The following is a 42,152-nucleotide window of genomic DNA, read 5'->3' as shown; positions in this document are numbered from 1 at the left end:
ATCACTGGTAAAGGTCTCAAACCAGCGTACCGGACTGTTTTCCAATCCTACAAATACCTTACGCGAGCCGATATCTATACCGGCTGCATGATGATGCATCTTTTCCATCCTGTTGACTTATCGTTAATAAGCCGTGCCCGAAGGAGTGTAAAGAAAAAGACAGGCTACCCATCGGACAAACACAGTTAGTGTTGTACCATACCCTTAGACTCATTGCTTCAGAACCATACTCAGGGACAGGCAAAAATGCACTATAACTTAGACGGCCACACTGCACGGCTTTGCAAAGATAATGTCATTGAACCCTTAAAGGCCCCCGGATTTTAAAACTCAGGGTGACAGCCCCGCTTTTTATGATATTATTGACTTATGTTCTCTAATCATGAGCCATTACCGTCTTCAGGGGACTAAACCAGTATTGTTCCCGCAGCTACAGTTTCGTTAGTAGCTTCGTCAACCAGGATGAGTGAGCCGGTAATGCGGTTTTTACGGTATGCGTCAAATACAACAGGCTGGGTAGTACGCAAGCGTACGCGTGCCATCTCATTCATTTTGATATCGCCGGCATTTTCCAGTTTTTCCATGGTGTTGATATCTAGTTTGTAGCTTACCTCTTTAATAATAGCCATTACCTCTCGGGTAGTGGATTTTAAATGGTATTTAGCACCTGGGCGTGGCCCTTTGGTGCCCATCCAGCAAAGCATCACTTCCAGATCCTGGCTTACTTCTGGTTCGCTATCATCTTTTACGATCATATCTCCGCGACTGATGTCAATATCATCTTCCAATGTAATAGATACGGACATCGGTGCAAAGGCCTCTTCAACCGAACCCGAATAGGTATCAATAGATTTAATAGCAGATGTTAAACCCGATGGCAGAACAGTAATTTTATCACCCGGTTTAAATATGCCACCGGCAATCCGACCTGCGTAACCACGATAATCATGATATTCGGCTGCATGTGGGCGTATTACGGTTTGTACCGGGAAACGGGCATCTGAGTGGTTCTCATCACTGCCTATGTGGATAGTTTCCAGGGTGTGCAACAGGCTCTCGCCTTTATACCAGGGCATGTTTACAGAATCGTTCACCACGTTATCACCTTCCAGCGCACTGATAGGCACATAACGGATGTCGGTAACATCAATCTTGGCGGCAAAATCTTCGTATTGTTCAACTACCTTGTTAAATGCTTCTTCGGAATAATCAACGAGGTCCATTTTATTGATACATACAATAATGTGCGGTATCTTTAATAGCGATGCTATAAAAGAATGCCTGCACGTTTGTTCCACAACACCTTTGCGTGCGTCTATCAGTACCAAAGCTAAATTGGCGGTAGATGCTCCGGTAACCATGTTACGGGTATATTGGATATGCCCCGGAGTATCTGCAATTATAAACTTACGTTTAGGGGTAGCAAAATAACGGTAGGCAACATCAATGGTAATACCTTGCTCCCTTTCAGACCGTAAGCCGTCGGTAAGTAAAGAAAGATCAATATGTTGTAAGCCCTTTCTTTCGCTCGACTGCTTGACGGCCGCCATCTGATCCTCAAAGATCGATTTGGAATCGTATAATAACCGACCAATCAGCGTGCTTTTTCCATCATCTACACTGCCGGCTGTTGTAAAACGTAATAGTTCCATTTTAAATGCTAAACTCTAAATACTAAACTCTAAATCCGTGAATTCGGAGTCGGACAAAAATCCGAAATCGAAAATTCGAATTCCGAAATTAAAAATAACCTTGTTTTTTTCTGTCTTCCATAGAAGTATCGGAGCGTTTATCGTCGCTTCTGTTGCCACGCTCGGTGCTGCGGGTGGCTGATACCTCTGCTACAATTTTTTCTAATGTATCAGCGTCTGATTCAATACCACCGGTTATAGTGATATCGCCCAAAGTGCGGAAACGCATCAGCTTATTCTCAATTTTCTCTCCCTCACGTAATGCTAAAAACTCAGATGCAGGCAACCAGGTACCATCGCGGTAAACAGCTTCGCGGTTATGAGCAAAGTAAAGAGAAGGGATGGGGATGTTTTCCTGCAGGATGTAATTCCAGATATCCATTTCGGTCCAGTTACTTATCGGGAATACCCTGAAGTGCTCGCCCATGCGCTTACGACCATTGAAAATGTTCCAAAGCTCGGGGCGCTGGTTTTTGGGATCCCATTGGCCAAATTCATCGCGGTGCGAAAAGAAACGTTCTTTTGAACGCGCTTTTTCTTCATCGCGGCGGGCACCGCCAATAGCCGCGTCAATTTTGTGGCTCTCAATCGTATCCAGTAATGAAACTATTTGTAGTTCATTGCGGCTTGCGTTAATGCCACTTTCCTCAACAGCACGGCCTTTATCAATAGCTTCCTGTACCGAACCAACTATAAGTTGTACGCCCAGATCGGCCACCAGGCTATCCCTGAATGCCATAGTTTCGGGAAAGTTATGCCCGGTATCAATATGGATAAGGGGCATAGGTATTTTGGCAGGCCAAAAAGCTTTACGAGCCAGGTGAGTTACCACAATGGAATCTTTTCCGCCGGAGAACAATATGGCAGGGCGATCAAACTGGGCTACAACTTCACGTATAATGTATATAGCCTCTGATTCTAATTCCTGCAGATGAGTAAGATAATATTTATGCATTTTAAAACGAAAATCCGCTAAATCCACCTAAATAGTAGTATTTGGCAATCAAACTGCAATATTAGCAAATTATGTGCATTTTATCGCTATTTAATCTATTTTAAACCTGAAAATTAGCGCCCTTGATTATAAACCTCAATGGATGTTAGAAATTGAAAGAGCAGGAACAAGGATAGGGAATATGACGAATATGTTATTAGTATATTAAACTAAATAAAGTTAAAGAGCAATAATAATATTCTACCGTTAAAATATGTTATTATAGCAACCTGAGTATAGGTTATGCGTAAAAAATAATTACTTTTAAAAATCTATCATACAAATCAATCTAATGAAAGGAATTATTTTAGCGGGAGGATCAGGTACGAGGCTTTATCCAATTACCAGGGCAATAAGTAAACAGCTGATGCCTATTTATGATAAACCTATGATCTATTATCCATTATCGGTTTTAATGCAGGCAGATATCAGGGAAATATTGATCATTACTACTCCCGAAGATAACGAAGGGTTTAAACGCTTGTTGGGTGACGGAGCCGAACTGGGATGTAAATTTGAATATGCTATACAGGAAAAACCAAATGGCCTGGCACAAGCTTTTGTAATTGGTGAGAAATTTATTGGTAACGATAAGGTTGCACTGATATTAGGCGATAACATATTTTACGGTACAGGTTTTAGCGAATTGATACGTAGCTTTAATGATGTGGATGGCGCCGCTATTTTTGCTTATCATGTGGCCGATCCGGAAAGGTATGGTGTGGTTGAATTTGACGCAGATTTTAAAGCTTTGTCTATTGAAGAAAAACCAACTCAGCCCAAATCAAAATTTGCAGTACCGGGATTGTACTTTTATGATAACAGCGTTATCCAGATAGCTAAGGATCTTAAACCTTCGCCACGTGGTGAATATGAAATTACCGATGTAAATAAATATTACCTGGAGCAGGGAAACTTGCATGTAGGAGTAATGGATAAAGGTACCGCCTGGCTGGATACCGGAACTTTTGACTCTTTAAGCGATGCTACCGAATATGTACGCGTGATTGAAAAACGGCAGTCGACTAAAATTGGTTGTATTGAAGAAGTAGCTTATCGTCGTGGGTTTATTGACGACGGGCAATTAAAATTGCTGGTGGCCAAGTACATTAAGAGTGGGTACGGCGTTTATTTGCAAAGCCTGTTATCATAAAATTGTATCAATAGTACTGATCATTTGATCGAGTACATCCCGGTCGCTGGCCTGGAACCAGTGAAAGGAACTGTCTTTACGGAACCAGGTGAGTTGCCTTTTGGCAAATCGCCTGGTATTTTGTTTTATCATTTCAATGGCTTTTTCCAAGCTGGTTTTACCATCAAAATAATCAAATAATTCGGCATAGCCTACGGTGTTAAGGGCGTTAAGGTGACGGGAGGGGAGTAGTGCCTCTACCTCGGCTAATAATCCCTGTTGTGCCATCAGGTCAACCCGGTCATTAATACGGTTATATAATACCTCACGGGGTAGGTTGAGGGCCAGTTTAATGATATTAAATGGACGTTTGTTTATGGTGGCCTGCCGGTATGACGAGAAAGGTTTGCCCGAACTTTCAAAAACCTCCAAAGCCCGGATGATGCGTTGGGGGTTACCCAAATCTACCTCGTTATAATAAACAGGATCCGCCAATAGTAATTCTTGCTGAAGGTGAACGATCCCTTTTTCTTCCAATTCCTGGTTTAGCTTTTCCCGGATAGCTGGGTCGGCTGTTGGCAGATCATCAAAGCCCTCGCATATCGCTTTAATATATAAACCCGAGCCTCCGGCCAAAACCACCTGGTCATTTGTTTTAAATAGCTCATCCAATAAAGCAAGCCCTTGTTTCTCAAAATCGCCTACAGAAAATGAATCGGTTATGGAATGTGAATCGATGAAATAATGTTTTACAGAAACTAATTCCTGCGTATTGGGTTTGGCAGTACCTATGGCCATTTCTCTAAAAAACTGCCTGGAATCGGCAGATACCACCACTGTATGATAGTGCTGAGCCAGTTTAATGGCTGCCACCGTTTTTCCCACAGCCGTGGGGCCTGCAACTACAATAAGAGTTTTGCTAGTGGGTTGGGTCATGAGATAAAAAATGTTATAAAAAAAATTGTCATTCTGAGCAAAGCGAAGAATCTATTCGGTAACAGATCCTTCGTTCCTCAGGATGACAAATTTATGAATTAACGCACATTGCTTCGTTCCTCGCAATGACGTATCGGCATGTTATTATTCTATTAAATTGTTATTAATAGTCATCGCCACCACCACGATGCGGGCGATCATCTTCTTCAAAGCCTTCGTCGTCGGCAAATTCATTACCAAACTCATCTTCTTCCTCTTCGGCCTCGTGTTTTTCTTCCGGTAGCTCGTCAACCTCAGTATCCGTTACTTCCGAAAAATCTTCAGCATCCTCGGGCGTAAAAGCCATCTCATTCAGGAAGTCGAAATCTTCGTTTGTGGGTGGTAATATGGTTGGGTTAAACACGTTACCAAATTGTTTTGGCGCTTCGCCAACAGATTTTATAACGGCAGGGTAAGTAGTACCCGGTGTTTCGTCAAGGATGATCTTCATCAGTTCGACATGGAAATCAAATGGACGATCGAAGTTAAAAGTGTAGTAAAATTTTTGATGCGGATCGTCAATAAAACTCAGCAGTTTTACATTGCTCATTAATGATACGCCACGGTCTATCCTTTTTTGATTGGGTAAATAAGTAATTTCTTCCCCCTTTGTCCATTGATCATTACTGATATAAAAAGAAGATGAAAACTCGGGATTGTAACCGGTTGACTGGTGTATTGCGCGGTGGAGATCCTCGAAGGTTTGATTTGATTTAACATCAATCTCTCTCATCACATCATCATAATCTTCGAAAGTTACCCTGAACCTGTATAGTGCCATTGTTTTTGTGAATTTTGGGGACAAAAATAATCTTTTAATTCAATTTTGTGTCTGCCACAACTTTTAAGCCAATTTCTAAACCTTTGGTAATTGTAAAGTTTAAAGCGGCTTCGCGGGTGTTTGGAATTTCGCCTTCCAGTATGGCTTCGCGTATCTGATTTTTGATAATTCCTACCTCACGACCTTCTTTAAGGCCGAAAAGCTGCATAATATCAGTGCCGGTAACAGGCGGCTGCCAGTTTCTGATGCTGTCACGTTCTTCTACATCTTTTAATTTTTGTTGAACAAGCTCAAAATTGTTACGGTATTTTTTTACTTTATATTCGTTTTTGGTGGTGATGTCTGCTTTACACAACAACATTAGCCCTTCAATATCATCTCCTGCCTCAAAAAGCAACCTGCGTACGGCCGAATCGGTAACAATAGATTGTGATAATACAATGGGGCGCAAATGGAGTTGTACCAGCTTTTGCACCTGTTTCATTTTTTCGTTAAGCGGCAGTTTTAACTGAGCGAATATTTTAGGTACCATGCGGGCGCCGCGATCTTCATGACCGTGAAATGTCCAGCCGTGACCGGGTTCAAAACGTTTGGTGGCCGGTTTAGCAATATCATGCAATATAGCGGCCCAGCGGAGCCAAAGATCGGTTGTAGTTTCACAAATATTGTCCAACACCTGCAAGGTATGATAAAAATTATCTTTATGACCTTTACCATCAATATAGTCAACACCGTATAAACCGCTCATCTGCGAAAAAATTTTATGCAGCAGACCAGTATCAAATAAATAATTAAATCCGATAGATGGTACAGGCGACAAGATGATCTTGTTCAACTCGTCGGTGATTCGTTCCTGCGATATAATACTAATGCGATCGACATTATTCTTAATGGCTTCTACAGCTATATCATCTATCCGGAAATTAAGCTGTGACGCAAATCGGATGGCCCTCATCATACGCAGCGGATCATCAGAAAAAGTTTCATTCGGATTAAGCGGTGTCCTGATCAGTTTATTTTCCAGGTCGTTTATACCGTTAAATGGATCGAGCAAATCACCGAATGTATCCGGGTGCAGGGAAATAGCCAGTGCATTGATAGTAAAATCACGGCGTTTCTGGTCATCCTCCAGGGTACCATCCTCTACTATGGGCTTCCTGGAATCGCGACGGTATGATTCTTTACGGGCACCTACAAACTCTACCTCCAGATCCTGGTATTTAAGTGATGCTGTACCGAAATTTTTATACACAGCAACTTTTACTTTCAGTTTAGCAGCTACACTTTCGGCAAAGACAATACCGTTGCCTATAATTACTATGTCGATATCTTTTGATGGGCGATTAAGGAAAATATCGCGTACAAAGCCCCCGATAGCATAAACCTGCAGATTGTGTTGTGCTGCAAGTTTTGATATGATAGAAAATACAGGGTGCTGAAGGTGGGCTTTCATGTAAATAATAAAATTCTGAGCTCTAAAACCTAAATTCTAGAACGAAGGTCAAAGGTAATGGTAAATCCTAAGTTCTAAAACATAAAAAAAGAATCAAGAATTAAGAGCCAAGAAACAAAAGGGCATAGTTATTTTTTCTTGATTCTTGACTCTTATCTCTTGCCTCTATTTCCTATCTGCGTAGAAACTCAAACCGGCCATCAGGAGCCAGTTTCATAATGGTGGAGGGGTTTTTAATCTCTTTGCTGTGCTGATCAATATCTACCACGTAATCAACACCATCGATGATGTCCTGATCGATCTGTGAAAAATATTGTGGAGATGGTTTGCCGCTGATATTGGCGGAGGTTGACACCAGGGGCTTGCGCAATCGCTGTATCAATTGCTGGCAAAACTGGTGGCTGGTAACCCGGATACCTATACTGCCATCGGGCGCTATTAAAGCCGGCGAAATATTTTTAGCACCTGGCATAACCAGGGTCAATGGGTTTTCGGTGTATTCGATCAGGTCATAAGCCAGGGCATTAACTTCCTGTACGTAGCTTTCCAGTTTATTTTCGGTATCCAGTAAAATGATCATGCTTTTGGCTTCATCGCGTTGTTTCAGGCGATATATCTTCTGCACGGCCTCGGTATTGGTGGCATCGCAGCCAATACCCCAGATGGTATCGGTAGGGTACAGGATAATACCGCCTTCCTGTACTATTTTAAATGCTTTGGCAACTTCGTCTTTAAGCATAGTTGGTATATTGACTTAACGTGTTTATAATTTGCAATTCATCCAGCAGTTCCATACAACGCGGAACGCCATAAAGTTTACAGGTATTGCGCACACAAGGTTCGCAGGTTAGCTTACCATAACGCAATACAATTAAATTTTGTTTGTTATAAGGTGCCGTGTTATACTCGTTACCCGCACCAAATAATACAATAACAGGCGTGCCCACACTATTGGCCAAATGAGCCGGGCCCGAATCGGTTGTTAACATGGCCGCGCTTTGCGCCATCAGGCTGCATAAATCCGGCAGATGGGTTTTTCCTGCATAGTTTTCTAATCTCTCAGGGTTTTCAGAACCGGTAATAAGCTGACTTACAAAGTCTACCTCTTTAGGCGAACCGATCAAACCAAAAGTAATATCCGGAAAAGCAGCGGTTAATTTATTCAGCAGCCCCCGTCCTTTATCCAATGGCATCCTGCGTGATGATGCTTCGGAATTAAAATTGACCAGCACCCGGTTGTTTTGTTTGGGCTCTGTTACAGAGGCATTTAATTTTACCTGTTTATGAGCTATGGTTTTACCGGTAAATTGCTCCAATAAAGATACATATTCGTCAACCCGGTGCAGGTTAACTGGTTTTTTTAGGGAGTTGGTCAGCAAAAAAAAGCCGCCTTCTTTGCCAAAGCCCACCCGTTTTTTTGCCCGTGTAGCCCAGCCCATCACCAATGACGAAAGGGATTGGGGCAGATTAAAAAAGAGGTCGTATTTTTCGGCTTTTAGTTTTTTGCCAAAACGATAAACACCGCTAAGGCCACTAAAGTCCTGTTTTGAAAATGGGTGGATCTGGGTTATGCCTGGTATAAGAGGGGCTATATTACTGAGCTCTTTTTTAATGATCACATCGATCTGAGCATCAGGATAAAGCTGACCAACCGCGTTAACAAATGCGGTACTCATCACCACATCGCCAAGCCAGTTGGGCAGCCTTATCAGTATTTTCATGTTTTGAGATATGAGATATGAGATATGAGATATGAGATTATTTTTGTTATCCTTTATGCAGGAGTCTCAAATCTCATATCTAACGTCTCACATCTAAATTAAACCGCTACGTTATTTTCTCTTAACGCATCGTTCAATGATGTCTTTTTATCGGTTGATTCCTTACGGGTACCAATGATCAGGGCGCAAGGCACCTGGAAATCGCCGGCAGGGAATTTTTTTGTATATGAACCAGGGATAACTACCGAACGTGCCGGTACGCGACCTTTATATTCAACCGGGGTTGAGCCTGTTACATCAATGATTTTGGTTGATGCGGTTAAAACCACATTGGCGCCCAATACGGCCTCATGTTCTACATGCACTCCTTCCACCACAATAGCACGTGAGCCAAGGAAACAATTATCTTCAATAATAACCGGGGCGGCCTGTAATGGCTCCAGTACACCGCCAATACCAACACCACCGCTTAAATGTACATGCTTGCCTATCTGCGCGCATGAACCTACAGTAGCCCAGGTATCAACCATAGTACCTTCATCAACATAAGCGCCAATGTTTACGTACGATGGCATCATGATAACACCTTTTGCCAGGTAAGCGCCATAACGGGCAATACCATGAGGTACCACACGTACACCGGCAGCTTTATAATTGGTCTTCAATTTCATTTTATCATGAAAAACAAAAGGGCCAACTTTAATTTCTTCCATCTGACGGGTGGGGAAATACAGCACTACTGCTTTTTTGATCCACTCGTTCACATGCCAGCGTGAACCAATTGGTTCGGCCACACGGATCTCGCCTTTATCTAAGCGTTCAATAACAGTTTCGATAGCGGTGGTATATTCATTATAGTTCAGCAGATTCCTGTCTTCCCAGGCATCTTCAATCAGTTTTTTAAGATCTTGCATTGGTAAAATTAAACTTTTGGCAAATTAAAGGAATTTTAGGGAGAATTGCTTGAATTTAGGCGATTAGTAGCTAACCTTTTGAAACAAGATTTGATTAAGCTAAAGCTATAGAACTTAAAGCCTAATGATAAAGGTAAATCTTAAATAGTACAGAAGGGAACTTTACCTGCTTAATATTTTCTTGGTTACAAATTCGTCAAAAAAATAAGTGCGGTAGGCATTCCCGATAGATAATTCATACTTGCGTATGTTCACGGTATTATTATCAAAAGCAGTTATTTGATTAATGTTGATAATATAAGATTTGCTGATACGGGCAAAAAGGTTTTGAGGCAGTTGTTCATGAATGGTTTTAATGTTCATGGCCGTTATAACCTTTTGATCATCGGTTTGCATCACCACATAATCTTTAAGCCCTTCTATAAACAAAATGTCTTTAAAATAGATCTTAATATACTTTCGGTCGGCTTTAACAAAAAAATAATCCTCGGCGATGTTTTCAATTTTGTTGTTCGAATGATCTGATTTTAAAATATCCTGGTAAAACTGTGCTTTATTCACCGCTTTCAGAAAACGTTCATGCCGTATGGGTTTAATGAGATAATCAATAGCTTCAACCTCAAAGCCTTCTAATGCATATTCCGCATAAGCAGTAGTGAATATGAGCAAAGTTTTTGAGGGTATCATTTTGGCAAACTCCATACCACTGATCCCGGGCATTTGAATATCCAGAAAAATCAGGTCGACCTGTGTTTCATTGATGAATTTTGCCGCGGCATTAGCACTCCCAAAGCTATTAAGTAATTGCAAATTAGGAGTTTTACTGGCAAGCAGTTGGATAGCCTCTCGGGCTAAAGGCTCATCGTCCACAATAATGCAATTCATATAATAATCTTTAAGTCAACACTAAATTTATCTTTATCATCTTGAATTTGGAGAAAATGCTTTTCGGGATAAAGCAATTCCAATCTTCGCTTTACATTTCCAAGCCCCAAACCACCGTTCCCATTACCGGTTACTTCAATTCTGGGTTTTGAGTTGATACAATTAAAATTGATCTCGTTGTGCTTTACTTTAAAAAAAACGTGAATATAGGATGTGTTTTCTGCATCCATATTATGTTTTACTGCATTTTCAACAAAGGTAATAAAAAGGGAAGGGGATACCTGTACACCACTGATGCCTCCTTCTCTTGACATAATAAATTCAAAGTTGTCGCGCCGTATTTTTTCCAGGTTTAAAAAATCTTCTAAAAAATGGATCTCGGCAGTGAGCAAGACTTTGTTCCTGGTACTATCATAAAGTTGATAACGAAGCAGATCACTTAGCTTCATGACCACCTGCGACGCTTTTTCAGGATTGGTTTGCGTTAACACATTAACATTGTTGAGCATGTTAAATAAAAAATGCGGATTAATCTGATTTTTTAATTGCTCCAATTCGGCCTGTATGGTAACCGTTTCCAAATCATTAATCCGTTGGTTAACAATTATAGAATGCTGGAATAATTTAATTGCAGCAGATGCAGCTATCAGGATCAGAAATATTAACGTAATAAAAGTAAAGAGGAGGATACTGGTGTTTTCGTTACTTCCTTTATATTGAAGTTTAAAATAAGGATTGATCAGGTATCTCCCCGATACAAAAAATAACAATGCCACACTAAATAGCACCATTACCCACATAAAATATTTTACATAACTGGCATTGAATATAAAACGAGGTATCAATACATACATGTTAACATAAAACAGTGACAATAGGATCAGGAAGAAGGTGATTTTTAAATAAGTATTAACTGGTTCAATAAAGGTGTCTCTGGTGCTTGAAAATATTACTCCAAGAAATAAGATCAGTGCGATATGCCTGTAAACTCTATATTTTGCACTACTTAAAAATTGTATCAGCATGTCATTATTTAACTGCTTTGTATCGGTTTCAGGTTTCATTGGGATGTCTGGTCATTTAAAAATAGGTATTTTAAACAAGGTGTAAATTTTGTTTATACCAAATGTGTAAATTATTATACCAAATGTTAGTTTAATAATTTATTAATGCTCATTTGAATTTGCTTAACGCTTATGTTTTTTTAGTATAAGCGATAGTGCACTTGCTATAATTTATACGGGGTTTCGTATAAATTAAAATAGTTGGGTGATGGATACGGGTACCTTAGTGCTATATGCAAATGGCCAGCCCCCTCTTTACTATTTTCATAATACTGACCACCATTACCGCCTTTGCCCAGAAGAAGGCTACCATTAACGGAACCGTTAAGGATGCCGTTACCGGTGAAACCCTAATAGGGGCTTCCGTTACCCTTCAGGAATTTTCGGCAGTTGGAACGGCTACTAACAATTATGGATTTTATTCACTGTCCGTTACCGAAGGGGAATATACTTTATTATTTACTTGTGTTGGGTATAATACCATAGCTCAAAAAGTATCTCTTCATAAAAACCAGGTTGTTAATATATCCTTATCTCCCCAAAATGGTTTGCAGGAAGTTGTTGTGAGAGCCAAGCGGCTGAGTAATGAAAATGTGGTATCGCCCCAGATGGGGGTGGAGAAGTTGAATATGTCGCAAATTAACCAGGTACCTGTGTTATTAGGCGAAAGAGATATTCTGAAAACAATAACCTTATTGCCGGGCATCAAGTCGGCCGGTGAAGGTAATACTGGCTTTTATGTGCGTGGCGGAGGTTCAGATCAGAACCTGATCTTGCTGGATGAAGCCCCGATATATAACGCGTCGCACTTATTGGGTTTCTTTTCAACATTTAATTCTGATGCTATTAAGGATGTCAGTATCTATAAAGGGGGGATGCCTGCTGAGTATGGTGGCCGCTTATCTTCCGTTTTGGACATTAAGATGAATGATGGTAATGATAAAGATTTTGCTGTACAGGGCGGTATCGGCCTTATTTCTTCGAGAATCAAGGTTGAGGGCCCGCTTGTAAAAGATAAGGGGTCATTCATGGTAAGCGCCCGCAGAACATACATTGATCTTTTTTTAAAACTCACAACAGATACAAGTATAAGAGGCAACTCGCTTTACTTTTATGATGTTAATGCTAAAGCCAATTATCATTTTGATGATAAAAATGCTATCTATATTTCGGGTTACCTCGGTAAGGATGTTTTGGCTTTAAAAAATGTTTTAGGAACAAACTGGGGAAATAAAACCGGCACGCTCAGGTTTAATCATTTATTTAGCAATAGCTTGTTTTCCAATACCTCTGTAATCTACAGCAGTTATAACTTTGTTGTGGAAGGCCTTCAGAATGCTCAGTCGTTTAAAGCAACGTCTCAAATTAACGATATTAATTTAAAGGAGGATTTACAGTATTCGATTGGTTACCAGCATACGCTGAAGTTTGGATTCAATATACTGCAACATGATATCACACCAGGCGATATCACATCTCCCAAAAACTCAAGCTATAACGAAAGACATGTTGAAAAGAGGTATGATTTTGAAAACGCCCTATATGCAAGTGATGAGTGGAATATTAGTAAGCATTTAACCTTTCTTTATGGATTAAGATTAAGCGGGCTATTTTTGATGGGGCCGGGAACGTTTAAAACCTATGATGATGCAGGTAATACTATAAGTTCAAAAACATATTACTCCAGAAGCAACCTTGTAAAAAAATATATAAATCTGGAACCGCGCTTTACAGCTAATTATGTAATAGACGATCAAAATTCAATAAAGGCGTCCTATAATCGCAATAGTCAAAACATTCATTTGCTTAGTAATTCATCGAGCAATACGCCTACCTATTTGTATGTGATGAGCAGTAATAATATAAAGCCCGAGATCGCAGATCAGGTATCAACCGGTTACTTTAAAAATTTTAGCGATAATGCCTATGAATTTTCAACAGAGGTATATTATAAATGGATGCAGAACCAGATTGATTATAAAGATGGTTCCCAGCTTTTAGTTAATCAGGATGTAGAGTCGCTGCTCACCTATGGTACCGGCAGGGCTTATGGTATCGAATTGTTTTTGAAGAAAAAATATGGCCGTTTCAATGGATGGATAGGTTACACCTTATCACGTACGGAGCGGAAATTTGACGACATTAATAATGGGCATTATTATCCCGCGAGACAGGATCGTACACATGATGTTTCGGTTGTTGGCATTTATCAACTCAATAAACGTTGGGCTTTCTCAAGCACCTTTATTTATGGTACCGGTAACGCGGTTACTTATCCTACCGGAAAATATAGTTCGGGTGGACTCACCACTTTTTCTTATTCCCAACGAAACGGGCGTCGTCTGCCTTCATCTAACAGATTAGATATTGGAGCTACACTCGACGGAAAAGAACATAAAAGATATCACTCCAGCTGGACATTCAGTATTTACAACGTTTATGCACACAGAGATCCTTATAGTATAACATTCAGAGATAGCAAAACTGTACCTAATACTACAGAGGCGGTGGAGACAAGCATTTTTGCAACGCTTATTCCATCAGTTACCTGGAATTTTAATTTTTAAACTAAAACATGATCCTATGAAAACTCCCCTAATTTATTTCATGTTACTGCCCTTTATCCTGTCTATCATCTCCTGCAATAAGGTGATTGATATCAGCTTGGATAATGCAACAGACAGATTGGTTATTGAAGGAAATATTACCGACGAGCTGGGCCCGCAGACCATTAAGCTTAATACTAATGTAGCTGTTTCAAATACAAACACCTACCCGCCTGTTACCGGAGCAATGGTTACTGTTAATGATCAGGCTGGTAATGTTTATAAATTTACTGAAGGGCCTGCCGGTACTTACATAACTCCCAAAATGATTGGAGTTACAGGAAACACTTATACAATGAATGTAGTTACCAATGGGAAAACCTATAAAGCCAGCTCGGTGATGCCCGGGTTGGTGGCTTTAAAGTATATTAGCTCGTCAAAAAGTAGTTTTAACGGTATTGATGGTACAAGGAAAATAACGATTAATTACCATGATCCAAAAGGGGTAGCAAATCAGTATAATTTTCTGATGTATGTTAACGGTGTACAGGTGAAGCGGGTGTTTGTTAATAATGACGATTTTACGGATGGAAATAGTGTGAATTTTGATTTGATAGAAAACGATATTGGTATAAATCCGGGAGATAAAGTAACTGTAGAGATGCAGTGTATTGATAAAGCAATGTATACTTATTGGTTTGCCCTCATGCAGCAAAATTATACTGGCCCTGGTGGAGGCGTTACACCCTCTGATCCTCCTAACAATATTACTCCGTTAGTGCTTGGGTATTTTAGCGCTCACACTACTCAAACTAAAACTATTACGGTGAAGTAATAAAAAGGTCTTTACAAGGATAATCCCGTATACTTCTACTTTTTGTGCAGAAAGTAAAAGTATACGGGATTACTACTATGAGTTAGGCCGTCGGCTTCTCTTTATATTCAGCGCTAATGTTTACCCGTAAACGTTTCATAGGGGCAAGCTCAGATTCGTAAACCTTTTTCTGTCCGTCGCCCAGGGCAGTTTCCACATCACGGATATCACGTACCAGACGTTGCAAGCCTTGTGGTTCTACAGAAGCAGCATGGTCAGATCCCCACATGGCGCGGTCAAGTGTAAAGTGACGCTCTACAAAGGTAGCACCCAGGGTAACAGCAGCTACAGTAGTGGCCAGCCCGGTTTCGTGGCCCGAATAACCAATCGGGACACCAGGATACTTAGCTTCCAGTGTTTGTATCATTTTTAGGTTAAGTTCCTGCAGCGGGCATGGATAGGCCGAGGTAGAATGCGCGATGAACAACGGATAATTTTCATCAAACGCCATGATATAGTTCATGGTAGCCTCGATCTCTTTGATTGTCGACATTCCAGTTGACAGCATTAGCGGTTTACCGGTTTCCAAAATACGTTGTATCAGGGTAAAATCAGTTAATGATGCCGATGCCAGTTTGTAAAGTACAGTATCAAACTGTTCCATAAAATCAACCGACGGCGCGTCCCAGGCAGACACAAACCAGTCGATACCCAGTTTTTTACAATACTGGTCTATGGTAGCATATTCTGCAATACCAAATTCTGTTTTGCGTTTGTAATCAATGTAGGTTATACGGCCCCAGGGGGTATCGCGCATCAATTCCCACTGATCTTTGGGCACACAGATCTCAGGTGTACGTTTCTGAAATTTAACGGCATCAGCTTTCGCAGCCACCGCTTCATCAATCAGTTTTTTTGCTGTTTCCAGTGAGCCATTGTGGTTAATGCCAATTTCGGCAATGATATAGCTGGGCTGACCTTTACCTATCACGCGGCCATTATTTAAGGTAATAGTACCATTAAGGCTGCTGGCCGAAAACGCGTTACTTTTTGAATCGATGATCAGTTCGGCAAATTCACGAAAGCATCCTTCACCACCGTTCAATGTACAGAGGATATCCACCTGGTTTTTGATTTGGGGCAGAGCATCTGCAGGGCATGCTGTTAAGCCTGCCAGTCTCATTACTTCCAGGTCATTATAATCGTCACCTATATAGGCCACTTGTTCTGGCTGTAGGTTCAAACGGTTACAGATATCCTTAAAAACAACTACTTTGTCTTTTATGCCTAAATGCAGCTCCGTTATTTGTAATTTTTCGGCCCTTTTGGCTATGGATGGTGATAATTCGCCGGTAATGATGCTGGTTTGTACACCTGCATATTTGCGTAAACGTTCAACGCCCATGCCGTCGCGCATGTTAAATTTTTTCAGGTCTTCGCCATTGCTGCCATAATAAACTCCGGCATCAGTTAATACGCCATCACAATCGCTTATCAATAATTTGATGCCTGCAGCTTTTTGTTTTAATATTTCATTCATGGGGTTTGTGAATTAAATTGTCGACCGGTATGAGCCGGTTGCAAAATCCATTTTTAGGTTGTGACCCTCAGGGGCCTTTTTATTAACTAATATAACTAATATTTTACTTTACAAACCGGGTAAACCGGATTTCTCATGATGGATTAAATGTAAGGCCGTAGCTTTTATATAATGCGAAATTTAAGTTATTAAATTATTAAGTAATTGTCTTTAAATTAACGCTATAATTACAAAGCTATGACCTGATCAAGTTTTTGATTTTCTGTAGGGTTCCATCAAAACTCTTGCAAATAAACAGGGTTTAGCCATTACGCATGTTTTTACTTCATTTCTTTTGAAGTAAGCGGAGGGAATGTGTTGAACCTGCACAATTTGCTTAGTATTTCTTAATTTTGGAGTTCGACTTTTACCCATGCCCGAAAAAGAAAAATTAAGGATAGATAAATACCTGTGGGCCATCAGGCTTTTTAAAACACGTACCCTGGCATCAGATGCCTGCAAGGCGGGGCGTGTAAAACTGGATGGTAAAAACATCAAACCATCATACGAAGTGAAAATGGGCGACACCTACCAGGTAGCTAAAGGAATTGAGCGAAAAGTGGTACGTGTAACCGGTTTACTTGAGAACCGGGTAGACGCCAAAACCGCGGTGATTTTTTATGATGACATAACTCCTGTGGAACAAACGCAGGCCTTCAAATCCATGTTTCATGCTCCCGTATTAAAACGTGATAGGGGTACAGGGCGCCCGACTAAACGTGACCGCCGCGAAATTGATGATCTGAAAGACGATTATTTTGACAAAAAGGAAGAGGATAGTGAATAGGAATTGTTGTCATCCTGATCGCTTAATAAATCCTTCGCTACGCTCAGGATGACAAGTCTGTTTGTTTCTAATAATCTGTTTTATTTTCTGCTGCTTCCCAAAGTTTAAAGGCCGTCATGGCCTCGTCGCGAAGTAATTGAACAAAAGGTAATTTGCGTTCGGCCATCGGGCTTTCCAGTTCATTATAAATAAAATGATCATCAAAGCCAATAGCAGCGGCATCAGCCTTGGTATTGGCATAATAAACTTTATCAATACGTGCCCAGTAAATAGCCCCCAGGCACATCGGGCAGGGTTCGCAACTGGTGTATATTTCACAGCCCGACAAATCATAAGTTCCCAGCTCCTGGCAGGCCAGGCGTATTACCGAAACTTCGGCGTGAGCGGTAGGGTCATTGGTGGGTACTACACGGTTGGCGCTGCGGGCCAGAATCATTCCATCTTTTACTATCACGGCACCAAAAGGGCCGCCGGTGCCTTGTTTTACGTTATATTCCGATAGTTCAATAGCTATCTTCATAAACTTTTCGTGAACCGTATTTTGCATATACTTCTAAATTAAAAAAACCTCAGCCGAAGTTGAGGTTTTTAAAGTTAATATTTTATGATTTTTTTGGAAGCCGATGTCATCTGCATATTTGCACATCTGAAAAGACATCATCCGAAAACTTATTTTTTATCTTTGGCGTAAGCTTCGTTCAGGCGTTTTACCACATCGGCAGTAACGTCTAATGAATGGTCGCCATATAATACGGTAGGGTTTGCTTTTGAATAAGTTAATACCAGCTTGTATCCTTTTTCTTTAGCATAACCTTTTGTAAAATCGGCTATTTTATCATACAGTTTAGCATTTTCAGTAGCCTGCGCATTCTGAAACTCGGCATTGGCATTTTGCTGATAGCCTTGTAATTCCTGTTGTTTACGTTGTAAACGCTGCTCGGTAGATTGGCGCTGATCGGCAGGAAGAGTGGCTGCATTTTTTTGATACTCTGCAACCTCACGCTGAAAAGCCTGGCCTTTAGCCTGCAAGTCGCCCTGTGAAGCTTTGCCTTTATCTTCCAAACGTTTTGACATATCTTTAAAGTAGTCGTATTTGTTGAGTAAGCTATCAGAGTTTACGTACACAATTGTTTCTTTAACCTCGCTCGAAGCTGTTGTAGCAGCAGCAGCAGGTTTGTCGGCAGTTTTATTTTGATTGCAGGCGGCTATGCTTCCGGCAATTAATATCCCTAATGTGAACTTTGTTAATGTTGAAGCCGTAGTTTTCATTTAAATTAATTGATTTTTTCGTGTTTTATTAGCTGGCGATCGTTAAGTTTTACGCCTTTATTTATTCTTTATCAAACTCCTTTGTGCAATTATAACGTTTTGTGCAGCTGCACACGAAGGTTTATCTTTTTTAAGTAAAAATTTTGACAAAGATAATCTTTCATTACAAGTATCCTAATCTGTTATTATCTGAACCGGAATTTTAAGGATTTTTGATTTTTTAGAGTATTCAACATAGCGTTTTTTATCAACAACTAATCGTTAATCTCGTGTTAATTTCGTACTTTTGAAGGTTGTTGTACTAAATAAATATGAGCGAAGAAAATCAGGACAAATCCAATTATTCAGCAGATAATATACAGGTATTAGAAGGTTTAGAGGCGGTTCGTAAGCGTCCGTCCATGTACATTGGTGATACAGGCGTTAAAGGTTTGCACCATTTAGTATATGAGGTAGTTGATAACTCCATTGACGAAGCCCTGGCCGGTCACTGCGACACCATTAAGGTTTTTATATTAAAAAATAACGGTATAAGAGTTGAAGATAATGGCCGTGGTATCCCAACCGGGATAACTACCAAAGAAAAGCGGTCGGCATTGGAAATCGTAATGACGGTATTACATGCCGGCGGTAAATTTGATAAAGATACTTACAAGGTATCTGGCGGTTTGCACGGTGTGGGCGTAAGTTGCGTTAATGCGCTTTCAACCCATTTACAGGCACTGGTTTACCGGGAGGATAAAATATGGACCCAGGAGTACGAAAAAGGTAAACCTCAATACGATGTTAAAACCATTGGCGATACCGAAAAACGAGGTACTACCATCATTTTTCAGCCCGATCCGGAAATATTTACACTTACTACCGAGTATAAGTATGATACACTTGCAGGTCGTTTACGCGAGCTTGCATTTTTAAATAAAGGTATCCGCCTTACTTTAACCGACGAACGGATTCCTAACGAAGATGGAACTTTTCCGGGTGAAGAGTTTTATTCAGAAGGTGGTTTACGCGAGTTTGTTAAGTTTTTGGATGGTACACGTTCAACCATCATCCCTGAACCTATTTACCTTGATGGTATAAAAAATGGCATCCCGGTTGAACTGGCCTTTCAGTATAATGATACTTACTCTGAGAATGTATTCTCCTACGTAAATAACATTAACACTATTGAAGGTGGTACACACGTGGCTGGTTTCCGCAGGGGGCTTACCCGTACGCTGAAAGCTTATGCCGATAAATCGGGCTTGTTAAAAAACATGAAGATAGAGATTACCGGTGATGACTTCCGTGAGGGGTTAACCGCCGTAATTTCGGTAAAAGTACAGGAGCCTCAGTTTGAAGGCCAAACCAAAACTAAATTAGGTAATAATGAGGTGATGGGTGCTGTAGATATGGCAGTAGGAGAAATTTTAGGCAACTACCTGGAAGAAAATCCCAAAGAGGCAAGACTCATCGTTAATAAAGTAATTTTGGCTGCTACTGCCCGTGCTGCTGCCCGTAAGGCCCGTGAACTGGTACAGCGCAAGAGCGTGATGACCGGATCTGGTTTGCCAGGTAAACTATCTGATTGTGCCAATAACGATCCTTCACTTTGCGAAATATACCTGGTGGAAGGTGACTCGGCGGGTGGTACCGCCAAACAGGGCCGCGACCGCGAATACCAGGCTATTTTACCATTACGTGGTAAAATTCTGAACGTGGAAAAAGCCATGGAGCACAAGATATACGAGAACGAGGAGATCAAGAACATGTTTACCGGTTTGGGTGTAAGCCGCGGTACACCGGATGATGATAAGGCTTTAAATATAACCAAGCTGCGCTACCATAAGATCATTATCATGACGGATGCCGACGTGGATGGCTCGCACATTACTACGCTGATCCTTACTTTCTTCTTCCGTTATATGAAGGAGTTGGTTGAGGCGGGTTATGTTTACATTGCATCGCCACCACTATATCAGGTTAAAAAAGGCAAAGAAGCAGAGTATTGCTGGAATGATGTGCAGCGCGACGCCGCTGTACAACGCCTGAAAGGCGGCGGTAAAGAGGATAGCGTACATATACAGCGTTATAAAGGTTTGGGTGAGATGAATGATATCCAGCTTTGGGATACTACCATGAACCCGGCAACCCGTACGCTCAAACGTGCTACCATCGAAAACGCCGCCGAGTGCGATCATACCTTCAGCATGCTGATGGGTGATGAGGTAGCACCACGCCGTGAGTTTATTGAGCGCAACGCCAAATACGCTAAAATTGATACATAGCATATCCACTCTTCGGAGTTTATAAAATTAAAAAGCGGTTGTTTCATCAGGAGACAACCGCTTTTTAATTTGATAATTTCTACGAGGGATAGCTATAAAGCAGGATTTGAAGAATATTGAGCCCAAAGCTGATCTACAGTTTTACCCGTAAGCTGTACCCAGGTATTGCTGGTATAACCACCATTATGACAAATAGTATTTAAATTATTTAGAATAGAACTGTTTACGTGAAGCTCAAGCCACGCGAAAAAACGAGCAGTAACTCTGTAACTATCTGTGTAGTTTTGTGATGATGACCAAGCCGGGAGCGACCAGCCTGCATTGGCATTATTTACTCCATATTTATAACGGCTATAGTCTGCCAGGCCTTCAGTAAGCCATCCGGGTACACCTCCGGGATAGGCCTGTACAATGTGCATCACCTCATGAGTAACTACATCATAATCGGCAGGATTGCTTTTGAACCAGGCGGGGCTAAAGGTAGTGATATCGTTAGAAGTCGCCGCTACTCCGTTATAAGCAGGATCAACCACAAACGTAACATTTTTGGTTGCCGAAATATTAAAGCGGTTTACCATAAGAGGATAAACAGTAAAAAAGGTATTTACAAAGTTTTGGCGTTCCTGATCGTCAAAGTTGGCGTCTTTATTGGTGAATGTTAGTTTATACCCATTGCTGGTATAAATTACAGTGCCAACAGGTGTAACGGCAGCGGTGATCTTGTTGGATGTTTTAATTGCTGCATTATCCGGTACAGCATTCTCTGATTTTTTACAGGAAAAGATCATGGAGGTTAGTACAAAACTCCATAAAACGGGTGTTTTAGATAGGTTTTTCATGTTTTACAATTTGGTTAGATAGGTTATTAAATATGTATTAATTGGCTCTTGTTATCTGAAATAAGCATGAATGTATTTAACTATATTAGTAAAACGTTTTACTAATATAGCTAAATATTTATAATTAATATAATTTAATAAATATTGTGTAATAATATGAGTATTGTATTTTATTGATAATGATTGTATTTATATGTCTTATAGAGTTGTGTATATAAATAAATTAGGTGAGTTATTTTAAAATATTATTATCCATAATAGATTTAACGACAGTAATTCTATGGATTTTTTATCTACAGATTACTTGTATACGCCTGTAAGATTCAACCAGCAGTAAAATATAATAGAGATAGACTTGCGGGAATGATTACAAGATAAACAGGTTGTGATGAAATCACTTTAGAGTAAGCAAACGGCTAAAGCGGGTCTTTTTTAGTTTCAATACCTGCTTGCCATAATCAATTATCGCTTTATACTTCATCAGGATATCGCCGCCTAAAACACCTAGTACCTGCGGATGCCCCATTTGACTATAGGCGATATTTATAGTTGAAAGGTCGAGAACTGCTACCTCAAAATCAGCAATGGGCATATCGCCTATCAGCATCCCGCTGATCACGGCGGTGAAAGATTCCATGGTATTGGTACCTAACCCGGTTGATAGCCTGTCGCTGGCTAATACCGCCATAGATTCGTTCGCTTCGAAAAGTGCTGTGCGATCAAAAGCAGTTTTAGAGGCTCCCGTATCCAGCACTACTATAAAAGCTTTTCCAAACAAGATGACCTCTAACAATGGGTGAAAGCCGTCGTCATGCAGGTCAATGATCTGTAGGGGGATAGATGTCATTTTTTAATTAGTGAGTTAGCGAATTATTGAATTAGTGATTCCAAAGTTCAATTGTAAAACGAACAAAAATCAACATTTCATTCAATAATTCACTAACTCAATAATTCATTAAGTCAATTAAAAAGGGTAGCCAATGGCCAGGTTAAATACACTGTAGCGGAAGTTCATATCCCATTCTTTTTTTCCTGGTCGTATGTAGGGGTATCTAAGCGGTACACCCAAATCGGTACGCAATACCAATACAGACAGGTCAAAACGCAAACCAAAGCCCGCGTCGACGGCTATATCATTTAAAAAGTTTTTGGTGAAAACAGCACCCGGTTGTAAGCCATTGGAATTTTTTAACCATATATTACCAGCATCGACAAATAGAGCCCCATATACTATACTGAATAATTTAGGTCGATACTCAAGGTTAGCTTCTATTTTGATATCACCTGACTGATCAGGGAAAAAGTTACCAGCCGCCACCTTAACAACATAAGAACCCGGACCTATGGTCCGCGCCTGAAAACCACGCAGACTGTTAGGCCCACCTATAAAAAACTGTTGGCTGTATGGCAGCTGGGTTGAGTTACCATAAGGCAAGCCGACGCCTACCAATAGCCTGCTGGCAAATGTACTGTTGGGCCCGGTTTTATGAAAAAACCTGATCTCGTTCTCTATTTTTATGTATTGGTTAAAATTGGCACCGAAAATTTGTTTCACCTTACCTTTCACGGTATCAGCTCCCGAAATGATACCATATAAATTGTTCGATAGACTTACTTTGCCATTATAGTAAAAAGTGTTGGTACGATAATCGTCGGTGGTGTTGGTATAGGTGTATCCATAGCTTGGGCCAAAAATAAATTGCTTATCAATAACATGTCTTAAAGCCGGGTTGGTGTTTTTAGGATTTTGAATACTATCAAGATACAACTGTGATATATGTTGCGGGTTAACAAAATTGAAATTGAAAATGTTTAACTCATGAGAGCGATGAACAGACTCTTTCCATTGATAACCAAAAGAGGCATTAAAGGAATTTAGCCTGTATAGTTTCTGGCGATCAACCAGCGTATAACCCAGGGTAAAATTAGTATGCGGAATAAAGGCATTATCGGCTTTGGGATATATAGGACTAATAAAACGTGGCCATGACAGCGTTGTTTGAATACCTGCCTGGTAAACATTAAAACCGTTGTTGTTCCCCCCAAGCTGTACATCGGTACTACCAAAGAGGGTTACTTTTAAAGCCTCGCCACCTTTAAAAGCATTACGGTTAAGCCAGTTAATATTAACCTGTGTGCCGGTATAATTGGCCGATGTGGTACGGCCCAATATTTCCAATTGTAATGATTTCTTTTTATAAGGTGTTAAAAAGTAGTACACATCCAGTTTGGATGAATCCGTTACATCCTCAAACCTGTTTTTTACAAACTTGTACGGCCCCAGATTTACAAAACGGTTTAAAGAATTATTATGATCATTACGGTTATATACTTCCCCAGGGCGCAGTAAAACAGTATTGGCAAAAATATAGCTGTTCACCGTTTTTCTTTTCTCAACAATATTATACCAACGATATTTTTGTGCTTTATCCAGATTTAAGGAAGTATCGCGCAGGGAATAACTTGGGTATACATAAATATTATTAATGGTATAAATTTCTTGCGCCCTCTCTGAAATATCGCGTTTAATTGCTACGAATATATCAGCCTGGTGACCCGCTATAGTACTGTCAACCCGCATGATGAGGTTTTCGGGAGCGAAGTAATAAAAACCTTCTTCTTTTAATTTGGCATCAATGCGGATACGTTCATTTTTAATCACGTCCAGATTATAGTTATTTCCTGGTTTTAAGAGTGTTTGTGCTGAAGCTCCGGCTACGGCTGTATCAATATTTTCTTTACCGGGAGGGAAGACCACCTTTCGTATTTTGTAGGCAGGGCCGGGTTGAGCGGTATATACTACTTTGGCTGTTTTTTTTGTGGTTACTGTATCGCCGTTAACCTGCGCCTGAAAATAGCTTTCGTTCTGTAGTCTGTTTTGCAATATGCTGCTGTTTTTTTCTATATCAACAGCACTTATCAAAACAGGGGGCTCGCCAAATTTGGTATGGAGCCAATGAGCCAGGCCTTTGGTTTTTTTTGTGCGGGTTTTATTGTATATCCAAAGTTTAACCCTTAAGCCTAATATCGCACCATTAGGTTTGGGGCGCAACAGGGGTTGCAATTCCTCGCTTAAGGCTTTGGCATCATTCTTTTTGATATCCTTATCCTGAATTTTTACCTCTCCACCGGTATACAATTTCTGGCCGGAAGCCAGGTATTTGGTATTACTACAAGCATTCAGTAAAACAGTTAGTATGAGTATATATCTAAAGTGTTTGATCATAAGCTTAATTTGAGGTAGTTGTTTGTTTTTTCTTTTCCTGCTCTTTTTGTTCCTCAGTTTTTGCTGCGTCATTAGCTTTATTAGTGGCGTCGTCCTGTGCTTTTTTCTTGTCTTTTTCCTGCTGCAGGTATTTGCGACGCATTTCGCGCTCCTGTGGTGTACGCTTGCGGAATATTTCTCTGAAGCGATTGTAATCAACCGTAAGCGTGAAGCCTAAACCGGTTTCAATAATCTGGCCCTGGATCACAATAAACTCATCGCGACGGTAAGCACGCAGGGCATAGCGACCATCTTTGCTTAGCTTGTAATTTACAGATACGTCACCTGCAATATTGGTTGCTTTTTGGCCTTGCTGATTACCTTCCAGGTTAAAGTTATTACCTACGCTTACAGTAAGCCTATCGTTCAGGAACCGTTTGGATAGCCCCACATTCAAGTCTGTCCGGTTGGTGGCCGTCCCAGACGAATAGTCCTCGCCCGAGGTTAAACCGAAGTTAAGATCAACTCCTTCAATAAGGTTACCTGCCAGTTTATTGAGTTGATCACTTAGCAGGCTGCTTACGCTGTTTCGCACCAAACCTTCAGCCGAAAAACCTGCTCCCTGGCTTTGTAGTGGATTATCACCTATAAAGTGCCCCAGTACCAGTACGCCCAGTACCTGCTTATTCATTTCATTAGGATCCTGACGTATTTGTGCTAAACGTGTATTAATGTTAGTAGTTACTTCGCTGGCAACATTATATGAACTATCAGGCAGTACAATATCAAAGCTGATGTCTGGAGTAAGTAGCTGATTTTTAAGGCTCAGATTTACATTGAAAGGCAATTTTTGCTTGTACTGAACAGAGTTTTCACTCCCGGTAAGCTGACTTTCAACCAAATCAATGGGAGGGACGTTAGCCACGTAGATGGCTGTCAGGTTAATATTAGCGCTGGTTGGATCGCCTGTCCAAACAATGGTACTGCCTTTTTTAAAGTTGAACTTCCGTTTTACCGTAGCGTATGATAATTCATAAGAACCCGAATTTACCTCGTAAGTTCCGGTCAGATTGATCTTACCGCTTGGATCAATGGCGGCATTTAAGCTGGCTTCACCTTTCAGGTGTACTACATCGCCATTGCTTTCGTCTATTACTATGGTAAAAGCGGCATTTTTATTTACGTTGATAGTTGCCGATACATCCAGCCCTTTCACATTTGATTTTTTCAGCGAATCCAACTGCTTGGCCAATAGGATAGAATCTAATTTAGGTGCGTTCTGATCAATAAACTCTACTACGCCTTTCCGGTCTTCCACACTTGGATCGGTAGTAGGTAGCACTATTGTCATATCCGTTTTTTCGTTTACTGTCAGGTTGGCATCTACAATAGGTTTATCCATATTACCCGTAACTTTAACACGTGTGTCAACGAACAACTTGCCATAGTACAATTTGTTATCGGCTTGGGTAGAGTTCATAGCCCTGAAGTTGCGGGCATTGATATCTAAGCCAAAAGCAAAATCGGTATAAGTTTTGGTGAAAATACTGCCGCTGATAACCGCTTTGTTATCGGTAGAATCAACCAGCGTAAAATCATTAAAACGGATGCCCTCATCATTAAAGGTGATACTTTCCTGCGGCATACGGAAGTACGAATTGAGCATAGACACATTAAAGCCAACTTTGTTAAAATGAATATCACCACGCACGGCTGGCGCACTGGTAGTACCGGCTATTTTAAGCTGCCCGGTTATATTGCCAGATGAATTGCGCAGGCTGCCAAAGCTAAAGCCCTCGATGCTTTTCATGCTGAGATTGACGATATTCAGGTTCATATCAAACCTGCTTTCCGGGCTGGTATAGTAGGTGCCGGTCAAATCAACCTGGTTACCCTTTCCGGTAATGCTCACGCTGGCCGCATAGGCATTTTCTGTTTGGTTATTTACCTTAACCGCTATATTACCAACCGTATCTCCTTTGAAATTAAAATCTTTAACATCAATGGCCGCGGTAAATAATGGCGATTTTTGAAGGTTGCTGATCTCAGCCTTACCATCAATTACTCCGCCAATCAGCAAGGAATCCTGTTTGGCTATTTTGGTTAATGCCTCGATACGGAAATTGTTAAAGTTAACAGTAACGGGAGCATTAAATTCCTGTGGGTTACTGTTTATACTAAGTACCTGGTTGGTATTAGTGATGGTAAAATTGTGGGCTAATATTCCTTTCGGGCCGTACTGCAGATAGTTATCGGTACTAACGGCCCAGGGCATATAATCAAGTAATAAGCCATCCTGTGCAAAGCTGAACTGGTATTCATTTGGTAAAACACTAAACACCCCGGCAAGCTTATAACGGTCTTTTTTGGCGGCGTCGCGTACTTCCAGGCTTACGTTAAGCTTATTGTCTTGTGCTTTGCCCGATATGCTGGTATATAACAGATCTAAGGACGAGCCTACCTTTATTTCATCAGCCGCCAAATTGTAATTTAGTGCATTGTTATTGGTGTTGATATTCAATTTGGCATTGTTAACAGTATTAGTGCCGTAAACTACTTTAGGGATGGAACCTTTAACCACCAATTGGCCCGACTCACTGTTAAAACTACCATTCAGCAATACCGGATCAAGCTGTTTCAGATCGGGGACAAATTGGGTGAGCAGTGGTGTTTTTACCAGATGTGCATCAAACACAAATTGCTGTGGAGAATATTTTGGTTTAATGGCAGGTGGCGGTGTCTTCGATTTTTGACTTTTAACTTTTAACTTTTGACTTTTCTCCGCCACTTGCTGCCCACCGGCTATAGCGGTATTGAAATATTTATTGATTACATCCTGCAGGGCGTCGGCTATTTGGGTTAGCTTGTATTTGCCGGCCATATGAGCAGTCATAACGGGGGTTTTTAAACGCAGGGTGCTGCTATCGGCATTAGCTGTCGATTTAAGGCTTACCGTATCCAGTTGTATACGCTGACCTTTGTTAACTACCAGCAGGTCGGTTGCCAGTATGTCGGCGTTCAGGTAATCAGGGTCGGCAGTTGGTACGTTGGCTACTATTTTGCCGTGGAAACGCATGTCGTCTTTTACAAAATTCAGTTTTTGCAGGTTAATGCTATCAACCACTAAAGTTCCGTTAACCGATGGGTATTTCCTGTTTAAATAAGCTTTGGCATCCAGACTAAAATTAATGTTAGGATCCTTCATACGGGCAACTACAGTATAGTTACCATTCTCCGAACTGCCTTTCAGTACCAGGTTTTGATAGGTATAACCCTTTACATAAGCTTTGGTGAGGTTGCCGTTAAACTGTATGCTGGCCTTTTTCGGATCGAGACTTACACCTTTTAGGTTAGCATCCATGGTTATTTTACCAACCATTTGCGGCTGTTTGGTTAGCGCTCCTACATTCAGATCATTAGCTTTGATGTTGGCCGTATAAATTTCCTTGCCTTTATGCTCGCCATTTTTCATAGCAGCAACCAAATCAACCGCGCCATAGCTGGAACGCAGGGCCATTTTGGTATCGAAGTTGGTCATGCCGCCTTTAAATGTACCTTTCAGGTTCATTTTTTCGGGGATGCTTACATTGGGGGGAATACTGCCTGCTGGCGCCAGTTTGGCAATGTCTGTGCTGCTGGTGGTAAAATCAGCTATGTTAACATCAAAATAAGCCTTATTCACATCGGGCAGACCTTTCATTTTGGCTGATGCCTTAATGTGGGTACTGCCTAATCCGCTTACTTCCAGGCTGGGGATATCCAAATTATTAACCTGACCTTTTACTTTACCGTTTATTTTGAAAACCGTGCCTGGCGAACTTTTGAAAGGTTCCACAGTAGCCATAGTTGGCATCAGCAGCAACACATCTTTTAAACCCAAACGACTTCCATCTAAATCAGCATTGATACCCAGGGCCCCAATATTTTTGGTGATAGCATCAATGGAGGGATAACGCACCTGTACCGATTTTTGAAGAACGGTTTGCGGAGTTTCCAACAGCAGATCGTTCATATAGGCATTGGTCGGCCCATAAAAAAAAGAGGTGTGAAACTTATTGATCTTTAGCCCGCTTTTTTCACTAAAAGAAAAGGAATTGATCTTGCCCGAAATGGTATCAGGTTTATAAGAGATATTCTCGGCCCCAGCGTTGAGGTTTCGGATATCCATGTGCCCAAAATCAAGCCCTTTTGGTATGGCCTTCTGTGCCTCGTTATCAAACTTGATATTGTCATTGCTGAAGTTTACTTTGCCCAAAGTAACCGCCCATTTTGATGTTTGTGGCGACGATACCAGGGTGTCCAATTTTTTAACTGCTTTTACAATGGCTTTCTGTACAGTTTTGGGTTTAGCCAGGCTCAATGCTGCTTTGGTATTATTTAGCTCAATGCTTTTAATGCCTACCTTTTGCTTTTTAAGGTCGATCTTATCCATATCAACTAAAAGCTTGTTCAGGTCCACATTCGCGGTCATTTCGCTGCTTTGGTAATCCACTTTTATCTTTGATATATCAATAACACCCAAATTCAGATCCATATTAAGAGGTGTAGTCGCTGTATCAACCGGAGGAGGGCCGGTTGGCGTTTGGATGATACGAGCGTTAACATCAGATAGTGTGATCTTAGGTATGGTAAACTTCATTTTGTCCATATCAAAGTCTTTGATACGGGTATCAAAATGACCGAGCAGGAATTTAACATCGTTACCGGTGATCTTATCTTTGTACTTGATATTGATGCGGTCAAAAATGATCTTATCCAGCGAAAACTTCATGGTTGAGGTAGTATCTTGGGGTTTCACCTCCTTTTTTTGCTCACCTACAAAAGCTTTGATGATGTAGTCGAAATTGAAAACGCTGTCGGCTCCACGGCTTACATTAGCAGTGATACCCTGCAGGTTGATCTCATTGATCTCTACCTTATTGTGAAACAACTTAAACAGGCTGATATCTACCTTTAGTTTTTCGCCGGCAATCAGGGTATCCTTTTTCTGATCTTCAAAATAAACATGCTCTAACACCAGTAGTTTAGGCAATCCCAGGCTGATATGGCCTATTTGTACTTTGGTATGGATCTTCCCCTGCAGAAAATTCACTGCCTTATCCTTGGCAAAATTCTGCACAGCCGGAACCTGTATCAGAACAACTACAAGTAGCACCAGGAAAAGGATACTTGCAATTATCCAGAGTATGGTTTTTAGGGCTATTCGTCCAATTTTTTTCAACTGTATAAATTTTTCAAGGGCGATGATCGTTCAATATTAAACACTCAATAGCACACTATAGATGGCTATTTGATTAATCCGGTTTAAGTTACAGCTTCATCGGCATAATAACCAAATACCTCAACCCATAGATAAAAAATTATTCGGGCTTAGTTTTTCAACACATGATGCGGCAAAGTTGTTTTATTGATAACTTTGTATTTCTACAGGATTTTGCTGAAAAGGATTCACTATGCCAGATTTTTCTCATTTACACGTACATACACAATTTTCATTACTTGATGGTGCTGCCGATATATCAAAACTATATAAAAAGGCCGCTGCCGACGGTATGAAAGCGTTAGCTATAACCGATCATGGTAACATGTTTGGGGTGTTTAAGTTTGTTGCCGAAGCTGGCAAACACAACGTAAAACCTATAGTTGGCTGTGAGTTTTATGTGGTGGAGGACAGGCATAAAAAGCAATTTACCAAGGAGAAAAAAGACGTACGTCGCCATCAATTGATGCTGGCCAAAAATCCCGAAGGTTACAAAAACCTGGTAAAGCTATGCTCATTAGGTTACATGGAAGGATTATACAGCAAATGGCCGCGTATTGATAAAGAGCTGATATTAAAATACCATAAGGGGCTTATTGCTACAACCTGCTGTATTGGTGCATCGGTACCTCAGGCTATATTACGCGAAACACCCGAAAAGGCCGAAGAGGAATTTAGATGGTGGCTTGACCTGTTTGGTGAAGATTTTTACATCGAACTGCAACGCCACGAAATTCCGGAGCAAACCACTATTAACAATGTGCTGCTTACTTATGCTAAAAAATATAACGTAAAGGTGATATGTTCCAATGATTCGCACTATGTGGATCAGCAGGACTCCAACGCCCACGATATTTTGCTGTGTGTAAATACCGGCGACATGCAAAGCACCCCCATAGCTACCGATGAAGAAGGTGGCCGGGGTTACCGTTTTGGTTTTCCGAATGATCAGTTTTATTTCAAAACACAGGCAGAAATGGGCAAGCTGTTTTCTGATGTCCCCGAATCATTGGATAATACCAACGAAATAGTTGATAAGGTAGAGGTGTTGAAGCTAAAGCGCGATATTTTGCTTCCTAATTTTGTTATTCCGGAAGAGTTCAAAATTCACAATACGCCGGATGCTGATACCCTTAATCAGTGGGAATATTTAAAACACTTAACATTTACAGGCGCTAAAGAACGCTATATAGATATTTCGCCAGAAACCGAGGAACGTATCAATTTTGAGCTGTTCACGATACGTACCATGGGTTTTGCCGGTTACTTTTTAATTGTAGCCGATTTTATCAGGCATGGCCGCGATATCGGTGTATTTATAGGCCCGGGTCGTGGTTCGGCCGCGGGATCGGTGGTGGCTTATTGTACGGGTATCACCAATATCGATCCCATGAAGTATAACCTCCTGTTTGAGAGGTTCCTGAACCCCGATCGTAAGTCGATGCCCGATATTGATACTGACTTTGACGATGCCGGTCGCCAAAAGGTGATCGACTACGTGGTAGAAAAATATGGTAAAAATCAGGTAGCACAGATCATTACCTATGGTTCTATGGCTGCCCGTACCAGTATACAGGACGTAGGCCGGGTGCTGGATATGCCACTGGCCGAGATGAACGCGATCAAGAAGCTGGTACCTGATACATTAGGTATAACCCTTAAAGAGGCCATTGAACAAGTACCGGAATTAAAGGAGATTGTAAAAGGTAATGACTTGCGCGGACAGGTACTGCGTGAGGCTGAAAAGCTGGAAGGTTCCGTTCGTAATACAGGTGTACACGCTGCGGGGATTATTATAGCTCCTTATGATTTAACGGATATTGTTCCGGTAGCTACGGCCAAAGACTCTGACCTATTGGTTACGCAGTATGACGGTCGTGTAATTGAAGATGCCGGCGTTATCAAGATGGACTTTCTGGGTCTAAAAACGCTTACCATTATCAAAGACGCGCTACGGATGATCAAACAGAATCATGGTGTGCACATTGATATTGATTACATAGTGCTGGATGATCAAAAAACTTATGAGCTTTATCAGCGTGGCGATACCAACGGAACATTCCAGTTTGAAAGTGATGGTATGCAAATGTACCTGCGCGATCTGAAACCTGATAAGTTTGAGGATCTAATTGCCATGAATGCCCTATACCGCCCGGGCCCGATAGAGTACATACCCAACTTTATTAAACGTAAACACGGGCATGAACCTATTGTATTTGACCTTCCGGATATGGAGGAATACCTGGGTGAAACTTATGGTATCACCGTATACCAGGAACAGGTGATGCTTTTGTCGCAGAAACTGGCAGGCTTTAGTAAAGGCGATGCCGACGTTTTGCGGAAGGCCATGGGTAAAAAGCAAATTGAGGTGTTAAATAAAATGGAGGCCCAGTTTATGGATGGGGCCGTAGCTAAAGGACACCCCAAAGATAAGCTGACCAAAATATGGACCGACTGGAAGGCTTTTGCGCAATACGCCTTCAATAAGTCGCACTCCACTTGTTATGCTTTTGTGGCCTATCAAACCGCTTTTCTGAAAGCTCATTACCCATCTGAATATATGGCCGCGGTTTTAAACAACCAGAATAACATGGAAAAGATCACCTTTTTCATGGAAGAGTGCCGTAGGATGGATCTGATGGTTTTAGGTCCGGATATCAATGAGTCCGACATGTCATTCGCTGTAAATAAAAAGGGGCATATCCGCTTTGGGTTAACCGGAGTTAAAGGTGTTGGCGATAAAGCGGTTGAAAGTATTATCGAAGAACGTATAGCTAATGGTCCGTATGAAACTTTATATGATTTTGCCCGTAGGTCAAATACCCGCAGCGTAAATCGTAAATCATATGAGAACCTGGTTTACGGCGGAGCTTTTGACGAGTTTGGTGTAAAAAGGGCGCAGTTTTTTGCCAAGACCGATCTGGGTGTTTTGACAGGTGTAGAACGCCTGATCAAATATGCTAATGATTATCAGAATGTACAAAGCAGTTCACAATCGTCGTTATTTGGTGGTTCGGTAGCATCTTATGTGCCTGAGCCCGCGATGCCTGACGTGGAAGAATGGCCGCTGATAGAGAAACTGAAATACGAAAAAACGGTAATCGGTATCTACTTAACCGGGCACCCGCTTGATAATTACAAAGTTGAGCTGGACCGGTTCTGTAACAGCACCATCAGCGACTTGAAACTGATGCAAAAAGCCCGTTCGGGTGAGGGGGGCGAAGATATCATGGGCGCGTTTAATGATCTCCGCAAGCGGGGTGAGATACGCATTGGCGGGCTGGTTGGTAATGTGCAGCATAAGATGACGAAGACGGGAAAGCCATTCGGCACTTTTGTGTTAGAAGATTACAATGAATCATACGAGTTTGCCATGTTTGGTGAGGATTACGTAAAATTCCGTAACCTGATGATGGATGGTTATTTTCTGCACATCAAAGGAAACATCGAAGAAAAATTCAGACAAAAAGATAACTGGGACTTGCGTATACAGGTGATGAGCCTGCTATCGGAAATGCGCGATAAAATGACCAAATCATTAACCGTATGCCTGGATGTACATAGCTTAAACAGCAAACTGTTGGATGATATTCAGCATGCCATCATCGTAAACAACGAAAAGTATCCCGTACAAAACTGTAAGCTACGCTTTTTGATCAAAGACAGGGAAGAGGCATTGCAGGTGGAGCTGGCTTCTAAATTGTTCAAAGTAAACCCCAGTGATGATCTGATGGCTGATATCTTTAATTTAACCAATATACAGCCGGTGTTGAACTAAATCTCCTTAAAACCAACTTGTCATTTTGAACGAAGTGAAGGATCTGTTTATTAACTATAATGCTGGCTAATAGATTCTTCACTGCGTTCAGAATGACAAACTATTGGTGATTTTTAACTTTTTATGGTTTCTTCTTTTAACCAGTATGTCCCATAACTGATTATAGCTATAACATGGGGCCTGCTGAACATTAATAAGATCAGCATGATATGGTTATTGTGGTTGAGGTTTATGCTGGTTGTAATATCGTATATAACTTATAATTGCAATAAATGGTGTAATTATAACAATGTTAAATATTCCCAAAGATATAAAAGCGGTGCAGCCGGTTGCGCACTTTATACCTGGTGATAACCCGTATAAGGATATCCAAAATGCGGCTGCCGATAACAACAGATCAAGTAAAAGACTGAGTAAAGTAATTGCCCAAAGTGGTAGATTAATTTGGTCGTTTATCCTGCGTGATGAGAACTTCCATTGCAATATGGGGGATGTAAGTATCAGAATTAAGGGAATGATAAAAACTAACATCGTAATTGGTTACATTCAATTAATACCAATAGTTATAAAAAGTAACCCTGCTTAATAAGCCATGTTTCCTCTGGAATTATTTGATTTTTATAATTTCTGACTAAATAATTCAAACAGTCAATTATTAAATAAAATGTTGATAACTTGCCTTAGTTAATGATCTGTAATACTTAGCATTTACCATCATATTTGGGTTTACACTAATTAGCCTGAAATTTTATTAATTGATTTATTTTCAGTAAGATGAGTCAATGTTAACCATGAAATGTGTAAACCATGTAAACCCACTTTTTGGGCTTTTGCTGAGCTTATTTTGAAAACTTTGCTAAAGGATGGTTGTGGTAGATGTTTACAATTATATTAATATAATTGTCACATTGTCAGGTCGTAGTTGTGGCAAGCTATTTGAATAGTATATATTTGTAATACAAAAATTAAAAAATAGAAATCATGGCTTTAGAAATAACTGATGCGAACTTTGACGAACTTGTGCTGAAATCAGACAAACCTGTACTTATTGACTTTTGGGCAGAATGGTGTGGTCCTTGTAGAATGGTAGGTCCGGTTGTTGAAGATATTGCAAAAGAATACGCAGGCAAAGCCGTTGTTGGTAAAGTTGATGTTGATAACAATCCAGGTATATCAATGAAATACGGAATCCGTAATATCCCTGCTTTATTATTCTTTAAAAACGGCGAAATTGTGGATAAACAAATTGGTGCTGTTCCAAAATCAGTTTTAACTGATAAATTGGCTAAGCAACTAGCATAATTGTAAAAGGCAAAAATTAAGTTTATTGATAGCTTAATTCACCATATTTATTACCTTAAAAAAGCGTTACCTATTTGGTGACGCTTTTTTTATACCCTATATTAGCCCTATGTCCCGGTTAAATGATGATCAGCAAATAAGGCAACTGGCTAATCTGGAACTACTGGCCCGCCAGGTAGTAGAAGGGTTTATAACCGGCTTGCATCAAAGCCCTTTCCACGGTTTTTCTGTAGAATTCGCCGAACATCGCTTGTACAATAATGGCGAATCGGTAAAAAATATTGACTGTAAGTTACTGGCCCGCACCGAGAAATTGTTTGTAAAACAGTTTGAAGAAGAAACTAACCTGCGCTGTTATTTACTCCTGGATACCTCATCGTCCATGAATTTCCCCGAAAAGGGGTTGAGTAAACTACAGTTTTCTGTTTATGCTGTGGCCTCATTAATGTATTTGTTTAAAAAACAGCGTGATGCCTTTGGCCTATGCCTGTTTTCGGATAAGATTGATTGGTTAAGTACGGCGAAATCAACCAGTACACATTTGTTTCACTTGTATGCCGAGCTGGAAAAAATGTATAATAGTCCGCGGGTAAATACAGTCACTCATATAACCGATGTGCTGCATCATATTGCCCAGGAGATACATCAACGTTCTATGGTGATTATTTTTAGCGATATGCTGGAGAATAACCTCGATACTGAAAAACAACAATCGCTATTTGCTGCCATACAACACCTAAAATTCAATAAACACGAAGTGGTTGTATTTAATGTTCACGACAAGCAAAAAGAACTCGAATTTAATTTTGATAACCGCCCCCATCATTTTGTAGACATGGAAACTGGTGCCGAGATAAAAGTACATCCCGGTAAAATACGCGATGCTTACAGAAACTCTTTAGCGGCATACCGGCATGAGCTGGAACTCAAATGCGCGCAATATCATATTGATTTGATTGATGCCGATATACAGGAAGGCTATCAAAATATACTAAAAACTTATCTGGTAAAGCGGAATAAGATGATATAAAAAAAGGCTATCCTTAAATAAAAATAGCCCTCTTAATAGGGGTAACACTTACTAAAACTGCCCAAAGTAATAAACTTTCAATGAAGATTTAGTGAAGTTAAGCCAAGTGGTCAAATATCAGTTTTACAGAAGTTCCCTGGTTTTTTACCGAGCTTATTTTAACCTTAATGTTATGAAAAGCGGTTATACTTTTTACTATGGCCAGACCCAAACCATAACTTTCTTTTTCGTCGGTATCAAATTTTTCAAAGCGGTTAAAGGCATTCTCAATTTGCTTTTGCTCCATTCCTGCACCAGTGTCGGCAATGGTAATAGCGTAAATATCATCGTTAAGATCATCACTAATGGTAATACTGCCTTTGGGGTTGTTGTACTTGATGGAGTTGTTGATAATGTTGAATAGTAAGGTATGCATAAGCGGACGATTACCTTGTATAGAATAAATGTATTTGAGGTGATTGGTAAATGTTAGGTGTTTTTCCTCTATACGATCTTCCAATTCTTCATGTATTTCTTTAACCACCCCGGCTATCATCACCATATCGCCTTTGTCAAATTGGTTGTTTTCTACCTTTGATATGAGCAATAAGCTGTTGATGATAGATTTTAACCGGTTGAGTGTTTTTAGCGAAGCGTGCATCTTATTTTCACTGCCTTCACTTAATTCCTCATGCAGTAATATATTTTCAAGTCTTGAACTGATGATGGATATTGGTGTAAGTAATTCATGCGATACATTGGCTATGAATTGCTTTTCGAGTATAAAAAGGTTGGATATCTTTTTCATCAACGAACTTATACTGTCATCAAGCAGTTCAAAATCCTGTGTGGTAGTTTTAATTTTTTCGTAATCAAAATTCATAGGATCATTCACCTTAATCAGCTTGCGGTCAATGATCTTATAAAAAGGAGCAAGCAAAAATTTGGTAAAGATCAGGTCACTGATGAGTGTCAATACCAGGGCAATAAATAATACGAGTAAGGTGAATTTTTTGATAATTGATTTTAGTTCTTCAACCGATTCAATCGCTTCTCCTATTTGAAGCAGGTAAGTATGCTCGTTGAAATTAAACTTATGAGACAGGATACGATAAATCTGAAAGTTCTTTTTGTCGAGGTTGCGGGGTTCGGTAGTGAATTTTACTTCTTTGGATACATTTGGGTCATACTTGATAGGTGTTATGCTGATGAATTCCTCTTTTAAGATATTATAGTCGGTATAAACCTGCTGACTGCTCAAAAAGCGGTTAATCTCGTTTGATTCAAGGCTTTTTAAGGTCTCTTCCTTGTCATCTTCTAAACGGACCTCAATATGGTTATAAGAAATTTTTTCAATAGACAACAGGATAAGCAGGCCGGTAAATAAAATGATGGCCACTTTGGTCAGTGTATTATACAGTGCCAGCTTTACCTGAAGTTTCATTTGTGGGTATATTTAAATATTAATGCGATAACCAATGCTCCTTACGGTTTCAAACCAGTCGATAGGTATATACTGTGATAGTTTTTTACGAAGATTTTTAACATGTACATCCACAAAGTTAGAGTCAGAGTTGATCTCCAATACATCACCCCAAACATGTTCTGTTAAGTTGGTACGGGATATTACCCGGTTTTTATTCAACACCAGGTAGTTGAATATTTCAAACTCCTTTTTAGTGAGATTAATACGCTCATCGTTATACATTACCGTACGGTTCTGGATATTAACGCGTAGCCCTTTGATATTAATATCATTACTCTCTAAACGGTGTTTTCGGCGCGTTATGGCGTGCATGCGGGCCAAAAGCTCGCTTAATGAAAATGGCTTGGCCAGATAATCGTCGGCGCCTTGTTCCAGGCCCATTACACGGTCGTCGACGGCGCCGCGTGCGGTGAGTATTATAACCGCATCGTCGCGTTTTTCCAGGGCTTTCAGCATTTTTAAAAGGTCAAAACCATCTCCGTCGGGCAAACCAAGGTCAAGCAGTATAAAGTCATAGTTGTTTACAAATATCTTTTCCTCTGCCGATTTTTTGGTGCGCGCGTGTTCAACCGTAAAACCTTCATGACTTAAAAACTCATCTACTTCAAGGGCCAAACCCTTTTCGTCTTCAACAATTAATACATTCATACGCCTGCAATTTACAAAAGATATAAGAATCAAGGTGAATTTAGGAATTTGGATTTTCGATTTCGGATTTTGCCTGTAAGCTGATTCATCATATTACTGGATGCCCTATATTTTGAAAATCCGAAATCGAAAATCCAAATTCCTAAATGAATATAAATTACTCAAATCAATTTACTGTTAATACTGTTAAAGAATAAATACTACCTTTCTATATGAGACTTTCCATCGAACGAAAACCCATAAGGGTTAATCCCGATCCCAAACGCGTTATAGCCAGATTCTTTTTTAATGGGAATGACCGTGCTAAAGAAGTGATAGAACGCGTAATGGACATCAGCGAAGAAGAAGCCTTCGGCATTATTTCGCCCTTGTTGCAGGAGTATTCCAAACGGCACCGTAACATTACCAGAGTATTAAACCGCCATTGCAGTAAGTTAAAGCCATTGTTTAGCGAATTGAATATTGATTTTGATACACTCACGGTTTATCGCAAACTACTGATCGGTTCCTATTTTACGCACGAATACTCCATCGAATCCGCGGCGTTCTTTAACCCATCTATAGTAGAAGACCCTGACCAAACCGAACTGGAAGATGGTCAGAAAAGGGTGATCATCAGTTTCAGGGCAGTAGGCGAGGGCCATATCTCCTCTATTACCTTTAGAAGGGCCTTGATCGATAAACAAAATAACATCACCATTCAACCCTCGGGTAGCTATATTGATGAAGCTGAGATTGTCAGGAACGCGGTTTATAACAAAAAACTGTTCTTTGATAAGGCAGCCATTACTCAAATCAACATTGACGTGATCAGCGAGCTTGAATCAAAGCTTGACCACCATTTTGAATATGCCAACCTGCGGCGTATCATTCTCGACTCACAGAAACTACAGGAAAGCGACATGAAACGGCTGGAGTATGATAAAGTACTTTGGCTGGCCGACTCCTACTATGAGATCGTATTTTCGCTGGATACCGATATATCCGACAGGGTTATATTCCCCATATCGGAGTACGAACGCAAAGGTATTGAGGATGCCCGCTTTGTAAAGTTTATCAATGAAGATGGTACCTACGTATACTATGCCACTTATACGGCCTATGATGGTTCGCTGATTATGCCTAAACTGCTGCAAACCACTGATTTTTATAATTTTAAAATAATGCCCCTTTACGGTGCAGGCGCCCAGAACAAAAACCTGGCTCTTTTCCCCCGCAAGGTGAATGGCAAGTTTGTGATGATATCCCGCATTGATGGCTGTAATAACTACATCATGTACTCCGACAAGATCAACATCTGGGAAAAACCCATGTTGCTGCAGCAGCCTAGGTTTACCTGGGAATTTATCCAGATAGGCAACTGTGGATCGCCGATTGAAACGGAGGAAGGATGGATCATGATTACCCATGGTGTAGGGCCTATGAGACGCTATGTACTAGGTGTAAGTCTTTTACAACTGGATGATCCAACTATTGAAATTGGTAGGCTGAAAGAGCCCCTGCTGATCCCTAACAGCGACGAGCGCGAGGGATATGTGCCCAATGTACTGTACTCCTGTGGAGCCATTGTACATAACGACAAGCTCATTATCCCTTATGGGGTGTCGGACTCATCAACTGCCTTTGCCGAAGTTTGCCTGGACGAGCTACTCAAAAAATTAAAGGAAGACGCGGCGGAGCATAAAGCAAAAAACATAAAGCCTGATCCAAAAACTTTTTAAACCTTTTATTTTAACACTTTTCGGGGCAAAATTGGATGAAAATCACTCAAAAACCGATCGAAAAACCCTCATTTTAACACTTTTTAACAAATTTTAACACAGTTTTAAGTGGGTTTTAAAACTTTAAAAAGTATTAAGTAATTGATTGTCAAATATCTATATATCAATCGGTCGTTTTTTAGGCCGTTTTTCTCTTAACCAAACAGCCCGGTTTTCCCTTTTTGATCAGGAAAAACCGGGCTGTTGAACTATAGTAAATATACTAAATTACTGGCAATGTTTCCCCGGTTAATTTTTAAAATGTTTGCTCTAAATGGTCATTAATCTAGTAGAGCCTTTATATCAAACATCAAAGTCCGCTGGTTATCGCTATTGGTTTCCCTGTTTTTTTGTCAACGGGCATTGGGGCGTTCCAGTTTTTTAACTGATCTCTTAATTGTTTTAGTAGCTGGGTTGTTTTCTCCGGATTCTTTTTGGATAGATCTTCATTTTCGGCAATGTCGTTTTTTAAATTATAGAGCTGCATGCTGCTGTCGCGCATGTGGTAAATCAATTTCCAATCGCCCTGGCGTATGGCGCTGCAATAGTTAATGCCGGGGCCATCTTTAGGGATCCATTTATTAGGATAGTGCCAAAATAAAAAGCGCTGATTATCGGTATACGCTGCATTCTTTAAAACCGGCACAAAACTTTTTCCGTCGATTTTCTGGATGGTCTGATAATTTTTTACGCCGGCCATTTCCAGTAGGGTTGGAAAAAAATCCTCGATAATCACATACTGGTTTGCTATAGACGAAGGCCTGGTTATTCCCGGCCATTTTACTATCATGGGCTCGCGGATGCCGCCTTCGTTTACAGAACCTTTCCCGGCTTTAAGGGGTGCGTTTTGGGTATGTGCTGGTCCACCCCTTGGAGGGGCCAGACTTAAACCGCCGTTATCACTCATAAATATAATAATGGTATTACCATCCACGTGCCGTGCTTTCAGATAATCCATCATATCGCCCAGGCTTTTATCCATGCCTTCAATCATGGTGGCGTATTTAGCTTCCTGCATATCCAGGCCGGCATCCAGGTATTTTTGATAGAAGCGTTTATCGGCCATCAGCGGAACGTGCACGGCATAATGTGCCATGTTTAAATAAAACGGCTGTTTGTTCCGGATAGGCTCATCTAAGGCCTTTAAGGCTTCTCTGGTAAGAGCCTCTGTTAAAAAGGTTTCTGTTCCAAAATATTCTTCCAGATCGGGTACGGCCTGTGGTGTGGCTTTACCGGGTATGTTTCCATAATTTTCGGTACCCAGGTAGCTTTGCGGGTGCCCGGCCGCATGGCCCGAAATATTGATCATAAAGCCCATGTTATACGGGTTGGCCCCCGGCGTACCAGCCGATGCCCAATGAGCCTTGCCTACATGAATAGTGTAGTACCCGGCGGCTTTAAGTAACTCCGGAAATGGTGTTGCGTACAAAGTGTGGGCTATCCCCGGCTGTGGACTTAAACCATTGTAGTTCCATTCGGCCGGTAAAAACTGATCGTCTTTGGCATCGGTTGGCTCGTTACGTTGTGGCGATGTCCAGTTGGTAATACCATGATGTGCCGCATTCATGCCGCTAAGCATACTTGTTCTGGAGGGAGTACAAACAGGCGCGGCATAAGCATTGGTAAACTTCATTCCTTCGCGGGCCAGTCGCTCCATGTTTGGCGTATGATAGCGTTTATTTAAAGCGGTTGCCTCCGTCCAAAAAGGTAAAGAGGTATCCTGCCAGCCCATATCATCAACCAGGAATACAATAATGTTGGGACGAGACTGCGGCTGTTTCTGGGCTTTGGCTATAGATATTTGTCCAAATACCAGTAAAACGCCTATAACGCTATGGAGTAAAGGTGATTTCATTTATCGGGCTTATTTATGGCTCCCCGAATATCAAACATTTTTGATATAAGTTCAAATAGATTAGGTAGCTATCGATGTTATCATTGTAAGTGTCCGGAAAAAATAAAAGCGTTAACTTTACTTTCACCAATTACT

Annotated in this window: 30 protein-coding genes; 10 read left to right on the top strand and 20 right to left on the bottom strand. The window is 40.7% G+C overall.

Features of this window, described 5'->3' with window-relative positions; translation table 11 throughout:
• Positions 1–407 precede the first annotated feature (407 nt).
• Positions 408–1,652, bottom strand: a complete 1,245-nt coding sequence (gene cysN / locus BW976_RS15755) for a sulfate adenylyltransferase subunit CysN (RefSeq protein WP_076374261.1) — start codon at positions 1,650–1,652, stop codon at positions 408–410.
• A gap of 88 nt (positions 1,653–1,740) precedes the next feature.
• On the bottom strand, positions 1,741–2,646 hold the full coding sequence (gene cysD / locus BW976_RS15750; RefSeq protein WP_076374285.1) for a sulfate adenylyltransferase subunit CysD: 906 nt from the start codon (positions 2,644–2,646) through the stop codon (positions 1,741–1,743).
• Between the two features lie 331 nt (positions 2,647–2,977).
• On the opposite strand from cysD, the gene rfbA reads away from it, so the two are divergent.
• Positions 2,978–3,838: a glucose-1-phosphate thymidylyltransferase RfbA gene (gene rfbA / locus BW976_RS15745; protein ID WP_076374260.1), complete on the top strand. Its 861-nt coding sequence runs from the start codon at positions 2,978–2,980 to the stop codon at positions 3,836–3,838.
• On the opposite strand, the gene miaA is transcribed toward rfbA, so the two are convergent.
• The 8 genes from miaA to BW976_RS15705 form a co-directional block, all read right to left on the bottom strand.
• Complete coding sequence (miaA, locus tag BW976_RS15740) at positions 3,833–4,753, bottom strand: tRNA (adenosine(37)-N6)-dimethylallyltransferase MiaA (RefSeq protein WP_076374259.1); 921 nt, start codon at positions 4,751–4,753, stop codon at positions 3,833–3,835. The two genes, rfbA and miaA, sit on opposite strands and share 6 nt — an antisense overlap.
• 163 nt (positions 4,754–4,916) lie before the next feature.
• Entirely contained in the window at positions 4,917–5,573 is a 657-nt protein-coding gene (locus tag BW976_RS15735) for an IS1096 element passenger TnpR family protein (protein WP_076374258.1), read from the bottom strand.
• 34 nt (positions 5,574–5,607) lie between these two features.
• Positions 5,608–7,026: a CCA tRNA nucleotidyltransferase gene (locus BW976_RS15730; protein ID WP_076374257.1), complete on the bottom strand. Its 1,419-nt coding sequence runs from the start codon at positions 7,024–7,026 to the stop codon at positions 5,608–5,610.
• A gap of 172 nt (positions 7,027–7,198) precedes the next feature.
• Positions 7,199–7,765: an L-threonylcarbamoyladenylate synthase gene (locus BW976_RS15725; RefSeq protein ID WP_076374256.1), complete on the bottom strand. Its 567-nt coding sequence runs from the start codon at positions 7,763–7,765 to the stop codon at positions 7,199–7,201.
• On the bottom strand, positions 7,758–8,747 hold the full coding sequence (locus tag BW976_RS15720; protein WP_076374255.1) for a glycosyltransferase family 9 protein: 990 nt from the start codon (positions 8,745–8,747) through the stop codon (positions 7,758–7,760). The genes BW976_RS15725 and BW976_RS15720 overlap by 8 nt, the downstream gene beginning before the upstream one ends.
• A gap of 98 nt (positions 8,748–8,845) precedes the next feature.
• Positions 8,846–9,661, bottom strand: coding sequence for a 2,3,4,5-tetrahydropyridine-2,6-dicarboxylate N-succinyltransferase (locus BW976_RS15715; RefSeq protein WP_076374254.1), 816 nt, complete (start codon positions 9,659–9,661; stop codon positions 8,846–8,848).
• A 162-nt stretch (positions 9,662–9,823) separates the two neighbouring features.
• Positions 9,824–10,546, bottom strand: a complete 723-nt coding sequence (locus BW976_RS15710) for a LytR/AlgR family response regulator transcription factor (protein ID WP_076374253.1) — start codon at positions 10,544–10,546, stop codon at positions 9,824–9,826.
• Complete coding sequence (locus tag BW976_RS15705; RefSeq protein ID WP_076374252.1) at positions 10,543–11,610, bottom strand: sensor histidine kinase; 1,068 nt, start codon at positions 11,608–11,610, stop codon at positions 10,543–10,545. Before BW976_RS15705 ends, BW976_RS15710 begins: the two co-directional genes overlap by 4 nt.
• Positions 11,611–11,849: 239 nt before the next feature.
• Between BW976_RS15705 and BW976_RS15700 the strand changes: the two genes are divergently transcribed.
• On the top strand, positions 11,850–14,177 hold the full coding sequence (locus BW976_RS15700) for a TonB-dependent receptor (protein ID WP_084192213.1): 2,328 nt from the start codon (positions 11,850–11,852) through the stop codon (positions 14,175–14,177).
• 16 nt (positions 14,178–14,193) lie between these two features.
• Positions 14,194–14,991 carry a DUF4249 domain-containing protein gene (locus tag BW976_RS15695; protein WP_076374250.1) on the top strand — a complete coding sequence of 266 codons (798 nt, stop codon included), beginning with the start codon at positions 14,194–14,196 and terminating at the stop codon, positions 14,989–14,991.
• An 82-nt stretch (positions 14,992–15,073) separates the two neighbouring features.
• On the opposite strand, the gene BW976_RS29420 is transcribed toward BW976_RS15695, so the two are convergent.
• Entirely contained in the window at positions 15,074–16,510 is a 1,437-nt protein-coding gene (locus tag BW976_RS29420; protein ID WP_084192207.1) for an N-acetylneuraminate synthase family protein, read from the bottom strand.
• A gap of 412 nt (positions 16,511–16,922) precedes the next feature.
• Here BW976_RS29420 and BW976_RS15680 point away from each other — a divergent pair, with 412 nt between their 5' ends.
• Positions 16,923–17,336 carry an RNA-binding S4 domain-containing protein gene (locus tag BW976_RS15680; RefSeq protein ID WP_076374249.1) on the top strand — a complete coding sequence of 138 codons (414 nt, stop codon included), beginning with the start codon at positions 16,923–16,925 and terminating at the stop codon, positions 17,334–17,336.
• Between the two features lie 67 nt (positions 17,337–17,403).
• Here BW976_RS15680 and BW976_RS15675 read toward each other — a convergent pair whose 3' ends face one another.
• Together BW976_RS15675 and BW976_RS15670 are read right to left on the bottom strand one after the other, a co-directional pair.
• A complete protein-coding gene (locus BW976_RS15675) occupies positions 17,404–17,883 on the bottom strand; it encodes a nucleoside deaminase (protein ID WP_076374248.1) in 480 nt (159 codons plus the stop codon).
• 122 nt (positions 17,884–18,005) lie between these two features.
• On the bottom strand, positions 18,006–18,605 hold the full coding sequence (locus BW976_RS15670) for an OmpH/Skp family outer membrane protein (RefSeq protein WP_076374247.1): 600 nt from the start codon (positions 18,603–18,605) through the stop codon (positions 18,006–18,008).
• A gap of 311 nt (positions 18,606–18,916) precedes the next feature.
• Between BW976_RS15670 and gyrB the strand changes: the two genes are divergently transcribed.
• Positions 18,917–20,875, top strand: coding sequence for a DNA topoisomerase (ATP-hydrolyzing) subunit B (gene gyrB, locus BW976_RS15665; RefSeq protein WP_076374246.1), 1,959 nt, complete (start codon positions 18,917–18,919; stop codon positions 20,873–20,875).
• Between the two features lie 92 nt (positions 20,876–20,967).
• On the opposite strand, the gene BW976_RS15660 is transcribed toward gyrB, so the two are convergent.
• From BW976_RS15660 to BW976_RS15645, 4 genes are all read right to left on the bottom strand, one after another.
• Positions 20,968–21,714: a basic secretory protein-like protein gene (locus tag BW976_RS15660; protein ID WP_084192206.1), complete on the bottom strand. Its 747-nt coding sequence runs from the start codon at positions 21,712–21,714 to the stop codon at positions 20,968–20,970.
• A gap of 394 nt (positions 21,715–22,108) precedes the next feature.
• On the bottom strand, positions 22,109–22,561 hold the full coding sequence (locus tag BW976_RS15655; protein WP_076374245.1) for an aspartyl protease family protein: 453 nt from the start codon (positions 22,559–22,561) through the stop codon (positions 22,109–22,111).
• Positions 22,562–22,678: 117 nt separating this feature from the next.
• On the bottom strand, positions 22,679–24,940 hold the full coding sequence (tamL, locus tag BW976_RS15650) for a translocation and assembly module lipoprotein TamL (RefSeq protein WP_076374282.1): 2,262 nt from the start codon (positions 24,938–24,940) through the stop codon (positions 22,679–22,681).
• A 4-nt stretch (positions 24,941–24,944) separates the two neighbouring features.
• Positions 24,945–30,140 (bottom strand): translocation/assembly module TamB domain-containing protein, encoded by a 5,196-nt coding sequence (locus tag BW976_RS15645; RefSeq protein ID WP_076374244.1) that lies wholly within the window; start codon positions 30,138–30,140, stop codon positions 24,945–24,947.
• Between the two features lie 232 nt (positions 30,141–30,372).
• Here BW976_RS15645 and dnaE point away from each other — a divergent pair, with 232 nt between their 5' ends.
• From dnaE to BW976_RS15625, 4 genes are all read left to right on the top strand, one after another.
• The gene (gene dnaE / locus BW976_RS15640) at positions 30,373–33,957 is read left to right on the top strand and encodes a DNA polymerase III subunit alpha (protein ID WP_076374243.1); all 3,585 of its coding nucleotides are present in this window, start codon (positions 30,373–30,375) and stop codon (positions 33,955–33,957) included.
• 289 nt (positions 33,958–34,246) lie between these two features.
• Entirely contained in the window at positions 34,247–34,543 is a 297-nt protein-coding gene (locus BW976_RS15635; protein ID WP_076374242.1) for a hypothetical protein, read from the top strand.
• A 395-nt stretch (positions 34,544–34,938) separates the two neighbouring features.
• Positions 34,939–35,259: a thioredoxin gene (trxA, locus tag BW976_RS15630; protein ID WP_076374241.1), complete on the top strand. Its 321-nt coding sequence runs from the start codon at positions 34,939–34,941 to the stop codon at positions 35,257–35,259.
• 109 nt (positions 35,260–35,368) lie between these two features.
• On the top strand, positions 35,369–36,289 hold the full coding sequence (locus BW976_RS15625) for a DUF58 domain-containing protein (RefSeq protein WP_076374240.1): 921 nt from the start codon (positions 35,369–35,371) through the stop codon (positions 36,287–36,289).
• A 97-nt stretch (positions 36,290–36,386) separates the two neighbouring features.
• Here BW976_RS15625 and BW976_RS15620 read toward each other — a convergent pair whose 3' ends face one another.
• Together BW976_RS15620 and BW976_RS15615 are read right to left on the bottom strand one after the other, a co-directional pair.
• A complete protein-coding gene (locus BW976_RS15620; RefSeq protein WP_076374239.1) occupies positions 36,387–37,712 on the bottom strand; it encodes a sensor histidine kinase in 1,326 nt (441 codons plus the stop codon).
• A gap of 12 nt (positions 37,713–37,724) precedes the next feature.
• On the bottom strand, positions 37,725–38,402 hold the full coding sequence (locus tag BW976_RS15615; protein WP_076374238.1) for a response regulator transcription factor: 678 nt from the start codon (positions 38,400–38,402) through the stop codon (positions 37,725–37,727).
• A 212-nt stretch (positions 38,403–38,614) separates the two neighbouring features.
• Here BW976_RS15615 and BW976_RS15610 point away from each other — a divergent pair, with 212 nt between their 5' ends.
• The gene (locus tag BW976_RS15610) at positions 38,615–40,123 is read left to right on the top strand and encodes a glycoside hydrolase family 130 protein (RefSeq protein ID WP_076374237.1); all 1,509 of its coding nucleotides are present in this window, start codon (positions 38,615–38,617) and stop codon (positions 40,121–40,123) included.
• A gap of 349 nt (positions 40,124–40,472) precedes the next feature.
• Here BW976_RS15610 and BW976_RS15605 read toward each other — a convergent pair whose 3' ends face one another.
• The gene (locus BW976_RS15605) at positions 40,473–42,017 is read right to left on the bottom strand and encodes a sulfatase (RefSeq protein WP_076374236.1); all 1,545 of its coding nucleotides are present in this window, start codon (positions 42,015–42,017) and stop codon (positions 40,473–40,475) included.
• Between the last annotated feature and the right edge of the window lie 135 nt (positions 42,018–42,152).

The organism is Mucilaginibacter lappiensis, from assembly GCF_900155965.1.
Classification (GTDB): Bacteria; Bacteroidota; Bacteroidia; order Sphingobacteriales; family Sphingobacteriaceae; genus Mucilaginibacter; species Mucilaginibacter lappiensis.
Note: the sequence above shows the minus strand (reverse complement) of the source record. Positions and strands in the feature narration are given on the sequence as shown.

Bases quoted from the DNA above. Each gene is read 5' to 3' on its own strand.
- cysN (WP_076374261.1), bottom strand. From the start codon at position 1,652: ATGGAACTATTACGTTTTACAACAGCCGGCAGTGTAGATGATGGAAAA.
- cysD (WP_076374285.1), bottom strand. From the start codon at position 2,646: ATGCATAAATATTATCTTACTCATCTGCAGGAATTAGAATCAGAGGCT.
- rfbA (WP_076374260.1), top strand. From the start codon at position 2,978: ATGAAAGGAATTATTTTAGCGGGAGGATCAGGTACGAGGCTTTATCCA.
- miaA (WP_076374259.1), bottom strand. From the start codon at position 4,753: ATGACCCAACCCACTAGCAAAACTCTTATTGTAGTTGCAGGCCCCACG.
- BW976_RS15735 (WP_076374258.1), bottom strand. From the start codon at position 5,573: ATGGCACTATACAGGTTCAGGGTAACTTTCGAAGATTATGATGATGTG.
- BW976_RS15730 (WP_076374257.1), bottom strand. From the start codon at position 7,026: ATGAAAGCCCACCTTCAGCACCCTGTATTTTCTATCATATCAAAACTT.
- BW976_RS15725 (WP_076374256.1), bottom strand. From the start codon at position 7,765: ATGCTTAAAGACGAAGTTGCCAAAGCATTTAAAATAGTACAGGAAGGC.
- BW976_RS15720 (WP_076374255.1), bottom strand. From the start codon at position 8,747: ATGAAAATACTGATAAGGCTGCCCAACTGGCTTGGCGATGTGGTGATG.
- BW976_RS15715 (WP_076374254.1), bottom strand. From the start codon at position 9,661: ATGCAAGATCTTAAAAAACTGATTGAAGATGCCTGGGAAGACAGGAAT.
- BW976_RS15710 (WP_076374253.1), bottom strand. From the start codon at position 10,546: ATGAATTGCATTATTGTGGACGATGAGCCTTTAGCCCGAGAGGCTATC.
- BW976_RS15705 (WP_076374252.1), bottom strand. From the start codon at position 11,610: ATGAAACCTGAAACCGATACAAAGCAGTTAAATAATGACATGCTGATA.
- BW976_RS15700 (WP_084192213.1), top strand. From the start codon at position 11,850: ATGGCCAGCCCCCTCTTTACTATTTTCATAATACTGACCACCATTACC.
- BW976_RS15695 (WP_076374250.1), top strand. From the start codon at position 14,194: ATGAAAACTCCCCTAATTTATTTCATGTTACTGCCCTTTATCCTGTCT.
- BW976_RS29420 (WP_084192207.1), bottom strand. From the start codon at position 16,510: ATGAATGAAATATTAAAACAAAAAGCTGCAGGCATCAAATTATTGATA.
- BW976_RS15680 (WP_076374249.1), top strand. From the start codon at position 16,923: ATGCCCGAAAAAGAAAAATTAAGGATAGATAAATACCTGTGGGCCATC.
- BW976_RS15675 (WP_076374248.1), bottom strand. From the start codon at position 17,883: ATGCAAAATACGGTTCACGAAAAGTTTATGAAGATAGCTATTGAACTA.
- BW976_RS15670 (WP_076374247.1), bottom strand. From the start codon at position 18,605: ATGAAAACTACGGCTTCAACATTAACAAAGTTCACATTAGGGATATTA.
- gyrB (WP_076374246.1), top strand. From the start codon at position 18,917: ATGAGCGAAGAAAATCAGGACAAATCCAATTATTCAGCAGATAATATA.
- BW976_RS15660 (WP_084192206.1), bottom strand. From the start codon at position 21,714: ATGAAAAACCTATCTAAAACACCCGTTTTATGGAGTTTTGTACTAACC.
- BW976_RS15655 (WP_076374245.1), bottom strand. From the start codon at position 22,561: ATGACATCTATCCCCCTACAGATCATTGACCTGCATGACGACGGCTTT.
- tamL (WP_076374282.1), bottom strand. From the start codon at position 24,940: ATGATCAAACACTTTAGATATATACTCATACTAACTGTTTTACTGAAT.
- dnaE (WP_076374243.1), top strand. From the start codon at position 30,373: ATGCCAGATTTTTCTCATTTACACGTACATACACAATTTTCATTACTT.
- BW976_RS15635 (WP_076374242.1), top strand. From the start codon at position 34,247: ATGTTAAATATTCCCAAAGATATAAAAGCGGTGCAGCCGGTTGCGCAC.
- trxA (WP_076374241.1), top strand. From the start codon at position 34,939: ATGGCTTTAGAAATAACTGATGCGAACTTTGACGAACTTGTGCTGAAA.
- BW976_RS15625 (WP_076374240.1), top strand. From the start codon at position 35,369: ATGTCCCGGTTAAATGATGATCAGCAAATAAGGCAACTGGCTAATCTG.
- BW976_RS15620 (WP_076374239.1), bottom strand. From the start codon at position 37,712: ATGAAACTTCAGGTAAAGCTGGCACTGTATAATACACTGACCAAAGTG.
- BW976_RS15615 (WP_076374238.1), bottom strand. From the start codon at position 38,402: ATGAATGTATTAATTGTTGAAGACGAAAAGGGTTTGGCCCTTGAAGTA.
- BW976_RS15610 (WP_076374237.1), top strand. From the start codon at position 38,615: ATGAGACTTTCCATCGAACGAAAACCCATAAGGGTTAATCCCGATCCC.
- BW976_RS15605 (WP_076374236.1), bottom strand. From the start codon at position 42,017: ATGAAATCACCTTTACTCCATAGCGTTATAGGCGTTTTACTGGTATTT.